Raw genomic sequence first — 42,141 nt, 5'->3', positions numbered from 1 at the left:
GGCCGGAAGGCATTGCGTACCTCGGGGCGATCGAAGGCGATCCGAACCGTGCCCTGCTCGATGTGCCGGTGGTACGTGATGTCGGTGAGGTTCTCGAATCCCGGGACGGGCCGCCACAGCGTCGCATTGAAGGTCACGGGAGTGAACATACTGTTCCGGTTCCCGGCGTGGTGCAGACCCACCGCAGTTCGGCGCCGCGTTCTGCGCGTCACTCCGGAATACAGGCGGCGGAATTCGGCCATCCGACAAGCGCGCTGATTGTTAGCGGGCGGGGTTGCCCGAGGCTCGATCGGACGCTTGCTATTGGTACGGAGAGAACTCCGACCGATCGGTAACCGAAAGTGAAACGCTGCCAATCGATTGCGGAGGGCTTACAGTGCTGTTGCTGCTGAGGCAGTAGCAGCGCATTGGCATCGTGTGTGCGGGGACACCGGTGCGTATAGTTGCGTGCGCTCGTTCATCGAAAAACTATCCGGAGGAACCTGAAAGTGGTTGCAGCACTGTCTGAATCCCTGCTCGATGACGCCAAGCGTCCGGCCTTCATCGCCGACGCGGAGAAGGTTCTGGACGAGGAGGTGTCGGACAAGGGCGGCGCGTCGGGCCTGGTCGTCAAGGGCGGCTACGCCGCGATCAAGAAGGTCAGCCCCTCGATCGTGAGTGACGCGCTGGAGTCCTTCGCGCCCAAGTTCGTCGAGCAGCTGGAGCCGTTCTGGGCGGAGTACAAGAACGGTGGCGCCGGGTCGTTCGCCGATCTGCTGGTCTCCAAGCAGGACGAGGTGGCCGACGCGCTGCTGTCGGTGACCGACGCGCGGGCCGAGGCGTCGTCGCGCCCGGCGCTGACCAAGGTCTACAACTCCATGCGTTCGTCGGCGAAGAAGCATGTCGCCGAGGCCCTTCCGCGCCTGGGTGACCTGGTGCAGAAGCACGCTGGTTAATTAGGCCGACCGGTTCGCGGCCCGGCGAGGGGCCGCGAACAGTCACGGTCCGCGGTGCTGCCGCCCGTGGACAGCGAATGCCCGCCGAGGTGGTTCGGGGGCACTCGCCTTTTTCCGGCTCCGTGCGCCGGTTCAGCCCTGAGACTTGCCCGCTCGCCAGTAGCCGGTGAAAGTGATGTTCGCCTTGGGGATTTCGCGCTCCTGCGCCAGATGCCGCCGCACTCCCGCGGCCAGCTTCTGCTCACCCGCGACGAAGGCGTAGACGCCCGCACCGGGCAGGTTCGCCCCGCGCACGGCCTCCGCCGCCAGTGCGCCGATTTCGCCGTGCGGATCCGTGCGGACCAGCCAGTTCACCTGCACGCCTGCGGGTTCGCCCAGTTCCTGCCGGTCCTCGGCGGACGGAAGCTCGAGATACGCCGCGCCCCTGGCGTCCCGCGGCAGCGACCGCAGCACGCCCGCGATGCCGGGTAGCGCGCTCTCGTCACCCACCAGCAGTGTCCAATCACTGCGGTCGGGAGCCTGATAGGTGATGCCCTCGTCCAGCAGTCCGACCTGGCAGCCGGGTGTGGCGCTGTTCGCCCACGCGGAGGCGGGGCTGTCGTCACCGTGTGAGACGAAATCGATGTCGATCTCGGCCGTGCTGCCGAACTCCCCGAAACCGGCGGCTCGGTAATCCCGCACCGTGTAGTTGCGCGCCAGCGGACGGTGTTCCTTGCCCATCATCAGGTACTGCGCGAACCAGCCGAGGTTGCTCGCGGAGGTGGGCAGGCGCAGGTTGCCGTCGCGTCCCGGCATGAACAGCCGGAACCACTGGTCGTAGCCCATGGCGGTGAATCCCGCCAGGTCCGGGCCGCCGAGGGTGACGCGGACGAAATGGGGGCTGATCCGTTTGCTGGCCAGGACCTCCGCGGTGAGGATCTCGCGGTGCTCGGGCTTGACATGCTTGCTGCGCTTCGCCATTGGATTAGGTTAGCAAACCCTAACTTAATAACACGGGTGTGAGCGGGCCGACGGAGCGGGACGGGCGGCTGTCTGAGAGGCTGGAGGTGTGAATCCTTCGACAGCCCAGGCGCACGTCGTCGTCGACGAGCTCGCGCGCGGCGGAGTGCGGGATGTCGTCCTGTGCCCCGGGTCGCGAAATGCGCCGCTGGCTTTCGCGTTGCAGGCGGCCGACCAGGCCGGGCGGATCCGGCTGCACATGCGCATCGACGAGCGTTCCGCGGGCTTCCTGGCCGTCGGCCTGGCCGCCGCCAGCGGTCGCCCGGTGCCCGTCGTCATGACCTCCGGCACCGCCGTGGCCAATCTGGGCCCGGCCGTCCTCGAAGCGAACTACGCCCGCATCCCGCTGATCGTGCTGAGCGCCAACCGCCCGTACGAGATGCTCGGCACCGGGGCGAACCAGACCGTCGAGCAGTTCGGTCTCTTCGGCAGCCAGGTGCGCGCGGCCATCAGCCTGGGGCTGGCCGAGTCCGAGCCCGGCGACGATCTGTACTCGAAGCAGAACAGCGTGTGGCGCTCCGCGGTCTGCCGCGTGCTGGCCGCCGCCCGCGGCACCCGCTCCGGCAATGCCGGGCCGGTGCACTTCGACATTCCGCTGCGCGAACCGCTGGTACCGGACCTGGCCGCCGGTGACTCGCTGCCTCCGGGCCGGCAACACGAAGAGCCCTGGACCGCAACGCAATACGCGACCCTCGACGTCCCGCTGAACATCGACCTGACCCCGGACACCCTGGTCATCTCCGGTCACGGCGCGGGCCATCGGCCCGAACTCGCGGCCCTGCCCACGGTCGCCGAACCCACCGCTCCCATGCACGGCCCGGCGCTGCATCCGCTGGCGCTGCCGCTGCTGCAGCCCCGGCAGGCGATCATCACCGGCCGGCCCACCCTGCACCGGCAGGTGTCGCGGGTGCTGTCGGACCCGGAGATCACGGTGTACGCGCTGACCACCGGCCCGCGCTGGCCCGATGTGTCCGGCAATGTGGTGGGCACCGGTACCCGCGCGGTCACCCACGGCGCGCCGCGGCCGGAGTGGCTGGAGCTGTGCCGGGATCTGAACGAGAAGGCCGTCACCGTGGTGCGCGCGAAGCTGGCCGGACACCCGAAGCCGACCGGTTTGCATGTCGCCTCCGTGGTGATGGACGCCCTGCACGACGGTGACCAGCTGCTGCTCGGCGCCTCGAACCCGGTGCGTGACGCCGCGCTGGTCTCCGAGCCGCGGCGCGGCGTGCGGGTGCTGTCCAACCGCGGCGTGGCCGGCATCGACGGCACCGTCTCGGCGGCGGTCGGCGCGGCCCTCACCCATCCGGGCCGCACCGTCGCGCTCATGGGCGACCTGACCTTCCTGCACGACGCGTCCGGCCTGCTCATCGGCACGGGCGAGCCGCGACCGCAGGACCTCACCATCGTGGTCGCCAATGACGACGGCGGCGGCATCTTCGAATTGCTCGAGCAGGGCGATCCGCAGTACGCGGGCGTGTTCGAGCGGGTCTTCGGCACCCCCCACGGCATGGATCTGGCCGCGCTGTGCGCCGCCTACCGCGTTCCACACCGCCAGGTCGATCCCGGGCAGCTGGCCATCGAGCTGACCAGCAGCGCACACGGCATTCGGGTACTCGAGGTCGCGACCGAGCGGTCGAGCCTGCGGGAGCTGCACGCCACCATGCGGGCGGGCGTGTCGAATTAGCTTGGGCGCGAACGGCGCCGGTCAGTACTCGGTGCCGGCGTCCGATTCGTAGTCGTCGTCCATGGGAACGGGGATCGCCTGCTCGACCAGATCCCCCTCGGAGGCGGTCCAGCCACTGTCTCCAGCGGGCAGCGATGTGATCTCGGAGTCCGATTCGAGCGTCTCGGGGTTCACCTCGTCCAGCGGATTGGCGGGGGTGCTCTGCTCTACATAGTCGGCCTCGGGCACTGCGTCGATGCGATCGATCATCGCTTGCTCCTCTCTGCCGGGGTGGGCGGGCCGTGCAGTCGGGCACTTCGAGAATGCTCCCGTTTCACCAGCTCGGCAACCCGTCTTCATCCTGCTCGGCAACCGGGCCGGCATCACTCGCCGGGCAGCGCCGCGTCGTCCGCGGGGTACTCGACCAGAGCCAGTACCCGGCCCGCCATGAACCGGGCCGTGCGGACCGGCCCGCCGGTTCGAGTCACTTCGCTGACCTCCACGATTCCCCGCGCAATGCGGGTCTCGACGCGGCGGCCCGCTCTGGTCGCCATGATTTCGTAGTTCCGAGACCCGTCGCCGGTGTCGACGACGATCTCCACGCGATCACCTTTCATCTATCAATTCTCCTCCCTACCAGCGTCTTTCGCCGCTGATACCGCCTAACGAACCGGTTGCGGCGCAGCGCTGCAAGCACATTCCGGGCGCTCGCCGGGCCTCGTGCGCGCGGCGGCGATGAATTCCGCCGGGCCGCGCCGTCTCCATCAATGACCGGGCCGCACCGTTGGTTCGGCATGTCCCCGCGAGGAACCATGACCACACCGGAATTCGACCTCGAAGCCGCCGCCGGCAGCGTGCTCGCGCCCGCCCCGCAGATGGCGATCTTCGCTCTGGACGAGTTGGTGATCCATGGCTGGGACCTGGCCCGGGCGGTCGGACAGCCTTATGCCCCAGCGGAGTCGGATCTGGCGGTGCTGCTCGGCTTCCTCCGTGACACCCCGCGGGCAGGGGTGCCCGGGCTCTTCGGGCCGGTTGTCGATATCCCGGCCGAGGCGCCGCTCGTCGATCGCGTGGTCGGACTGACCGGCCGCGATCCGGCCTGGACGGCGGACTGACCGGGCGGGAAACGGCGACCCGCAGGCACGGCGAGGGGTGGTGCGTGCGGGCGGCCGCGGGGTGGGCCGTGGGATGGCTATCGAGGCAGCCGGTGCGCGTGCTCGGTTGTGCCGGAAGCGAATACGCCCTGCTCCGCGGCCAGTGCGGCGGCCTCGGCGGCGACGTCGACGGCCCTCTCGTCGACCGGATCCCCGCTGACCAGCAGGCGGTAGTAGAGCGGGGCCGAGACGGCGGAAAGCACTGCGCGCGGGTCGGTTCCGGGTGGGACCTCGCCGCGCGCGACGGCCGCCTCGACGCAGGGGGACCATTCGGTCAGCCGGGTGTCGTAGAAGGCGCGCAGGGCCGCGGCGGCGGTGTCGTCGCTGGTGGCGGCGGCGATGACGGCCCGGAAGAGGCGGCCCTGCCGGGCATCGGTGAGCGTCTTCCCGACCAGCTGCGCATTGGCGAGCAGGTCCCCGCGCAGGCTGCCGGTATCGCTGTGGGGGAGTGAGGTTTCGGCCATGTCGGCCAGCAGGTCGGCGACCAGTCCCGCCGGGGTGCGCCAGCGGCGGTAGACGGTGGTCTTGCCGACTTCGGCGAGTGCGGCCACCTCGGCCAGATCGAGGGTGGCGAAGCCGCGTTCGGCGAGCAGATCGCCCGCGGCGCGCAGCACGGACTCGCGGACGCGGGCGGTGCGCCCGCCCGGGCGGACCGAGCCGGGGGTCGGGTCGGCATGGTCCGCTGCGTGCGTCTCGCTGCCCTCTGCGCGTATGTCGCGGCTCATAACGGTTCTCCAGTTCCATTTGCGGCGAGACGAGTGTAGCGTCACGGGAGTTAATGAAACTTTAGTTCCGTTAGGAGTGATGGTCATGGAATATCGTCGGCTCGGCGCCTCGGGTCTGATGGTTCCGGCATTGAGCTTCGGCGCGGGGACCTTCGGCGGTCGCGGCGAACTCTTCTCCGCCTGGGGCGACACCGACGCCCGGCAGGCCCGCCGCCTGGTGGACATCAGCCTGGACGCGGGCGTCACCCTCTTCGACACCGCCGACGTCTACTCCGACGGCGCCTCGGAAGAGGTACTGGGCGAGGCGATCCGGGGCCGCCGCGAGCATCTGCTGCTCTCCACCAAGGCCTCGCTGCCCACCGGTCCCGGCCCGTTCGACGCCGGATCCGGTCGCGCCCGGCTGATCTCGGCGGTCGAGGGCTCACTGCGGCGGCTCGGCACCGACCACCTCGACCTGTTCCAGCTGCACGCCTTCGACGCGGGCACGCCGGTCGAGGAGGTGCTGGCGGCGCTCGACGAGCTGGTGCGCTCCGGCAAGATCCGCTATGTCGGCGCCTCCAATTTCACGGGCTGGCAGCTCATGAAATCCCTTGCCGCCGCGGACCGGTACGGCTTCCCGCGCTATGTCGCGCACCAGGTCTACTACTCCCTGGTCGGCCGCGATTACGAGTGGGAACTGATGCCGCTCGGCCTGGATCAGAGGGTGGGCGCGGTGGTCTGGAGCCCGCTCGGCTGGGGCCGCCTCACCGGCAGAATCCGTCGCGGACAACCGCTTCCGGCCGGCAGCCGCCTGCACACCACAGCCGAGGCGGGCCCGCCGGTGCGCGACGAACTGCTCTACGACGTCGTGGACGTCCTCGACGAGATCGCCGCCGAAACCGGCCGCACGGTCCCGCAGATCGCCCTGAACTGGCTGCTGCGCCGGCCGAGCGTGGCCACGGTCATCGTGGGCGCGCGCAATGAGGAACAGCTACGCCAGAATCTCGGCGCGGTCGGCTGGAGTCTCGAGGCCGACCAGCTCGCCCGACTGGACAAGGCGAGCGCGGTGACCCCGCCCTATCCCTATTACCCGTACTACCGGCTGCCGGACTTCGCCCGGCTCAATCCGCCGGCGGCGTAAGGGTTCACGGGTTCGGGAAGAGTCCCTGCGCGAGTACCGGCCAGGAGGTCTTCAGGTCGTCCTGCCAGTAGCCCCAGATGTGGGTGCCGCTGCTGCGGAATTCGAACGTCGCCGGAATGTTCAGGGATTCCAGGCGTTTCTGCAGAATCGCCGTGGACAGTTCGCAATTCGCCTCGATGAGGGAGCCCAGCGCCACGGTCTTGGGGGTGTCCGCGGGCGCTTCCATCCGGCCGCGCGCGCCGGGCATGTCGAAGGCACCCGGAATGCCGTTGCCGGTGGAGATGAAAAGGTTGGTGCCGCGCAGTTTTTCGGCATTGAGGGTGGGGTCGTTGGCCACCCACAGTGGACCGCCCTCGGGACCCCACATGTTCTCGACCTTGCCGCCGCCGTAGAGCTCGGTGACCATCTTGATGGCCTCCCGGGCCATCGGCGTGATGGTCTGGAAGAAACCGCTGTACACGGCCGCGCTACGGAACAGCCCGGGATTGAAGATGACCGAATTCAGTACGGGCAGACCGGCCATCGAGATACCGGCGATGGCATTGTTGCCACTGCTGGTCAGTGTGGCCGTCATCAACGGCGGCAATTCCTTGCCCAGATATGTGGACCATTTGTTGACCCCCAGCGCGCGGTCGGGCTGGAGCCAGTCGGTGTACCAGCTGAATCTGCCGCCGATGATCTGCACGACATTGATGTTCTTGTCGCTCAGGAAATCCAGTGCGTCGGTGCGCAATTGCCAGGTGGCGGCGTCCTCGCCGCCACCGGCGCCATTGAGCAGGTAGAGGGTGGGGCGCGGCTCGGAGGTGTCCGCCGGGCGCAGCACGTCGACCGGGAAGGTCTGGTTCATGGCGGCGGAGTAGACGGTGAAGGTGACGTGGCGCTCGTCGGTGACGCCCACGCTCTTGATGAAGGAGCCGTCGTCGGTCTTCATGTCCGGGACCGAGACGCCGGGTGCGGTGGGATCGTCCGCGCCGGCGGGCGCGGCGCCCGACAGGCCCAGTGCGGCGACGGTCGCGAGCACCGCCACCGTCAATCGTCCGGTGACTCGACTGATCCGACGGTTCAAGGCACCTGCCCTCAGCGTTCCTGGCAGCCGCCCCGGTGACGGCCCGCCCATCCGCATGAGCCTGGACAGGCGAGTTACAAATACCACAGTTTCACATTTGTGGAGGCCGGAATCGGCGGACCGGTGCCGTGGGCGGGCGACCGGATCAGTACACGTCGCGCACGTAGCGCTTCTCGGCCACCAGCTGCTTCTTGAACGCCAGCGCGCCGTCCTCGCTCAGCTTGCCGTGAATGCGGGCAATCTTCAGCAGGGTGTCGTCCACATCCTTGGCCATGCGCGCGGCGTCACCGCACACATAGAAATGACCGCCCTCGCGCAACCACGCCCACAATTCCGCGCCGTGCTCGATCATCCGGTGCTGCACATAGATCCGCTCGCGCTGATCCCGGGAGAACGCCAGATCCAGCCGGGTCAGGAATCCCGAACGGAACATGTCCTCGAGTTCGGCGCGGTAATAGAAATTGTCCTTGGCGTGCTGATCGCCGAAGAACAGCCAATTGCGGCCCCGGCAGCCGAGGGCACGGCGCTCCTGGAGGAAACCGCGGAACGGCGCGATGCCGGTACCCGGACCGACCATGATCATCGGTGCGTTCGGATCCAGCGGCGGCCGGAAATGCGGCGCCCGCTGTAGAAAGATCGGCACCTCGGCGTGGGCGCGATCGGCCAGGAACGTCGAGCTCACCCCGCCGCGCCGGGCCGCCGAACCGGTCGCCCCCGGATCGCCGTAGCGCACCACGCCGACCGTCAGCTGCACCTCGCGCGGACTCACCAGCGGACTCGACGAGATCGAATACTGGCGCGGCTGCAGCTTTTTCAGCGTGCCCAGCCACTCCACCAGATCGGCCCGTACGGGGAAATCGCGCAGCACGTCCACCGCCTGCCGATCCCACAGATACCCGTCCAGCTCATTGCGATTGTCCCGGCGCAGCAGCTTGGCCAGCCGCGGGCTGGCATTGTGCTCGGCCACGAACGACAGCAGATCGGCGCTCACCCGCGTGATGTCGTAGTGCGTCCGCAGCGCCTCCGCCAGCGCCAGCTCGCCGTCCTCGACGTCGATGAGCCGCCGCCCCTCCAGCCCGGTCACCGCCAGCCATTCCGCCACCAGCGCTTCACAATTCGCGGGCCGCACCCCGAGCGAATCACCGACCTCGTAGGTGGCCTCCGGATCACTGAGATCGAACCCGAACTGCCGCACCTCTTTCCCGGAACCGTCCCGCGAAAGCAGTTCATTGCGGACCAATTTCGCCAGTACTGGCGAATTCCGTGTGAAAGGCGCGGCGGCGGTCGCGCGAATCCGCCGCCCCGGCGCGAGGCCGGTGATAGTGCCGGATCCGGCCCGCGGTGCGGTGGGCCCCGGCGTGATTGCATCGGACCGGTGCGGCCGCGCCGACCCGGCCGCGCCGTGTTGGTCATCACCGCCCATGGGAGTGGAATTCGGGCCGAAGCCCGGGGAACCCCAACCCGGCGGCACATCGCCGAGCCTGGCGGCCGAACCATCCGAACCCTGGGCACCCGCTGCGGGCCCGCCGAACCCAGTAACGCTGCCCGACCGGTCGAGATTGCTGCCGCGGCCCGGTATGGCACCGGCTCCACAGGCGGAACGGTCGTCCGGTCCCGAACCAGCCGACGTGGCGGCGTGGTCCGCGATCTGGGCGAGGCCGTCGGCCACGGCGTCGAACCAGGCCGCGGACAGGTCCTCATGATCGGGTTCGCTGTCGACGCGCGGCAACAGGCGCGTGGCTCCGCGCTTCTCGAACAGTTCGTCCAGCTTGCGGCCGTGGCCACAGAAGTCGTCGTACGAGGAATCGCCCAGCGCGAAGACCGCGTACCGCATACCGGTCAGCCGGATCGCGCTGTCGTTCAGGCGTTCCCAGAAGTCCGCGCCATTGTCGGGCGGGCCGCCGTCGCCGAAGGTGCTGCTGATGACCAGCACATCACCTGTCAGGTCGGACAATTCGGTGGAATCCATGTCCAGCAGGCGCGGCGCGAATCCCGAATCGGTCAGATAGGTCGCCAGGGCGGCGGCCAGTTCCTCCGCCGTCCCGGTCTGCGACGCCCACAGCACGGTCACGGTGCGCGTCGCCGCAGCCGTGGCCGCATCCGCGGTGTCCGGCGCGCTGCTGCGCACGGCACTGTCGAGCGCTGGTGAGTGGTGCTGTGCCCCACGCGAATACATCCCGCCCAGCAGCCCGTCGATCCACACCCGGCTGCGCTCCGAGATCGGCGCGGTCGCGGGCAGCACCGGGACGCCACTGACCGGCAGGCTCTGCAGCGCCGCCAGATACCCACCGAGATAGATGCGTTCGGTCTCGGTCAGCGTCGGTGCGACACCGGTCTCCAACCCGAGCATGAGCGCCAGGGGATGCGGTCCGCTCGCGGCGCCGGGGGCGACAGCAGCCGACCGGTCGGATTCCCCGGAGCCCGCGATGAGCGGCGCGCCGCCGGTGCCATTGGGCGCCGCCGCGGTCAGGACCGCCACCTTCCGCAGCCGGACCGCGCAGGCCTTGAACTCGGGTTGCAGGGAGATCGGGTCGACCGCGTCGTTGGTGACGGCATTGATGGTCAGGTATTCGCCCTGCTCGTCGTTCCAGTGGAACGGGGCGAAGCAGGTGCCGGGGAGGACGCGGTCGCTCACCTGGACGGGCAGCACGGCACGGCCGCGGCGGGAGGTGATTTCGAGCTGGTCGCCCGCGCGCACCTCGAGGCGGGCGGCGTCCTCGGGGTGGATTTCCAGGAAGGGCTTGCCATTGAGCTTGGTCAGTTTCGCCACCTTCCCGGTCTTGGTCATGGTGTGCCACTGGTGTTGCAGGCGGCCGGTATTGAGCACGAAGGGGTGATCCTCGTCCGGCATCTCGTCGGGCAGCAGGTGCGGGCGCGCCCAGAACACGGCCTTGCGGCTGGGCGTGGCGAACGCCAGTCGGGGGGTGTGCCCGTGCTCGTCGGTGTGCAGGGTCTGGCTGACCCCGTCGTTCAGGTAGCGAATCGGGTTGCGGCGCTGGGCCGGATCGGGGCACGGCCACTGCGCGGGCCCGGCTCGCAGCGCGTCGTAGTCGATGCCGCGCAGGTCGTAGCCGGTGGCCGAATTGGCGAAGCGCCGGACCTCGTCGAAGATCTCGGCGCTGGAGGCGTACTCGAACCCGGGGAAGCCGAGCGCCGTCGCGACCTGCGCGATGAGCTGCCAGTCCGGGCGCGCGTCGCCGATCGGTTCCACCGACCGCTGCAGCAGAGTCAGGTTGCGTTCCGAATTCACCTGCACCCCATCGGCCTCGGCCCACAGGGTGGCGGGCAGCAACAGGTCGGCGTAGGCATTGGTGGCGGTGTCGGTGAAGACGTCCTGGGCGATCACCAGCTCGGCGGCCTCCAGCCCGGCGATGACGGTGCGCCGATTCGCCATGGAGGCAACGGGATTGCTGCACATGATCCAGCAGGCTTTGATCTTTCCGTCGGCCAGTCCGCGGAACATCTCGATGGAGCCGGGCCCGGCCTCGGGGCGAATGGTGCCCGGCGCCAGCCCCCATTCGGCCTCCACGAAGGCCCGGTCGGCGTCGGCGAGCACGCTGCGCTGGCCCGGCAATCCCGGTCCCATGTAACCCATTTCGCGCCCGCCCATGGCATTGGGCTGCCCGGTGAGCGAGAACGGCCCGCTGCCGGTGCGGCAGATGGCGCCGGTGGCCAGGTGCAGGTTGATGATGGCGTTACTGGCCCAGGTGCCGTGCGTGGACTGGTTGATGCCCATGGTCCACAGCGACATCCACTCGCCCGCCGCGCCGATCCAGGCGGCGGCGGTGCGGATGTCGGCCTCGGGGATGCCGGTCTCCTCGGACACCATCGACGGGGTGTAGGCGGCCAGGAACTCGGGCATGCCCGCCCAGTTCTCGGTGTGCTCGGCGATGAATTCGGCGTCGATGTCGCCGTTCTCGACCAGCAGGTGCAGCAGCCCGTTCAGCAGCGCCAGATCCGTGCCCGGCTTGATCTGCAGGAACAGGTCGGCGCGCGCCGCGGTGTCGGTGCGCCGCGGATCCACCACGATCAGCTTGGCGCCCGCCTTGAGCCGGTCGGCCATGCGCAGGAACAGGATGGGGTGGCAGTCGGCCATGTTCGCGCCGATGACGAAGAACAGGTCGGCGTGATCGAGGTCGTCGTAGGACCCGGGCGGCCCGTCCGCACCCAGCGACAATTTGTACCCGCTGGCCGCGCTGGCCATGCACAGTCGCGAATTGGCCTCCATGTGCACGGTGCGCAGGTGGCCCTTGGCGAGCTTGGTGGCCAGGTACTGGGCCTCGATCGACAGCTGGCCGGACACGTAGAGGGCGATGGCGTCCGGTCCGTCTGTGTCGAGAATCATGCGAAGCCGCTGTGCGGCTTCGTGAATCGCCTCGTCGACGGGCATGGGCACCGGCGGCTGGCCGCGTTCGGGCCGGCGGTAGGCGGTCTCCATGCGGCCGGGCGCGGCCATCAGTTCGGCGTGCGTATTGCCCTTGGTGCACAGCCGCCCGGCATTGACCGGGTGGTCCTTGTCGCCCTTCACTTTGGCGATCACGGGCAACCCGTGTGCGCCGGGCTTGGTTTCGACGGTGATGCCGCAGCCCACCCCGCAGTACGAGCACGCGGTCCGGGCGCTCGTCGGGGGCGTGGGCTGTTCCGGCATGGTTCCGAGTTAAGCCACCCCGGGTTGCGGTGGATTTACCGAACGTTATCGCCAGATGACAATCCACCTCACGGCCGTTTTTCGCGACTGTGAGGCCCAGGTCGGGGCGCTGCCGTGAGCAACGCCACCGGTCAGCGTTCCGGACTCGGTTTTTCGCTCAGCCCAGCTTGTACGCCCGGTGCAGGGCCACGGCCCCGCCCGAGAGATTGCGCCACTGCACCGAGGACCATCCGGCGTCGGCGATCCGCAGCGCCAGCTGCGGCTGATTCGGCCACTCCCGAATCGACTCGGCCAGATACACATAGGCGTCCGGATTACTGGAGACCGCGCGCGCCAGCGGCGGCAGCGCCCGCATCAGGTACTCCATGTAGATGGTCCGGAAGGGTTCCCAGGTCGGCGTGGAGAACTCGGCCACCACCAGCCGCCCGCCCGGCTTGGTGACGCGCAGCATCTCGCGCAGCGCCAGATCCGGGTCGGCCACATTGCGCAGGCCGTAGGCGATGGTCACCGCGTCGAAGGAGTCGTCGGCGAAGGGCAGCGCCATGGCGTCGGCGGCGACCATGGGCACATTGCGGTGCCGTCCGGCCGACAGCATGCCCTGGGAGAAGTCCGCGGCCAGCACCCACGCGCCCGATTTGGCCAGGTCCACGGTGGAGACACCGGTCCCCGCCGCCAGATCCAGCACCCGCTCGCCGGGCCGCAGGCCCAGTGCCTTGCGCGTCACCCAGCGCCAATACCTGTCCTGGCCAACGGAGATCACCGAATTGGTCAGGTCGTACCGCTTGGCGACACCGTCGAACATGGACGCGACGTCGCGCGGCTGCTTGTCCAGCTGGGCCCGAAACGATTCCCGCTGCCGTAATTTCGCCACCTTCGCACCCTAACCGGCGACGGCGTCCCGCGACGATCGTGCCCGCACGGCACGCAGCCGCGTCCGCGCTCCGCGGAACCACCGGGTCGGGGGTGAGCCGAGGAACCACACCGCGGGGATGGCGACGACCCAGGAGACCACGATGACCGACAGCGCCGGGATGATCGCGACACGTGCATCGCGACCCGCCACGCGTACGAGATCGGGATCACTCCGCCGGTATTCGACATTGATGCGTTCGCCGACGGTCAGTCTGGTGGGGTACAGCACCCCGGTCTTCGGATTGTGCGTCTCGCCGTCGGGCGTCACGAAGATGACCGCGGATCGCAGCGTGCCCGCCGAGAGGACTTCGGCGCTGGTCACGCCCTTGTCGGAGTTGATCAGGTGATCGTCGCGCCAGGCCGCCAGCACCAGCAGCAGGGCCAGGAAGCTGACTGTGGCCGCGGCGATCACGACCCCGATCCGAGCCCGCCGCAACCGAACCGCCCGCCGCTGTTCAGCGCGCTGTGTCTGATCGTCGCTCCGCCGCGCTCCGCTATCAGACTGGCTAGTTTCCGACACTTCAGCAGGCTATTCCATCGCTGGGCTACGGTCTTCGCCATGTCCCGAAAATTCAGCTTCACCGTGCAGTACAGCGTTCCGGTCGAAGAGCTTCACCGGGCACTGACCAATGACGAGATGTGGCAGGCCCGCTTCGCCGGGGCGACCACCGCCACGCTCGAGCTCACCCACCCGAACGGCCCCGGCACCATCCAGATCCACATGACCGAGAAGGCGCCCGAGGATCAGATTCCCGGCATCGTCAAGAAGGTCCTCAAGAGCGAGCTCATGCTCGAGCGCACCGACACCTGGGGAGCGCTCACCGACGGCGTCGCCAAGGGCGGCTTCAGCGGCCGCTCCAGCGGCATCACCACCGAGATGGCGGGCGCGTTCGAATTGCGGCCCACCGCCGAAGGTTCCGAGATCGAGGCCACCGGCACGGTCGACGTGAAGGTCCCGCTGGTCGGCGGGGCCATCGAACCGCTGGTCGAGAACCTGCTCAAGCGCGTCATGAACAGCGAGCGCAAGTCCGTCGAATCCTGGTTCGCTGCGCAGACCGCCTGATCTCGGTAAACCGTGGATGCGGGGGTGGTCCCGCATCCACGGGGCTGGTGCTTACTCCGGGCCGAACTGGGCCGTGGCCGGATCGAATTCGCGGGGTTCGACGAGGACCAGCCAGTTGCCGGAGTTGTCGCGGACGATGGCTTCGACACCGTAGGGGCGCTCCGACGGCGGCTGGACGAACTCCACGTTCTTGGCGGTGAGTTCCTCGAAGGCCTTCTGGCAGTTGTCGGTTCGCAGGCCCAGTGCGCCGTGCGTGCCATTGGCCATGGACCGCCGGATGGCCTCGGCCAGATTGTCGTCCAGCGGGGGACCCGGGATCATCAGCGTGACCTCCAGCTCCGGATGGTTCGGGTGCACCACGGTCACCCAGCGGAAGCCGTTGTCGCCCATGGTCACATCGCTGGCCTCCACGAAACCCAGCTTCTCGATGTACCACTGCTTCGCGGCGGTCTGATCGGTCACGTACACGGTCACGAGCGAGACATTGGTGATGATCGTCATGCCTCGAGCCTATGGACGGCCGGCCCGCGCGGGCTTCTCCGAAATTGCGCGTTTCCGCGCCGGGCGGATTCGCGTCCGGATAGCCGAGTTCACATACTCGGAACCTCGGTGAGTTTGCCGTAACAGCCGCGCAATGGAGCGGAAAGCCGAGATCAACATTCGGTGACCACCCTCGAATCGGAAAAAGCTCGTGACGAGCCCGAACGAGGAGTGCCGGTGGTTCAGGTCGAAACACCCGCGGCCAATGCGGTCGCCGCGTCCAAGGAGACGCTGGAGGATTACACGTTGCGGTTCGCGCCCCGCAGCTACCGCAAATGGAGTCCGGCGGTGGTCGGCGTCTCGGCGCTGGGCGGCATCGCCTACCTGGCCGACTTCTCCATCGGCGCGAACATCGGCATCGCCAATGGCACCGGCAACGCTCTGCTGGGCATCGGCATCTTCGCCATCGTGGTCATGCTCACGGGCTTCCCGCTGGCCTACTACGCGGCGCGCTGCAACATCGACCTGGACCTGATCACCCGCGGCAGCGGCTTCGGGTACTACGGGTCGGTGGTGACGAACATCGTGTTCGCCTCCTTCACCTTCATCTTCTTCGCCCTCGAGGGCTCGATCATGGCGCAGGGCCTGAAACTCGGCCTGCACGTGCCGCTGCCGATCGGCTACCTGGTGTCCACGGTGATGATCTTCCCGCTGGTCATCTACGGCATGAACACCCTGGCCAAGCTGCAGGTGTGGACCACCCCGCTGTGGCTGATCCTGATGGTGCTGCCGTTCGGCTTCCTGCTGGTCCGCCACCCGGACTCGGTCGGCACCTTCCTGTCCTACGGCGGCCAGGACGGCAAGGGCGTGAGCCTGTCCGGCGCGCTGCTGGCCGCCGGCGTCTGCCTCTCGCTCATCGCCCAGATCGCCGAGCAGATCGACTACCTGCGCTTCATGCCGCCCCGGACCCCGGAGAACGCCCGCAAGTGGTGGGGCTGGATGCTGCTGGCCGGGCCGGGCTGGGTGCTCTTCGGCGCCATCAAGCAGGTGGTCGGCCTGTTCCTGGCGGTTTACCTGATCGCGAATCTGCCCGGCGCGCAGAACATCGCCAACCAGCCGGTGCACCAGTTCCTCGAGATCTACCGCGACATGATGCCGTCGTGGCTGGCCATGACCCTGGCCGTGGCGCTGGTCGTCATCAGCCAGATCAAGATCAATGTGACCAATGCGTATTCGGGCTCGCTGGCGTGGACCAACTCCTTCACCCGCGTCACCAAGACCTACCCGGGCCGCATCGTCTTCCTCGGCCTGAACCTGGCCATCGCGCTGATCCTGATGGAAGCCAACATGTTCGACTTCCTCAACAACATCCTCGGCTTCTACGCCAACTGCGGCATCGCCTGGATCGTCACCGTCGCAACGGATATCGCGATCAACAAGTACGTGCTGAAGATCTCGCCCAGGGAGCCGGAGTTCCGGCGCGGCATGCTCTACGACTTCAACCCGGTCGGCCTGGTCGGCTTCGGCCTGTCGGCGGTGCTGTCGATCATGACCTTCTTCGGCATCTTCGGTGAGACCCTGAAGCCGTACTCGCCCATTGTGGCCGTGGTGGTTTCGTTCCTGGCGACCCCGCTGACCGCGATCCTCACCAAGGGCAGGTACTACCGGCGCCGCGACCACGACGGCATCGAGCTGCCCATGTTCGACGAGCACGGCAACCCGTCGGGCGAGACCCTCACCTGCGCCGTCACCGGCATGGAATTCGAGCGCCCGGACATGATCGCCTCGGCGGTCCCGGGACCCGAGGGCGAGATCCAGTACATCAGCTCGCTGGCGCTCTCGACGGACAAGACCGGCATTCACGTCCTGCCGTCCCGATGAGGCTGTGGCCCAAATGAATTCATCTCGCGACCCCGTGGCCCCGCCACGGGGTCGCGTCATGGTGTGCGTTTCCGATCCGAGAGACCGTGCATGAAGACGTAGCAACCCGGGATGTGGGGTGCGCCCTCGGCCGCGAACTTCGCTTGATACTCCGAGGGCGACATCCCCACCAGCTCGGTGAATTTGCTGCTGAACGACCCGAGACTGCTGTAGCCGACGAGCATGCAGGCCTCGGTCACCGTCACATTGGTGGCGCGCAACAGATCCTGCGCCCGCTCGATCCGGCGCTCGGCCAGATACACCGCGGGCGTCTTGCCGTACGTCGCCGCGAAACACCGCAGGAAGTGATACTTCGACACCCCCGCGGCCGCCGCCAGACTGTCCAGATCCAAGGGCTCCGCGTAGTGCCGGTCGGCCAGATCCCGTGCTCGCCGCAGATGCGGCAGCAGCTCCTCGGGAACCGGCCGGGCGTTCACGAGAACGGCTGGATCTTGTCGAAACGCAGGGAGGCCCGGCCCGCGCCCCGCCACAGCCGCGCGGTCAGGTCCACGTCCTCGTCGGTGACCAGATTGCCCATCACCCGGACCGCGGTGCGCTGCAACAGCTTCGACCGCATCATCGGCGGCCCGCCCAGCGGCACCGTGCGCGGGTGGGTGGCCAGCCCCGCCAGCCGCCGCGCCACCGAATAGGTGCGGCCGTAGCGTTCCCGCAGCAGTTCCGGCCAGATATGGGTCAGATCGGGCTGGTCCAGGATCTCGGCGAGCATGTGCCCGCCCTCCAGGCCGTAGTCGATGCCCTCGCCGTTGAGCGGGTTCACGCACCCGGCCGCGTCGCCCACCAGCGCCCAGTTGCGTCCGGCCAGATTCGATACCGCGCCGCCCATGGGCAGCAGCGCCGACGCCACCGCCCGCGCCTCGCCCTCGAATCCCCACTCCGCGCGGCGCTCCGAAACATAGTGCTGCAGTAGCGGTTTCAAAGCGATATGCGACGGACGCTTTTCGGTGGCCAGCGAGCCGACGCCGATATTCACCTCGCCATTGCCGAGCGGGAAAACCCAGCCGTATCCGGGAATCAATTCCCCGTTCGCATCCCGCAATTCGAGATGCGAGGTGATCCACTCGTCGTCACTGCGCTCGGACCTGATGTAGGCCCGCGCCGCGGTCCCGTACGCGTACTGGCGATGCCAGGTGCGGCCCAGCAGCTTTCCGACGGGGGAGCGCACGCCGTCGGCCACGATCAGGATGTCGCACGACACCGCCCGCAGGCCGGCGTCGGTCTTGACGGTCACCCCGGTGACCCGGTCGCCCTCGCGGGCCACCTCCACCACCTTGGCCCCGTCCACCATCCGCACGCCCGACTTGATCGCCGTCTCGCGCAGCTTGTCGTCGAGTTCGGTTCGCGGAACGGCGCTTCCGTAGGCGGGGAACGACCCGTCCGGCCAGGGCAGCAGCGCCTCCCGCCCGAACCCGGCCATCCGCAGACCGCGATTGACCGTGTGCGCCCGTACCCAGTCGCCCAGCCCGAGATGCTCGAGTTCGGCGGTGGCGCGCGGCGTCAGTCCGTCACCGCAGGTCTTGTCGCGCGGGAACACCGCCGAATCGGTCAGCAGCACATCCCGACCCATGCGCGCGGCCCAGGCCGCCGCCGCGGAGCCGGCGGGACCCGCCCCGACTACCAGGACCTCGGCGTGCGCCGGCAGAACATCCGATGATTTCCCCTGCTCGGGCGCGTGTTCCGGTGAACCCATGCGATCAATACTTGCAGCACATCACCGGGCGCGCATATTTGCCCTGCGCTTCATAGCGGGCGTTTCGTTTCGCGTGGCGAGTGTTTCGTGCGTCGCACTACGGTGGTGTCCATAGGGGGTGATCGGTCCACACGCTAGGTTCTTTGGCGTGGGGTCGGACGCGGCACTGGGAGATGAAATGAGCGCATCAGCTGTGAGCGAGGAGAGCACCGTGGTCGCGGGGGTGGATCTGGGCGATCCCGAGCTCGCGGCGACCGTGCGCAAGGGCCTGATCGAGGTCGAGGATCTGCTGATCACCGAGCTGTCCGACGGCGAGGAGTTCCTGCAGGAGGCGGCACTGCACCTGGCCAAGGCCGGCGGCAAGCGGTTCCGTCCCCTGTTCACCATCCTGACCGGTCAGCTGGGCCCCGACCCGACCAGCCCCGACCTGGTCACCGCCGGCACCGTGGTGGAGCTCGTGCACCTGGCCACCCTGTACCACGACGACGTCATGGACGAGGCCTCCATGCGCCGCGGCGCGCCCAGCGTGAACTCGCGCTGGGGCAACAGCGTCGCCATCCTGGCCGGCGACTACCTGTTCGCTCACGCCTCGCGACTGGTCTCCACCCTCGGCCCGGACGCGGTCCGCATCATTGCCGAGACCTTCGCCGAGCTGGTCACCGGCCAGATGCGCGAGACCATCGGCGCCCGGCAGTCCCAGGACCCGGTCGAGCACTACCTGCGCGTGGTGTGGGAGAAGACCGGTTCGCTGATCGCCGCCGCCGGCCGCTTCGGCGGCACCTTCTCCGGCGCGGACCGCGACCATGTGGAGCGGCTGGCCCGCCTCGGCGACGCCGTGGGCACCGCCTTCCAGATCGCCGACGACATCATCGACATCTCCTCGGTGTCCGAGCAGTCCGGCAAGACCCCCGGCACCGACCTGCGCGAGGGCGTCCACACCCTGCCGGTCCTCTACGCCCTGCGGGACGAGGGCGCCGAGGGCGACCGCCTGCGCAAGCTGCTGGCCCGCCCGCTGGAGACCGACACCGAGGTCGACGAGGCCCTGTACCTGCTGTCCCGCTCCCGGGGCCTGGTGCTGGCCAAGGAGAAGCTGCACGGCTACGCCGACATCGCCCACGCCGAACTCTCAGCCCTGCCCGCCGGCCCGGCCAACGAGGCCCTGGAACACCTGGTCCGCTACACCATCGAACGCGTCGGCTGATCCGAAACCGATCAGTCGAACAACTGGGAACTTCAACCCGGCTCGAGTTCGTTGACCTGGTGTAAGGCACCCAACTGCCGGCAAGAGTCGCGGAGAGGCGGGTAAGCATGCATGGGCACGGGTACGCGAACGGGTTGAAGACGTTCGGGCTGCTGGTAGGGATGTCGGCGCTGATCGTGTTCGCGGGAGCGATGTTCCGCAGTCCCACGATCCTGATCCTGTCGATCGTGCTGGCCGTGGGCATGAACGCCTACGCCTACTTCAACAGCGACAAGCTGGCATTGCGGGCCATGCACGCGCAGCCGGTGACGGAGCTGGAAGCGCCGGCCATGTACCGCATCGTGCGCGAGTTGGCCACGGCCGCACGGCAACCCATGCCGCGCCTCTACATCAGCCCCACCAATGCGCCGAATGCCTTTGCCACCGGCCGCAATCCGCGCAATGCCGCGGTCTGCTGCACCACCGGCATCCTGCAGATCCTCGACGAGCGGGAACTGCGCGCGGTGCTGGGCCACGAACTCTCGCACGTCTACAACCGCGACATCCTGATCTCCTCGGTGGCCGGCGCGCTCGCCTCGGTCATCTCCGGCCTGGCGAACCTGGCCTTCTTCGCCGGCGCCTTCGGCGGCAGCCGGGACGGCGAGGGCCCGAATATCATTGGCATCCTGCTGGTTTCGCTGCTGGGCCCGATCGCGGCCTCGCTCATCAAACTGGCCGTCTCCCGCTCCCGGGAGTACCAGGCCGACCAGGACGGCGCCGAACTCACCGGCGACCCCCTGGCCCTCGCATCGGCCCTGCGCAAGCTGGAACGCGGCACCCAGGCCGCCCCGCTGCCCCCCGAGCCGCAGCTGACCGCGCAGTCGCACCTGATGATCGCCAACCCGTTCCGCAACGGCGATCGGATGGCCCGCTGGTTCTCCACCCACCCCCCGATGGCGGACCGTATCGCCCGCCTCGAGGAGATGGCTGGTGGAAACCGCAATTACTAGCGGTAGTTCACGAACTGCAGGGCGATATCGAAGTCGCCGCCCTTCAGTAGCGAGATGACCGCCTGCAGATCGTCGCGGCTCTTGCTGCTGACCCGCAGCTCCTCGCCCTGGATCTGCGCCTTGACACCCTTGGGACCTTCGTCACGGATCTTCTTGGCGATCTTCTTCGCATTCTCCGTGGTGATGCCCTGCACCAGGGTTCCTGTGATCTTGTACACCTTGCCGGAGGCCTGCGGATCACCCGCGTCGAACGCCTTGAGCGAGATGTCGCGGCGAATCAGCTTCTCCTTGAACACATCCAGGGCGGCCTTGACGCGATCCTCCGACTCGGCGCTGAGGATGATCTTCTCCTCGCCCGACCATTCGATGCTCGCCCCGGTGCCCCGGAAGTCGTAGCGCTGGCTCAGCTCCTTGGCGGCCTGGTTCAGGGCGTTGTCCACCTCCTGGCGATCGATCTTGCTGACGACATCGAACGACGAATCCGCCACACTCTTCTCCTGTCCGAGACTCGGATATTCGGGATGTTCCACGCCGACGCTAGCCCCTTCGGCACGGCTGTATCCAGCCGGTTTGCATTCCGGGCGTGTGTTCGTTGTATTCTGCTGGAGCGCTGCAAGGCGTACCCCGGCGGATTGCCCGAGCGGCCAAAGGGAGCTGACTGTAAATCAGCCGCGTAATGCTTCGGAGGTTCAAATCCTTCATCCGCCACCAGAGAGCCCCGTGGACCCAGTGTCCACGGGGCTCTTGGTATTTCGGGCCACGCCGGCCGGTTGTCCCGAGCCCTGCTCCGGCCGACGCGGGCACCGACGTCTCGATTACCCCGGTCGAGTAGCCGCGAAACCCGCGTTGACCAGCCGGTTTGGATAGTCGGCGAGGATGTGTGTAATCTCGTTCAAGTCGTCAGCGCCCCGGCAGAGACCGGAGCAAGACAGACACGCCCCCTTAGCTCAGTCGGCAGAGCGTTTCCATGGTAAGGAAAAGGTCAACGGTTCGATTCCGTTAGGGGGCTCGCCGGATTGCCGGTGGTGACCGACTCGGCTTCTCGTTGCAGGACCCGGGACCTTCCCGCCGTCAGTACCGACAACAGATGGCGGTGTAGCTCAGTCGGTAGAGCAAACGACTCATAATCGTTGTGTCGCCGGTTCAAGTCCGGCCATCGCTACATACTGATATCCCAATCAGGCTGACCGGAAAGAAGGCAATCGTGGCCGCGAAGTCCACTGATATCCGGCCAAAGATCACCTTGGCCTGCGAGCAGTGCAAGCACCGCAACTACATCACCAAGAAGAACCGGCGCAATGACCCGGACCGCCTCGAGCTGAAGAAGTTCTGCCCGAACTGCGGTACCCACCGGGCGCACCGCGAGTCTCGCTAACTTAAACCCGCGCGATCTACCGCGTGGATGACAGTGCCGGATCGGCAGGTCACCTAGTCTCTTAGAAAGAGACGGTGGCGCCGGTCCGGCATTTGGCGTATATAGCGGTGGTTCAGCGCTCTCGCCCGATCCCGTACCGGGATCAGATAGGGACTTTCCTGCCGTGACGATCAACATCGACATTGACACCGAGGCCGACATGGTCGATTCCAGCGAGGTCTTCGACCCCGCCGCACACGCCGCCTCCATGGTCGGCCACCACTACCGCGTCGACGACCACTACGAGGTCGGCCGCGAGAAGGTGCGCGAGTACGCCCGTGCGGTGCAGGACTACCACCCGGTCCACTGGGACGAGGACATCGCCCGGAGTTACGGTCACGACGGGCTGGTCGCCCCCCTCACCTTCATCTCCCTGGTCGGAATCCTGGCCCAGCGCAGGCTCTTCGAGCAGATGATCACCGGCTACGACCTGAGCCAGATCATGCAGACCGACCAGATCCTGGAGTTCCACCGGCCCATCCGGGCCGGCGACCAGCTGTCCTGCATCGTCTACCTGCACTCCTTCCGGCAGGCCTTCGGCGGCGACATCATCGTCACCCGCAACGACGTGGTGGATCAGAACGACGAGCTGGTGCTCACCACCTACACCACCCTCATCGGCCGCAGCGGCGGTGACATCGATCCCAATATCGGTGACGCCGTGCGCAACGTGCTCATGCACGGCGTCGGCCCGGAGGAGCGTCCGGAGCACCACTCGGGCAGCGCCGACGTGCCGCCGCCCCCGGCGCCGGTCAAGATCGCGGCCACCGGGACGATCGTCGCGAGCAAGCACGTCCGCCGCTTCGAGGATGTGATCGTCGGCGCCGAACTGCCCCCGCGCGTGGTTCGTCTCACCCGCGGTGATCTGGTGAACTACGCCGGCGTCTCCGGCGACGCCAACCCGATCCACTGGAGCGACGATGTCGTGAAGCTGGTCGGCCTGGAAAACATTGTGGCGCACGGCATGCTGACCATGGGCCTGGGCGGCGGCTTCGTCACCTCCTGGCTCGGCGACCCGGGTGCGGTCAAGGAGTACAACGTCCGCTTCACCAGCCCCGTCTACGTTCCGGTCGACCGTCCCGCGGAGATCGAGTACACCGGCAAGGTCAAGTCCGTGGACCCGGAGACCCGCACCGCCGTCGTCGCCATCGTGGCGAAGTCCGAGGGGCGCAAGATCTTCGGCCGCGCCACCGCAACGGTGCAGCTCTCCTGACCTTCGACCCGAGGTACGCTGCGACACCCCGATTGGCGATCGCCACGCGGGGTAACGTACACTCGGGAATCTGGGGTTACCAGCCGATGCGCGCTGCTCCGAGGAGCGGCGCGCGTGTTGTGTGAAAACCCGTGTACAACTGAATGGAACAGTGGCTGGACTCGTTACCCCGTCCAGCCGAAGGGGCGTAGCTCAACTGGCAGAGCAGCGGTCTCCAAAACCGCAGGTTGCAGGTTCAAGTCCTGTCGCCCCTGCCCTGGATGCCGACGTAGAGAGGATCGACGTGAGCGACGAGCGGGACACTCGCCACGAAGATGGCGATGACACCGCCGCGGTGGCTCGGCCGAGCGGCAAGCGGTCCGCCCGGCGCACGCGCGCCGCGTCGTCCAGCGCCGTCGCGACGATCGATCGACCGTCGGACTCGGCCAAGGCAACCACCAAGCAGTCCGGCAAGGACAAGAAGGCCGGGCGAGGCGGAACGGGCAATCCGTTCAAGCGCCTGGTGAAGTTCCTCAAGGAAGTCATCGCGGAACTTCGCAAGGTCATCTGGCCCAACCGCAAGCAGATGGTCACCTATACGAGCGTTGTCCTGGTGTTCGTGATTTTCATCGTCGCGTACATCAGCGGGTTGGATCTGGCGTTCATCAAGGGTGTCAGCTGGCTCTTCGGCTAGGCGGCACGATGACCGCGTCTGACCGTCGCGGCCGGTGACCGGCCCCCGGGCAGAGGCGGGGAGCGGGACCATCCGCCGGGCGTTTTGTCCCGGCGCGCAGAGGATTACGTGACGACTAAGGAAGCGAGTGCCCCAGTGAGCACCCCGGAGAACGGCACAACCGAGGAATTCCCGGTGGATGACGCGGTGATCGAAGAGACCACCGCGGACGTCGAAGACGACGCTGAGGGCTTCGCCGACGAGGCCGAGACTTTCGCCGCCGACGCGGAGGCCGGCGAGTTCGCCGCCGATGCCGAGGAGGACGAGCCCGCCCGCCCCGCCGCCGAGCTCTCCGATGAGCCGGCCGACCCGGTCGCCGAGATGACCGCCGCGCTCCGGCGCGCGCCCGGTGACTGGTACGTCGTCCACTCCTACGCCGGCTACGAGAACAAGGTGAAGACCAATCTCGAGACCCGCGTGCAGAACCTCGGTCTCGAGGACTACATCTTCCAGGTCGAGGTGCCGACCGAAGAGGTCACCGAGATCAAGAACGGCCAGAAGAAGAACGTCAACCGCAAGGTGCTGCCGGGCTACATCCTGGTCCGCATGGAGCTGAACGACGAGTCCTGGGGCGCGGTGCGCAACACCCCCGGTGTCACCGGTTTCGTCGGCGCCACCTCGCGGCCCTCGCCGCTCACCATTCCCGAAGTGGTGAAGTTCCTGGTCCCGGCCGCGCAGCAGAAGAAGGCCGCCCCGGCCGCCGCTGCCGCCACCGCGGCCGCCGGCGAGACCCCGATCGTGAAGCCGGTCATCGAGGTCGACTTCGAGGTCGGCGAGTCGGTGACCGTCATGGACGGCCCCTTCGCCACCCTCCCGGCCAGCATCTCCGAGGTCAATGCCGAGCAGCAGAAGCTCAAGGTGCTGGTCTCGATCTTCGGCCGCGAGACTCCGGTCGAGCTGGCCTTCACGCAGGTCGCCAAGATTTAAATGCGTCAGGGCGGTGGCCCGGTCCGCTTCGGGCCGGTGTCACCGCCTTTTTCGCGTTCGCATAGACTTGACGGGTTGTGCCTCGGGCGATGCTGTCCGGGGCATGGTCCGGAGAAGGCTTACGGGAATCCGTAAGGAACCTAACCCAAGGAAGAAAGATGCCCCCGAAGAAGAAGAAGGTCGCTGGGCTCATCAAGCTCCAGATCCAGGCCGGTGCCGCCAACCCGGCTCCGCCGGTCGGTCCGGCGCTGGGTCAGCACGGCGTCAACATCATGGAGTTCTGCAAGGCGTACAACGCGGCGACCGAGTCGCAGCGTGGCAACGTCATCCCGGTCGAGATCACGGTCTACGAAGACCGCTCGTTCGACTTCAAGCTGAAGACGCCGCCCGCCGCGCGTCTGCTGCTGAAGGCCGCCGGGATCCAGAAGGGCTCCGCCGAGCCGCACCGCAACAAGGTCGCGCAGATCACCATGGACCAGGTCCGTGAGATCGCCAAGACCAAGCAGGAAGACCTGAACGCCAACGACATCGACGCCGCGGCGAAGATCATCGCTGGTACCGCCCGCTCGATGGGTATCACCATCGCGGAGTAGGGCTTTCGAGCTCTTGTGGAAGGGACCGCCTGTCCCGCACCACTTCTGACTTAGACAAGGACAGAGAATCATGGCAAAACGAAGCAAGGCTTATCTCGAGGCGGCCGCCAAGGTCGACCGCGCCGCGCTCTACGCTCCGCTGGCCGCCGCGCGCCTGGCGAAGGAGACCGCGACCACCAAGACCGACGCGACCGTCGAGGTCGCCGTCCGTCTGGGCGTCGACCCCCGCAAGGCCGACCAGATGGTCCGTGGCACCGTCAACCTGCCGCACGGCACCGGTAAGACCGCCCGCGTCATCGTGTTCGCGGTCGGCGACAAGGCCGCCGAGGCCGAGGCCGCCGGTGCGGACGCCGTGGGCGCCGAGGACCTGATCGAGCGCATCCAGGGCGGCTGGCTGGACTTCGACGCCGCGATCGCCACCCCGGACCAGATGGCCAAGGTCGGTCGTATCGCTCGCGTGCTGGGCCCGCGTGGCCTGATGCCGAACCCGAAGACCGGCACCGTCACCCCCGATGTGACCAAGGCCGTCAACGACATCAAGGGCGGCAAGATCAACTTCCGCGTCGACAAGCAGGCCAACCTGCACTTCGTGATCGGCAAGGCTTCCTTCGACGAGAAGAAGCTGGCCGAGAACTACGGCGCCGCGCTCGACGAGATCCTGCGTGTCAAGCCCTCCACTGCGAAGGGCCGCTACGTCAAGAAGGTGACGTTCTCGACCAACACCGGACCGGGCATCCCGGTGGATCCGAACCGCACCCGTAACTTCGCCGAGGAAGACTGATTCCTCGACGCGGTAACGCGTAGCAACGCATGAAGCCCGAAGGGCCGGTACGAATCTCGTACCGGCCCTTCGCTTTTGCGAAGAAGAACAACAGCGGGCGGGCGGGGGTGTCACCCCCGTTTTGGCGTATCGATGCTGGTCCGCTATATTGGACGACGGTCACCGGCCCGTTCGGTGATCACCCCAAATCGTTCTACCGAAGACCGTTGGTTGCTGCCGTCAGGCGGCTGAAGGTCCGGCGATATTGCCGGCGGCCCACGCAGGGAGAGCCGAGGTCGGGAAACCCGCGAGAAATCGCGACTGTTTCTTGTACGCCCCGGGACCACCTTGCGTCCGGGGCGTTTGCTTTGTCGCTGGCCCCTGTGGCGGAACTCGGTAGTTCATACGAGATCCGACCATCCAGAGAGGAGGCGAAGTATGGCAAAGGCTGAGAAGGTCACCGCGGTTGCGGAGATCACCGAGCAGTTCAAGTCGTCCACCGCGACTGTCGTCACGGAATACCGTGGCCTGTCCGTCGGCAAGATCACTGAGCTGCGTCGTGCCCTCGGCGCGAACGCTACCTACTCCGTCGCCAAGAACACCCTGGTCAAGCGCGCTGCCGCCGAGGCGGGCGTGGAAGGCCTGGATGACTTGTTCGTCGGTCCGACCGCCATCACCTTCATTACGGGTGAGCCGGTCGACGCCGCGAAGGCGCTGAAGGCGTTCGCCAAGGACAACAAGGCGCTCATCATCAAGGGCGGCTACATGGACGGCGCCGCGCTGTCCGTGTCCGAGGTCGAGCGCATTGCCGACCTGGAGTCGCGCGAGGTGCTGCTGGCCAAGCTGGCCGGCGCGATGAAGGGCAACCTGTCGAAGGCTGCCGGGCTGTTCGCCGCCCCGGCCTCGCAGATCGCCCGCCTGGCCGCGGCCCTGGAGGAGAAGAAGCGCGCCGAGGGTGGCGCCGCCGAAGCTCCGGCCGCAGACGCCGAATAAGTCACTACCCCAAACCTCTTCGTCGCCGTTCGCGCGGTGACGGAACTACCGAAAGGAAATATCAATGGCCAACGTTGATGAGCTGCTCGAGACCTTCGCCGGCATGACCCTGCTGGAGCTGTCCGAGTTCGTGAAGGCGTTCGAGGACAAGTTCGAGGTCACCGCTGCCGCTCCGGTCGCCGTCGCCGTCGCCGGTGGCGCCGCTGCTCCGGCCGAGGCCGCCGAGGAGCAGGACGAGTTCGACGTCATCCTCGAGGGTGCCGGCGACAAGAAGATCCAGGTCATCAAGGTCGTGCGCGAGATCGTCTCCGGCCTGGGCCTGAAGGAAGCCAAGGACCTGGTCGAGGGTGCCCCGAAGCCGATCCTGGAGAAGGTCGCCAAGGATGCCGCCGAGGCCGCCAAGGCGAAGCTGGAAGAGGCCGGCGCCAAGGTTTCCGTCAAGTAAGACGGACCTGTGGCGGGGCACAGCCCCGTGCCGCGTTGATTGTGAAAAGGGTGGTTCCCATTGGGGGACCGCCCTTTTCGCGTATTGTGCCGTCGTGATTGGCGCGTAATCGATAATTCGATACGAATGTTGCTACCGACCAGTCAGGTCCCGGTGTCCGAGACGGTGCATATGCGATACAGTGACCGGACCTACTGTGATGCGCCACACCGCGCGAATTTTGTGGCCCGTAGTCACACGTAGTGCGCTCGTCGGAGAAAGTGGAGGTTGGCGTGGGCGTCGAGGTCAGAACCGAAGGCATCACGAAGTCGTTCGGTTCGCAGCGTATTTGGCAGGACGTCACGCTGACGCTGCCGCCGGGGGAAGTCAGCGCATTGCTCGGCCCGTCCGGTACCGGTAAGTCGGTCTTCCTGAAGTCGTTGATCGGTCTGCTGCGCCCGGAGAAGGGCTCGATCTACATCGACGGCACCGACATCACTACCTGCTCGAACAAGGATCTCTACGAGATCCGCAAGCTGTTCGGTGTCCTGTTCCAGGACGGCGCGCTGTTCGGATCGATGAACCTGTTCGACAACACGGCCTTCCCGTTGCGCGAGCACACCAAGAAGAGCGAATCCGAGATCAAGAAGATCGTCATGGAGAAGCTCGAGCTGACCGGTCTGCTCGGCGCCGAGGGCAAGCTGCCCGGTGAGATCTCCGGTGGTATGCGCAAGCGTGCCGGCCTGGCCCGCGCGCTGGTGCTGGACCCGCAGATCATCCTGGTCGACGAGCCGGACTCCGGTCTGGATCCGGTTCGCACCACCTATCTTTCGCAGCTGTTGATCGATATCAACGCGCAGATCGACGCGACGATCCTGATCGTCACGCACAACATCAACCTGGCCCGTACGGTGCCGGACAACATCGGCATGCTGTTCCGCCGCAACCTGGTCATGTTCGGCCCGCGTGAGGTGCTGCTCACCTCGGAGGAGCCGGTGGTCAAGCAGTTCCTCAACGGCCGCATGCAGGGCCCGATCGGTATGTCCGAGGAGAAGGACGAAGCCCAGATGGCCCGCGAGCAGGCCATGTTCGACTCGGGTCACCACGCCGGTGGCGCGGAGGAGATCGAGGGCATCATCCCGCAGATGCGGGCGCAGCCGGGCATGCCCGTGCGTGGGGCGGTGGGCCGCCGTCGCGAGCGGGTCCGTCAGATCATGCATACGCTGCCGCCGGCCGCCCAGGAAGCCATTCGCGAGTCGATGGCGCAGAACGGCGATGAGGCCGACACGCAGGTGATGCCCGCGTATCAGGGTGGCTACGACGCCACGGTTCGACAGAACCTGACTAACGGGTAACATACGCGGCGTGAATCCCACCCTGACACGACTGCGCACCCCGGTCGAGTCGGGACTTGCCCAGGCCGGCAACATATTCGCACTCTTCCTGGACGTGCTCCGGAAGACGTTCCGCCGGCCCTTCCAGTGGCGGGAGTTCATCGAACAGTCGTGGTTCATCGCGAGTGTCTCGATCCTCCCTGCCGCTCTGGTGGCAATCCCGTTCGGCGCCGTGGTGGCCCTGCAGACCGGCTCGCTCATCAAGCAGCTGGGGGCGGAGAACTTCACCGGCGCGACCAGTGTGTTGGCCACCGTGCAGCAGGCTGCTCCGGTCGTCACCGCGCTGATCATCGCCGGCGCCGCCGGCTCGGCCGTGGCCGCCGATCTCGGCTCGCGCACCATTCGCGAGGAGATCGACGCCATGGAGGTGCTCGGCATCGATCCCATCCAGCGCCTCGTGGTTCCGCGCGTGCTGGGCATGATGCTGGTGGCCTTCCTGCTCAACGGCCTGGTCTCGGTCGTCGGCATCTGCGGCGGCTATTTCTTCAACGTCGGGCTGCAGGGCGGCACCCCGGGCGCGTACCTCGCGTCCTTCTCCGCCCTCGCGCAGATCCCCGACCTGGTCATCGGCGAGATCAAGGCCCTGATCTTCGGCGTGGTGGCGGGCGTGATCGCCGCCTACAAGGGCCTGCATCCGAAGGGGGGACCGAAAGGAGTGGGTGACGCGGTGAACCAATCCGTGGTGATCACGTTCCTCGTTCTGTTCTTCCTGAATCTGATCCTCACCCTGATCTACCTTCAGGTCGTCCCCGCAAAGGGCGCGTGATCCATGGTTGTTTCGCAGCGCACCACCGTCTTCTCCCGGTCGGCGCGCCGGGTCAGACCCGTGCTCATGGCGCCGGTCGACCTGGTCGACAAGGCCGGCGATCAGATGTCGTTCTACTCCCGGGCGATCGGCGCGATCCCGAAGACGATCGTGCATTTCCGCAAGGAGGTCATGCGGCTGCTGGCCGAGGTGACCTTCGGATCAGGCGCCCTCGCGGTCATCGGCGGCACCATCGGCGTCATCGTGTTCATGTCGGCCTCGGTCGGTGTGGTCGTCGGCCTGCAGGGCTTCAAGGCCCTCGACGCCCTGGGCTCCGGTGTCCTCACCGGCTTCCTGACCGGGTACATCAATACCCGCGAGCTCGCGCCACTGGTCGCGGCACTGGCACTGTCGGCGACGGTCGGCTGTGGTTTCACCGCGCAGCTGGGCGCCATGCGGATCTCCGAGGAGATCGACGCGCTCGAGGTGATGGCGGTGCCGTCGGTGCCCTTCCTGGTGACCACGCGCGCCATCGCCGGCTTCCTCGCCGTGATTCCGCTGTACGTGGTCGGCCTGCTGGGCACCTACCTGGCCTCGCGGATGATCAGCATCTACTTCAACGGGCAGTCCAGTGGTTCCTATGACCACTACTTCAGTCTGTTCCTGCCACCGGAGGACGTGCTCTATTCCTTCGTGAAGGTGCTCATCTTCGCGTTCGTGATCATCCTGGTGCACTGCTACTACGGTTACAACGCCAGCGGCGGTCCCGCGGGCGTGGGTGTGGCCGTGGGCCGCGCGGTGCGCGCCGCCATCGTGCTGATCAACGTGCTCGATTTCTTCCTGTCCCTGGCGATCTGGGGCACGACCACGACGGTGCGGGTGGCCGGATGAGCGACCCGCAGCGCGTGCAGTTCTGGCGTTCCACCGAGAAACTGCGCAGCCGTACCCTCGGCGTGCTGTTCTTCGTGCTGGTGGCGCTGTTCCTGTGGACCACCATCGCCATCTACAACAAGCAGTTCGTGGACACCGTCCGGGTCAACCTGATCACCGACACCGTCGGAAACGCGCTGACCCGCAACGCGGATGTGAAGGTCCGCGGTGTCACCGTCGGCGAGCTGCGGTCGAGTTCCTACGACGGCAAGAACGTCACGCTGGATCTGGCCATCGACCCGGGCAAGGCCGACAAGATTCCGTCCAATGTGACCGCCCGCCTGCTGCCCAAGACGCTGTTCGGTGAGCGCTACATCGATCTGGTGTGGCCGGAGAGCCCGCAGGGCCATCTCACCGCGGGCGTGACCCTGCACCAGGACACCAGCGGCAACGCCGTCGAGGTGAGCCAGCTGCTGGACCACATCCTGCCGCTGCTGCAGGCGATTCCGCCGCAGTACCTGTCCTCCACGCTGGGCGCGCTGTCCAATGCGCTGCAGGGACAGGGCGAGGAGCTGGGCAAGACCATCGACCGGCTCGACGACATCGTCACCCAGGTCAACGGTGAAATGCCGACGCTGCAACAGGATCTGAAGAGCCTGGCCGACGTGGCGACCACCTACGCCGATGCCGCGCCCGAGCTGGTGTCCGCGCTGGACAACCTGCGCACCACCAATGCCACCATCGTGCAGAAGCGTTCGCAGGTCGACACCCTGCTGGCGACGCTGACCCCGAGCGCCTCGACCACCGCCGACTTCCTGGTGGCCAACCGCGACAACATCATCGACGTGGCGGCGGACTCGCGGCCCGCGCTGGAGGCGCTGGCCAAGTATTCGCCCAGCTACAGCTGCGCGCTGGCCGGTTTCGCGGAGCTGAAGCCGCGCATCGACCAGATCTTCGGCAAGGGCACCAACCTGCCGGGCTCGCGGGTGACCATCCAGATCGTGAATCCGCGCGGCCGCTATGTGCCCAACCAGGACGAGCCGCGCTGGTTCGACCCGCGTGGGCCGCTGTGCATTCCGATGTACCCGCCGTTCACCGACCCGGGCCAGTACACCGACGGTTCCGCCAATGACGGTTCCTACCAGCCGCCGAGCCGTAATCCGGGTGACCAGAACATCGGCCGCATGCCGGAGCCGCAGTACAAGGTGTACGGCCCGCAGGCGCCGACCACCGCCTACTCGCCGCAGGAGGCCCAGGCCCTTGGTGCGATCTACGGTGCGGCACACGGAGTTTCGCCCGAACAGGTGCCCACCTGGGTGACCAAGATCGCCGCCCCGGCCTTCCGCGGCAGTGAGGTGAGCGTCAAGTGAAGGATCTGTTGCGCGGCCTCGGGCCGACGCTGACCAAACTGATCGCCTTCATTCTCGTCACGGTCTTCTTGACGGGTGTGCTGGCGCTGACCATCGCCAACTACGGTGGCGGCGGTACCAAGTTCAATGCCCGGTTCACCGATGTGACCTCCCTGAACAAGGGCGACGAGGTGCGCGTGGCCGGTGTCCGGGTGGGCAAGGTGACCAATGTGTCCATCGTGGACAAGCGCCTGGCCAATGTGGAATTCGAACTGACCGACCGGGATTGGCTGCCCGCCTCCACCACCGCGACCATCAAGTACCGGAACCTGGTGGGCCAGCGCTACATCGCGCTGGAGCAGGGCACCGGGCAGCAGGGCCGCAAGATGAACAAGGGCTCGACCATCCCGCTGGAGCGCACCAAGCCGGCGGTCAACCTGACCGAGCTGTTCAACGGCTTCCGGCCGCTGTTCCAGACGCTCACCCCCGAGGACGTCAACAAGTTGTCGTCCGAGATCATCCAGGTCTTCCAGGGCGAATCCGGCACCATCGCGGACCTGGTGGCCAACACCGCCTCGCTCACCAACAAGGTGGCCGACAAGGACGCGGTGATCGGTGAGCTGATCAAGAACCTGAATGCCGTGCTGGACAGCATCAATTCGCGCGGCGACCAGCTCGACCAGCTGATCGTCAATACCGAGGCACTGGTCACCGGGCTGAACGCCGATCGCGGCACCATCGGCTCGGCGGTCACCTCGCTCGGCAACCTGGCCTCGGCCACCGCCGACCTGCTGGTCCCGGTGCGGCCGAACCTGCAGGGCGCCATCGCCGGTCTGAACCAGCTCACCGGCACTCTCAACGACCGCAAGGACGAGGTCGACGAGGGCCTGACCAACCTGCCCATCAAGATGGAGAAGCTCGGTCGCGCGGCGTCCTACGGCTCCTGGTTCCAGTTCTATCTGTGCGGCATCGACATCGTCGCCGGACCGGGCACCAAGGACGCGCCGCAGCTGAACTTCCCGCCCGCACTGCAGAACATGCCGACTGTGAACCAGCCGATCTACACGAATCCGGCCCCGCGCTGCCATGGGAAGGGAGGCCGCTGATGGACGACCGCGCTGTATTGGGCAAGCGCAGTCCGGCGTTCATGGGTGGGCTGGGACTGATCCTGGTGCTGCTGGTGACCCTGTCCGCGTTCAACCTCGACAAACTGCCGATCATCGGCGCCGGCATCAAGTACACCGCCGAGTTCTCCGAGGCCGCGGGCCTGAAGAAGGGCAACGAGGTGCGCATCGCCGGCGTCAAGGTCGGCGCGGTATCCGATGTCCGCCTCGACGGCGACAAGGTGCTGGTGGACTTCCGCACCCAGGACGCCTGGGTCGGGGACGAGTCCACCGCCTCGATCCAGATCAAGACCCTGCTCGGGCAGAAGTACCTGGCGCTGGATCCCAAGGGCACCAAGGTCCTGAACCCCTCGGATCGGATCCCGCTCTCGCGCACCGTGTCTCCCTACGACGTGGTGGACGCGTTCAGCGACGCCGCCAAGAACATCGAGCAGACCGACACCGCGCAGCTGGCGAAGAGCTTCACCGTGCTGTCGGACGCCTTCTCGGCCACCCCGCCGGAACTGCGCAGCTCCATCGACGGCGTCGCCCGGCTCTCGGAGACCCTGGCCAAGCGTGACGATCAGCTCAAGAAGCTGTTCGCGGCCACCAAGACCACCACCAAGGTGCTGGCCGACCGCAACCAGGAGTTCGAGCGGCTCATCTCCAACGGCGGCGAGCTGCTGGCCGAGCTGAACGTGCGCCAGCAGGCCATCCATCAGCTGCTCACCGGCGCGAAAACCGTTGCGGCGGAACTGACCGCGCTGGTCAAGGACAACGAGGCCCAGATCGGCCCGGCGCTGACCAACCTCAACAAGACCATCGACCTGCTCAACGACCACCAGGCCGACCTGTCCAAGACCCTCACGCTGGCCGCGCCCTTCTACGGGCTCTACTCCAACGTGCTGGGCAACGGCCGCTGGTTCGACGCGGTCATCACGAACCTGATTCCGCCCGCGCTGCCGGACATCCCGGGTGACCGTCAGCCGATCCGAAAGATGGGAGGTTAACTCGTGGCGAGCAACCCGCTGACCGCCTTGCGTGGCACCAGCACCAAGAGCAAGATCATCGCCGGAGTGACCGTCCTGGCGGTGGTGCTCGCGGGCGTCGCGTGGTGGAGCTTCGACCGGCTCAACACCACCACCATCACCGCGTACTTCGACAAGTCCATCGGCATCTACAAGGGTTCCGACGTGCGCGTCCTGGGCGTGCCGGTGGGCCGGGTGGATTCGGTGGACCCGCAGGGCGACGTGGTCAAGGTCGTCATGAAGGTCGACCGCAGCTACGACATCCCCGCCGACGCCAAGGCCGCCCAGATCACCCCCTCGGTGGTGTCGGACCGGTACATCCAGCTCGCGCCCGCCTACAAGGGCGGACCGAAGATGGCCCGCAACGCCACCATTCCGAAGGATCGCACCGCGACCCCGGTCGAGGTGGACCGGCTCTACAACAGCATCACCGAACTGTCGAAGGCACTCGGCCCGGAGGGCGCCAACAAGCCCGACGGCGCCACCGGTGAAGGCGCGCTGAACCAGCTGGTGCGCACCGGCGCGGCGAACCTCGCCGGCAACGGCGACGCGCTGGGCAACAGCTTCACCCAGCTGTCCAAGGCCGCGCACGCGCTCTCCGATTCGCGCACCGACATTTTCGACACGGTCAAGAACCTGCAGACCTTCGTGCAGACCCTGGCAGACAACGACGCGCAGGTGCGGACCTTCAACACCCAGCTGGCCTCGCTGGCCGGGTTCCTGTCCGACGAGCGCCAGACCCTCGGCCAGGCGCTGAACCTGCTGTCGGTCGCGCTCGGCGATGTGGCCCGGTTCATCGACAACAACCGGGACCTGGTGCAGTCCAACGCCGATGCGCTGACCAAGCTCACCCAGACCCTCGCCGACCAGCGCGACGATCTGGCCAAGGCGCTGCCGCTCATCCCGACCGCGCTGAGCAACCTGATCAACGTGCACAACGGTGAATCCGGCACGCTCGACATGCGGCCCAACTTCACCGACCTGCAGGACCCGTTCGGCGCCATCTGCAAGATGCTGGACCTGGGCAAGCTGCGTCCCGGCGACCCCAAGTTCGATGCCATCTCGCGTCAGCTGCAGCCGATCCTGAACAACTGCAAGGTGATCACCGATCAGCTCACCGCGGGCGTGAAGACACCCTCGCTGGTGTTGCCCTTCGGCATCCTCAGCGGCGAGAACGAGCAGCACAACACGGTCCCTGGCACCGTCCCCGGCACTCCGTCCGACCAGCTGCCGCCGTCGCAGCAGGAAGGTGGGCAGCGATGAGCGCCAACCGGATTCGCGGCGGCCGGGTCCGGCGCACCGCCCTCCTGGCCACCTCGCTGGGCGCGGTGACGCTGATGGCGGCCGGCTGCGGCGCGGACAGCATTCCGCTGCCCGGCGGCCCGAGCATCGGCAAGCACCCGCTGCACCTCGACATCCGCTTCTCCGACGTGCTGGACCTGGTCCCGCAGTCGTCGGTGAAGGTGGACGGTGTCGCGGTGGGCCGGGTCGACAAGATCCGCATCGCCCCCGACAACGCCTGGGAAGCCAGCGTGCAGGTGCTCGTCGACGACAGTGTGAACCTGCCCGCCAATGCCCACGCCGAGGTCAAGCAGACCAACCTGCTGGGTGAGAAGTACATCGAACTGTCCGCTCCCGCAAAGGATGCCGATTCCGCGCGGCTGAAGGACGGCGCCAAGATCCCGGTCGAGAACACCCGCACCGCCACCGAGGTGGAGCAGGTGCTGGGCGCGCTGTCGCTGCTGCTCAATGGCGGCGGCGTGGCGCAGCTGCAGCCGATCGTGGTGGAGCTCAACAAGACTCTGGGCGGCCGCGAGGGCAAGGTCCGGGACCTGCTGAGCCAGGCCAACACCCTGATCAAGGGCCTCGACGACCAGGTCGACAACATCACCCGCGCGCTGGACAGCCTCGACACGCTGACCAGCCGGGTGGGGCAGCAGACCACCCAGATCTCCAAGATCCTCGACGAGCTGCCGGGCGGCATCAAGATCCTCAACGAGCAACGGCCGCAGCTGATTCAGCTGCTGGGCCAGCTGGATCGAGTGGGGCAGGCCGGATTCGACGTGCTGAACAAGTCCAAGGACAACCTGATCACCGACCTGTCCTCGCTGCGGCCCACGCTGCAGGCGCTGGGCTCGTCGGCGGGTGACCTGGTGACCGCGTTCCCGCTCATCCCGACCTACCCGTTCCCGGACGAGGCCATCAAGTCCGCGTTCGGCGGCCAGGTCAACACCTGGCTCTCGGTGGACCTGCAGATCGGCACCCTGCTGTCGAATCTCGGTGTGGGCAAACAGGATCCGCAATACCTGCCGCCCGCGGGCCGCCAGGTCAACGTGGATCCGACCAACCCGTACTACAACGGCAACGGGCCGCGCGGCGGCTGGCCGACCGTCTCGCTGCTGCCGCTGCCGCCCACCGTGGCGCGGCCGATCGGGCAGCCGGGACCGACCGATCCGCTGGGATCGATTCTCGAGCAGCTGGGAGTGGGTGGTCCGCGATGACTCGTCTGGTGCGTAATCAGCTGATCGCCTTCGCGGTCATCGCGGTGCTCGGCGTCGTGTTCGTCGGTGCCAAGTACGTGCGGCTGGACAATATGCTCGGCTTCGGGCTGTACAAGGTGAAGGTGGAGGCCGCCGAAACCGGCAACCTGTCCAAGGGCGCGGAGGTCACCTACCGTGGCGTTCCCGTCGGTCGCGTCGGCGACCTCGACGTTACCCCCGACGGCGTGCTCATCACCCTGGAGATGAATTCCGGCAAGCCCAAGGTCCCCGCCAATGCCAAGGCGGTGGTGGCCGATCGCTCCGCCATCGGTGAGCAGTACGTGGACCTGCAGCCCACCAGCGACGGCGGGCCGTACCTGAAGGACGGCTCGGTCATCGTCGGCGCGCAGCTGCCCGTCCACGTCGAGGAGCTGCTCACCAGCGTGGACCACTTCGCCGGCACCACCGACCTGAAGGCGCTGTCCACCACCATCACCGAGCTGGGCAAGGCGTTCGACGGCAAGGGCGACGACCTCAAGATCCTGATCGACTCGCTCAACAAGTTCAGCGCCACCGCCAGCGGTGACAACCTGCAGCAGACCCTGGCGCTGATCCGCTCGGCTCGCACCGTGCTGGGCACCCAGGCCGAACAGTCCCCGGCGATCCTGCAGTTCAGCGACGGCCTCGACAAGCTCACCGCGCAGCTGAAGTCCAACGACCCGGATATCCGCCGCCTCATCGGCACCGGCACCGACGCGGGCTCCGCGATCCAGCGCCTGCTGCAGGAGAGCGGCCCGGCCCTGACCAAGGACCTCACCAACCTGCGCACCCTGCTGCTGGCCATCTCGCCGAAGTTCTACGCCCTCGGCCCGGTGCTGCAGATGCTGCCGCTGCTGCCGCTGGGTGGCTCGTCCACCGCACCCGGTGACGGCACCACCCACTTCGGCCTGGTGCTGGAGACCAACAACCCGCCCGCCTGCACGGTGGGATACGAAGGCACACAACGGATTCTGGACCAGATGAAGGCCCAGAACCCCAACTTCGACGACACCCGCGACGACTTCCCGCTCAATACCCAGGCCGGGTGTGCGGTGCCGCAGGGCAGCGAGACCGACGTCCGCGGCGCCAGTCGCGCGGAGCTGGCCGACCCCAGCGTCGAGCAGCCCTGGGACGACAAGCCGAAGTACGACCCGGACAAGCTCAACCTGAACCCGGTGGCCACCCAGCTGGCCACGCTCATGGGCGTCACGCCCAAGCACTGACCGAGCTGCCCGGCACGCTCCGGGCAGCGAGATGGCACACAGTCCCAGCCAGGGCGCGAAGAGAGGAAAGTATGGTGGCGGCGTGAGTCAGCACAAGGACAGCGAATCGGGGGCGAACCTCGAGAAGCCGGCAACCCCGCCGGTTCCCGAAACAACCCCGGACGCGTCCTTGGCGGACGTCGCGCCGGAGCCGGCCGCATCCGAGACGGAGTCGGCCGAGTCGACCGCCGTGCCGGAGTCGGCCGAATCCGCCGCCGAGCCGGCCACCGTGCCGGACGAGCCCGCTGAGCCGGCCGCGGTTCCGGACGAGCCCGCTGAGCAGGTCGCCGAGCTGCCGCCGACGCCCGGCACAGCCGGCTCGGACCCGCGGAAGCTCATCACCGTCGGCGCGGCCGCGCTGCTGGTGGTGTCGGTGATCGCCGCCGCCGTGGTCGGATTCATCTGCTTCGGTGACGCCAAGGACAGCTCCCGGGCCGATGCCCGCGACGCTGTCCTGACCGACGCCCGCCAGGCCGCCGTCAACCTCATGTCCATCAACCCGGACGACATCGACGGGTCGCTGGCGAACATCCGGTCATCCATGACCGGCGAGCTGCTCAAGCAGCAGGAGGACGGGCAGGATCAGCTCAAGCAGACCGCCCAGGACTCCAAGACCCGCATCCAGGCCGCCGTCGAGGGCATCACGGTCACCGCGCTCAACAGTGAGCTCGACCACGCCTCCGCCTTCGCGGTCCTGAAGATCACCCGCAGCTGGCCCGGTGGCCAGCCCGCGTCCTTCCGCCAGCTGTGGACCCTCCACCTGGTCAAGGTCGGCAGCACCTGGAAGGCCGAGAAGGCGCAGAACCTCGGCGAGCCGGTGCCCCTGGGCTCGGCCGCGCCGCAGCAGGACGCGCCCCAGCAGCCGACTTCGACCCAGCCCACCCCCAAGCCGGGCAACTAGGAGGGAGTGACCATGGCCAACCGGAAACGACCCGTCAACCGCGTCACCCCGCGCCGCCCGGCCGCCCAGCGCGGCACCGCGTCGCGCACCACCGCCGCCGACGTCCAGGCCGGGAGCACCGAGCGGAAGACCACGAGCGCCTGGTCCACCTCCGAGCGTTCGGATCGGACCGCGTCGCGCACCACCCCGCCGCGCGGTCCGGGTCTGTCCAAAGACAGTGCCCCGCAACAGTATTCCAAGCCGACCGGCCAGGGCGGATTTTGGCGTAACTGGGGTGTCGCCACGGTGTGCGCAGCGCTCTCCGCGCTGCTGCTCGCCTTCGCGATCACCGGTGCCGTGCAGCACTGGGTGAGCAAGCCCGATTCGGACTCGGGCAATCTGGCCTACGTCGACAACAAGGCCACCGACGAGGTGAAGGCCGCGGGCGACCACGCGCTGACCACGCTCTACGGCTACAAGGCCGCCGAGATCGACAAGTGGAAGGCCTCGGTCAACTCGGTGCTCACCGACAAGATGCAGACGGACTTCGCCAAGTACGTCGACACCACGGTCGAGACCATCAAGCAGACCCAGACCGACACCGACGTCAAAACCGATCCGATCGGCGTGACCCTTCTCACCGGCGACCGTGCCGAGCTCCTGGTCAATCTGAACATCTCCGCGGTCAAGGACGGCAAGCCCGAACCCCTCGCCTCGGGTCCGATCGTGCTGCGCATGCAGAAGGTCGGCGGTCACTGGCTGGCCGCCGAGATCACCGACAAGTAATCGCCTCCCCACCGCCGCATGCCGGTGTCTTTCCGGCATCGCACGACGTCGGAAGGTGATCTTGTAGGGGGACAGGCGATCTCGCGATTTGTCAACTCGGGCCGCCACTTGACGAGTTTCGTCCGACCCGTCACGCTATTCACAACAGCGGCGGCTGTCACAGGGGACAGAACGCCGGCGAGGGCCTTGCGAACGCAGCCAGCGGACTTGCGGCCCGGCCGGAAAACCGTGTGGAGACCGTCACTCGGCTGTGGTGATATCGGCGTTCTGATCGCCGGGATATCGACACGGACACACCGGGGCGAAGTTGCCGCCCACGGATCGCCACGGGTGGTACTTTGACACCCCCGTAGGTTTGGGTGTAGTTTTGGACGTTGCGCTGGCTGCCTCCTGTCCATACCTCGATCGCATCACGAAAGTTCCACCCTTCCGGTGTTACTTCCGCTGTTTGCTGTTCGGGTTTCGTTCGGGTCGTAACCAGCGGAATTCGTAGCAGACAAGCGACGGTCGCGGACCACCACGCGACGCGCGTGAGGTGCTGGAAGGACGCATCTTGGCAGTCTCCACCCAGACCAAGGCCGGTATCCCCGGAGCCCCGAAGCGGGTGTCTTTCGCGAAGATTCGTGAGCCCCTGGAGGTTCCCGGACTTCTCGATCTACAAACCGAATCGTTCGCCTGGCTGGTCGGTTCAGCAGACTGGCGTGAGCGTGCCACCGCGCGCGGCGACGTCACAAATCCCGTCGGGGGCCTCGAGGAGGTGCTCGAGGAGCTGTCTCCGATCGAGGACTTCTCCGGCTCCATGTCGCTGTCCTTCTCCGACCCGCGCTTCGAAGAGGTCAAGGCCTCCATCGAGGAGTGCAAGGACAAGGACATGACCTACGCGGCGCCGCTGTTCGTGACCGCGGAGTTCATCAACAACAACACCGGTGAGATCAAGTCTCAGACGGTCTTCATGGGTGACTTCCCGATGATGACCGACAAGGGCACGTTCATCATCAACGGCACCGAGCGCGTCGTCGTGTCGCAGCTGGTCCGTTCCCCGGGTGTGTACTTCGACGAGTCGATCGACAAGTCCACCGAGAAGACGCTGCACTCCGTGCGTGTCATCCCGTCGCGCGGCGCGTGGCTGGAGTTCGACGTGGACAAGCGCGACACCGTCGGCGTCCGCATCGACCGCAAGCGTCGTCAGCCGGTCACCGTGCTGCTCAAGGCGCTGGGTATGACGACCGAGGAGATCACCGAGCGCTTCGGCTTCTCCGAGATCATGATGTCCACCCTCGAGAAGGACTCCACCCCGGGTCAGGACGAGGCGCTGCTCGACATCTACCGCAAGCTGCGTCCGGGCGAGCCGCCGACCAAGGAGTCCGCGCAGACCCTGCTGGAGAACCTGTTCTTCAAGGAGAAGCGGTACGACCTGGCTCGCGTCGGTCGCTACAAGATCAACAAGAAGCTCGGCCTGAACCTGGACAAGCCGGTCACCGGTTCGACGCTGACCAAGGAAGACATCGTCGCGACGATCGAGTACCTGGTCCGCCTGCACCAGGGCGATCGCCTGATGACCGCCCCCGGCGGCTCCGAGGTCCCGGTCGACGTCGACGACATCGACCACTTCGGCAACCGTCGTCTGCGGACGGTTGGCGAGCTGATCCAGAACCAGATCCGCGTCGGTCTGTCCCGCATGGAGCGCGTCGTGCGTGAGCGCATGACCACCCAGGACGTCGAGGCGATCACCCCGCAGACCCTGATCAACATCCGCCCGGTCGTGGCGGCGATCAAGGAATTCTTCGGCACCTCGCAGCTGTCGCAGTTCATGGACCAGAACAACCCGCTGTCGGGTCTGACCCACAAGCGTCGTCTGTCGGCGCTGGGCCCGGGTGGTCTGTCCCGTGAGCGCGCCGGCCTGGAGGTCCGTGACGTCCACCCGTCGCACTACGGCCGCATGTGCCCGATCGAGACCCCGGAAGGCCCGAACATCGGCCTGATCGGCTCGCTGTCGGTGTACGCGCGGGTCAACCCGTTCGGTTTCATCGAGACCCCGTACCGCAAGGTCGTGAACGGCCGCGTCACCGATGAGGTCAAGTACCTGACCGCCGACGAGGAGGACCGCCACGTTCGTGCGCAGGCCAACTCTCCGGTCGACGCCGACGGCAACTTCCTCGAGGACAAGGTGCTCGCGCGCCGCGGCAACGAGGAGATGGAGTTCGTCGCGCCGACCGAGGTGACCTTCATGGACGTCTCGCCGCGCCAGATGGTGTCGGTCGCGACCGCCATGATCCCGTTCCTCGAGCACGACGACGCCAACCGTGCCCTCATGGGCGCGAACATGCAGCGTCAGGCCGTGCCGCTGATCCGTTCCGAGTCGCCGCTGGTCGGCACCGGCATGGAGCTGCGCGCCGCCGTCGACGCCGGCGACGTGGTCGTGAACCAGAAGGCCGGTGTGGTGGAGGAGGTTTCGGCCGACTTCATCACCGTGATGCACGACGACGGCACCCGCCGCAGCTACCGGCTGCGTAAGTTCGAGCGTTCGAACCAGGGCACCTGCGCCAACCAGCGTCCGATCGTGGACGAGGGTATGCGGGTGGAGGC

Annotated in this window: 40 protein-coding genes, 4 tRNA genes and 1 pseudogene; 32 read left to right on the top strand and 13 right to left on the bottom strand. The window is 67.1% G+C overall.

Going from position 1 to position 42,141, the window contains the following annotated elements; genetic code table 11:
- Positions 1-137, bottom strand: a pseudogene (locus ACFXHE_RS41625) (1,4-dihydroxy-2-naphthoyl-CoA synthase); the annotation flags it as partial.
- Between the two features lie 351 nt (positions 138-488).
- Here ACFXHE_RS41625 and ACFXHE_RS41620 point away from each other — a divergent pair.
- Positions 489-935 (top strand): DUF6918 family protein, encoded by a 447-nt coding sequence (locus ACFXHE_RS41620; RefSeq protein ID WP_379390844.1) that lies wholly within the window; start codon positions 489-491, stop codon positions 933-935.
- 132 nt (positions 936-1,067) lie between these two features.
- Here ACFXHE_RS41620 and ACFXHE_RS41615 read toward each other — a convergent pair whose 3' ends face one another.
- Positions 1,068-1,895: a siderophore-interacting protein gene (locus tag ACFXHE_RS41615; protein ID WP_379390842.1), complete on the bottom strand. Its 828-nt coding sequence runs from the start codon at positions 1,893-1,895 to the stop codon at positions 1,068-1,070.
- 88 nt (positions 1,896-1,983) lie between these two features.
- Here ACFXHE_RS41615 and menD point away from each other — a divergent pair, with 88 nt between their 5' ends.
- Complete coding sequence (gene menD / locus ACFXHE_RS41610; protein ID WP_379390840.1) at positions 1,984-3,618, top strand: 2-succinyl-5-enolpyruvyl-6-hydroxy-3-cyclohexene-1-carboxylic-acid synthase; 1,635 nt, start codon at positions 1,984-1,986, stop codon at positions 3,616-3,618.
- 21 nt (positions 3,619-3,639) lie between these two features.
- Here the strand turns inward: menD and ACFXHE_RS41605 are convergent, their stop codons facing one another.
- Both ACFXHE_RS41605 and ACFXHE_RS41600 read right to left on the bottom strand, forming a co-directional pair.
- Positions 3,640-3,867 carry a hypothetical protein gene (locus ACFXHE_RS41605; RefSeq protein ID WP_379390838.1) on the bottom strand — a complete coding sequence of 76 codons (228 nt, stop codon included), beginning with the start codon at positions 3,865-3,867 and terminating at the stop codon, positions 3,640-3,642.
- A 113-nt stretch (positions 3,868-3,980) separates the two neighbouring features.
- Entirely contained in the window at positions 3,981-4,214 is a 234-nt protein-coding gene (locus ACFXHE_RS41600; RefSeq protein WP_379390836.1) for a hypothetical protein, read from the bottom strand.
- Between the two features lie 195 nt (positions 4,215-4,409).
- Here ACFXHE_RS41600 and ACFXHE_RS41595 point away from each other — a divergent pair, with 195 nt between their 5' ends.
- Positions 4,410-4,712: a hypothetical protein gene (locus ACFXHE_RS41595; RefSeq protein WP_379390834.1), complete on the top strand. Its 303-nt coding sequence runs from the start codon at positions 4,410-4,412 to the stop codon at positions 4,710-4,712.
- A 77-nt stretch (positions 4,713-4,789) separates the two neighbouring features.
- Here the strand turns inward: ACFXHE_RS41595 and ACFXHE_RS41590 are convergent, their stop codons facing one another.
- Entirely contained in the window at positions 4,790-5,476 is a 687-nt protein-coding gene (locus ACFXHE_RS41590; RefSeq protein WP_379390832.1) for a TetR/AcrR family transcriptional regulator, read from the bottom strand.
- Between the two features lie 85 nt (positions 5,477-5,561).
- Here ACFXHE_RS41590 and ACFXHE_RS41585 point away from each other — a divergent pair, with 85 nt between their 5' ends.
- Positions 5,562-6,596, top strand: coding sequence for an aldo/keto reductase (locus ACFXHE_RS41585; RefSeq protein WP_379390830.1), 1,035 nt, complete (start codon positions 5,562-5,564; stop codon positions 6,594-6,596).
- A 4-nt stretch (positions 6,597-6,600) separates the two neighbouring features.
- On the opposite strand, the gene ACFXHE_RS41580 is transcribed toward ACFXHE_RS41585, so the two are convergent.
- The 4 genes from ACFXHE_RS41580 to ACFXHE_RS41565 form a co-directional block, all read right to left on the bottom strand.
- Positions 6,601-7,623: an alpha/beta hydrolase gene (locus ACFXHE_RS41580; RefSeq protein ID WP_379390829.1), complete on the bottom strand. Its 1,023-nt coding sequence runs from the start codon at positions 7,621-7,623 to the stop codon at positions 6,601-6,603.
- A 184-nt stretch (positions 7,624-7,807) separates the two neighbouring features.
- Positions 7,808-12,310 (bottom strand): molybdopterin-dependent oxidoreductase, encoded by a 4,503-nt coding sequence (locus ACFXHE_RS41575; protein ID WP_379390827.1) that lies wholly within the window; start codon positions 12,308-12,310, stop codon positions 7,808-7,810.
- Positions 12,311-12,467: 157 nt separating this feature from the next.
- Complete coding sequence (locus ACFXHE_RS41570) at positions 12,468-13,181, bottom strand: demethylmenaquinone methyltransferase (protein ID WP_379390825.1); 714 nt, start codon at positions 13,179-13,181, stop codon at positions 12,468-12,470.
- A 9-nt stretch (positions 13,182-13,190) separates the two neighbouring features.
- Positions 13,191-13,658, bottom strand: coding sequence for a DUF3592 domain-containing protein (locus tag ACFXHE_RS41565; RefSeq protein WP_379390823.1), 468 nt, complete (start codon positions 13,656-13,658; stop codon positions 13,191-13,193).
- A 123-nt stretch (positions 13,659-13,781) separates the two neighbouring features.
- On the opposite strand from ACFXHE_RS41565, the gene ACFXHE_RS41560 reads away from it, so the two are divergent.
- Positions 13,782-14,285, top strand: coding sequence for a DUF2505 domain-containing protein (locus ACFXHE_RS41560; RefSeq protein ID WP_379390821.1), 504 nt, complete (start codon positions 13,782-13,784; stop codon positions 14,283-14,285).
- A gap of 51 nt (positions 14,286-14,336) precedes the next feature.
- Here ACFXHE_RS41560 and ACFXHE_RS41555 read toward each other — a convergent pair whose 3' ends face one another.
- Positions 14,337-14,780 carry a VOC family protein gene (locus tag ACFXHE_RS41555; protein WP_379390852.1) on the bottom strand — a complete coding sequence of 148 codons (444 nt, stop codon included), beginning with the start codon at positions 14,778-14,780 and terminating at the stop codon, positions 14,337-14,339.
- A gap of 216 nt (positions 14,781-14,996) precedes the next feature.
- Here ACFXHE_RS41555 and ACFXHE_RS41550 point away from each other — a divergent pair, with 216 nt between their 5' ends.
- On the top strand, positions 14,997-16,646 hold the full coding sequence (locus ACFXHE_RS41550) for a purine-cytosine permease family protein (RefSeq protein ID WP_379390850.1): 1,650 nt from the start codon (positions 14,997-14,999) through the stop codon (positions 16,644-16,646).
- 56 nt (positions 16,647-16,702) lie between these two features.
- Here ACFXHE_RS41550 and ACFXHE_RS41545 read toward each other — a convergent pair whose 3' ends face one another.
- Complete coding sequence (locus ACFXHE_RS41545) at positions 16,703-17,122, bottom strand: helix-turn-helix transcriptional regulator (RefSeq protein ID WP_379390819.1); 420 nt, start codon at positions 17,120-17,122, stop codon at positions 16,703-16,705.
- Positions 17,119-18,393, bottom strand: coding sequence for a geranylgeranyl reductase family protein (locus ACFXHE_RS41540; RefSeq protein WP_379390817.1), 1,275 nt, complete (start codon positions 18,391-18,393; stop codon positions 17,119-17,121). Before ACFXHE_RS41540 ends, ACFXHE_RS41545 begins: the two co-directional genes overlap by 4 nt.
- A 178-nt stretch (positions 18,394-18,571) precedes the next feature.
- Here ACFXHE_RS41540 and ACFXHE_RS41535 point away from each other — a divergent pair, with 178 nt between their 5' ends.
- Together ACFXHE_RS41535 and htpX are read left to right on the top strand one after the other, a co-directional pair.
- Positions 18,572-19,594, top strand: coding sequence for a polyprenyl synthetase family protein (locus tag ACFXHE_RS41535; protein ID WP_354850777.1), 1,023 nt, complete (start codon positions 18,572-18,574; stop codon positions 19,592-19,594).
- Positions 19,595-19,701: 107 nt separating this feature from the next.
- Entirely contained in the window at positions 19,702-20,583 is an 882-nt protein-coding gene (htpX, locus tag ACFXHE_RS41530; RefSeq protein ID WP_364625579.1) for a zinc metalloprotease HtpX, read from the top strand.
- Here the strand turns inward: htpX and ACFXHE_RS41525 are convergent.
- Positions 20,580-21,071, bottom strand: coding sequence for a YajQ family cyclic di-GMP-binding protein (locus tag ACFXHE_RS41525; RefSeq protein WP_354850771.1), 492 nt, complete (start codon positions 21,069-21,071; stop codon positions 20,580-20,582). The two genes, htpX and ACFXHE_RS41525, sit on opposite strands and share 4 nt — an antisense overlap.
- 138 nt (positions 21,072-21,209) lie before the next feature.
- Here ACFXHE_RS41525 and ACFXHE_RS41520 point away from each other — a divergent pair.
- The 24 genes from ACFXHE_RS41520 to ACFXHE_RS41405 all read left to right on the top strand — a co-directional run.
- Positions 21,210-21,294 (top strand) — tRNA-Tyr (locus ACFXHE_RS41520).
- 225 nt (positions 21,295-21,519) lie between these two features.
- Positions 21,520-21,592: transfer RNA gene (locus ACFXHE_RS41515), tRNA-Thr, on the top strand.
- A gap of 80 nt (positions 21,593-21,672) precedes the next feature.
- A tRNA-Met gene (locus ACFXHE_RS41510) sits at positions 21,673-21,745 on the top strand.
- 42 nt (positions 21,746-21,787) lie between these two features.
- A complete protein-coding gene (gene rpmG / locus ACFXHE_RS41505) occupies positions 21,788-21,958 on the top strand; it encodes a 50S ribosomal protein L33 (protein WP_029925945.1) in 171 nt (56 codons plus the stop codon).
- A gap of 199 nt (positions 21,959-22,157) precedes the next feature.
- Positions 22,158-23,210, top strand: coding sequence for a fused (3R)-hydroxyacyl-ACP dehydratase subunits HadA/HadB (locus ACFXHE_RS41500; RefSeq protein ID WP_379390848.1), 1,053 nt, complete (start codon positions 22,158-22,160; stop codon positions 23,208-23,210).
- A gap of 181 nt (positions 23,211-23,391) precedes the next feature.
- Positions 23,392-23,464 (top strand) — tRNA-Trp (locus tag ACFXHE_RS41495).
- Between the two features lie 29 nt (positions 23,465-23,493).
- Complete coding sequence (gene secE, locus ACFXHE_RS41490) at positions 23,494-23,883, top strand: preprotein translocase subunit SecE (RefSeq protein WP_379390814.1); 390 nt, start codon at positions 23,494-23,496, stop codon at positions 23,881-23,883.
- Between the two features lie 135 nt (positions 23,884-24,018).
- Positions 24,019-24,849, top strand: coding sequence for a transcription termination/antitermination protein NusG (gene nusG / locus ACFXHE_RS41485; protein ID WP_379390812.1), 831 nt, complete (start codon positions 24,019-24,021; stop codon positions 24,847-24,849).
- A gap of 158 nt (positions 24,850-25,007) precedes the next feature.
- Entirely contained in the window at positions 25,008-25,442 is a 435-nt protein-coding gene (rplK, locus tag ACFXHE_RS41480; protein ID WP_354850762.1) for a 50S ribosomal protein L11, read from the top strand.
- Between the two features lie 70 nt (positions 25,443-25,512).
- Positions 25,513-26,223, top strand: a complete 711-nt coding sequence (gene rplA, locus ACFXHE_RS41475; RefSeq protein WP_040862030.1) for a 50S ribosomal protein L1 — start codon at positions 25,513-25,515, stop codon at positions 26,221-26,223.
- Between the two features lie 417 nt (positions 26,224-26,640).
- The gene (gene rplJ, locus ACFXHE_RS41470) at positions 26,641-27,195 is read left to right on the top strand and encodes a 50S ribosomal protein L10 (protein ID WP_354850760.1); all 555 of its coding nucleotides are present in this window, start codon (positions 26,641-26,643) and stop codon (positions 27,193-27,195) included.
- 64 nt (positions 27,196-27,259) lie between these two features.
- Positions 27,260-27,640 (top strand): 50S ribosomal protein L7/L12, encoded by a 381-nt coding sequence (gene rplL / locus ACFXHE_RS41465; RefSeq protein WP_040862028.1) that lies wholly within the window; start codon positions 27,260-27,262, stop codon positions 27,638-27,640.
- Positions 27,641-27,912: 272 nt separating this feature from the next.
- Positions 27,913-28,974, top strand: a complete 1,062-nt coding sequence (locus tag ACFXHE_RS41460) for an ABC transporter ATP-binding protein (protein WP_379390808.1) — start codon at positions 27,913-27,915, stop codon at positions 28,972-28,974.
- A 10-nt stretch (positions 28,975-28,984) separates the two neighbouring features.
- Entirely contained in the window at positions 28,985-29,779 is a 795-nt protein-coding gene (locus tag ACFXHE_RS41455) for an ABC transporter permease (protein ID WP_328290729.1), read from the top strand.
- Between the two features lie 66 nt (positions 29,780-29,845).
- Positions 29,846-30,649, top strand: a complete 804-nt coding sequence (locus ACFXHE_RS41450; protein WP_379390846.1) for an MlaE family ABC transporter permease — start codon at positions 29,846-29,848, stop codon at positions 30,647-30,649.
- On the top strand, positions 30,646-31,998 hold the full coding sequence (locus tag ACFXHE_RS41445; RefSeq protein WP_379390805.1) for an MCE family protein: 1,353 nt from the start codon (positions 30,646-30,648) through the stop codon (positions 31,996-31,998). Before ACFXHE_RS41450 ends, ACFXHE_RS41445 begins: the two co-directional genes overlap by 4 nt.
- An 8-nt stretch (positions 31,999-32,006) precedes the next feature.
- The gene (locus ACFXHE_RS41440; RefSeq protein WP_354850823.1) at positions 32,007-33,083 is read left to right on the top strand and encodes an MlaD family protein; all 1,077 of its coding nucleotides are present in this window, start codon (positions 32,007-32,009) and stop codon (positions 33,081-33,083) included.
- Positions 33,083-34,090 carry an MCE family protein gene (locus ACFXHE_RS41435; RefSeq protein WP_379390803.1) on the top strand — a complete coding sequence of 336 codons (1,008 nt, stop codon included), beginning with the start codon at positions 33,083-33,085 and terminating at the stop codon, positions 34,088-34,090. The genes ACFXHE_RS41440 and ACFXHE_RS41435 overlap by 1 nt, the downstream gene beginning before the upstream one ends.
- A 3-nt stretch (positions 34,091-34,093) precedes the next feature.
- Positions 34,094-35,371 (top strand): MCE family protein, encoded by a 1,278-nt coding sequence (locus ACFXHE_RS41430; RefSeq protein ID WP_379390801.1) that lies wholly within the window; start codon positions 34,094-34,096, stop codon positions 35,369-35,371.
- On the top strand, positions 35,368-36,609 hold the full coding sequence (locus tag ACFXHE_RS41425) for an MCE family protein (RefSeq protein WP_379390799.1): 1,242 nt from the start codon (positions 35,368-35,370) through the stop codon (positions 36,607-36,609). Before ACFXHE_RS41430 ends, ACFXHE_RS41425 begins: the two co-directional genes overlap by 4 nt.
- Positions 36,606-37,850 carry an MCE family protein gene (locus ACFXHE_RS41420; protein ID WP_379390797.1) on the top strand — a complete coding sequence of 415 codons (1,245 nt, stop codon included), beginning with the start codon at positions 36,606-36,608 and terminating at the stop codon, positions 37,848-37,850. The genes ACFXHE_RS41425 and ACFXHE_RS41420 overlap by 4 nt, the downstream gene beginning before the upstream one ends.
- An 82-nt stretch (positions 37,851-37,932) precedes the next feature.
- Positions 37,933-38,790, top strand: a complete 858-nt coding sequence (locus ACFXHE_RS41415) for a hypothetical protein (RefSeq protein WP_379390795.1) — start codon at positions 37,933-37,935, stop codon at positions 38,788-38,790.
- A 12-nt stretch (positions 38,791-38,802) separates the two neighbouring features.
- Complete coding sequence (locus ACFXHE_RS41410; RefSeq protein ID WP_379390793.1) at positions 38,803-39,555, top strand: hypothetical protein; 753 nt, start codon at positions 38,803-38,805, stop codon at positions 39,553-39,555.
- A 535-nt stretch (positions 39,556-40,090) separates the two neighbouring features.
- The coding region (locus tag ACFXHE_RS41405; RefSeq protein WP_379390791.1) for a DNA-directed RNA polymerase subunit beta at positions 40,091-42,141 on the top strand (2,051 nt) is incomplete at its 3' end.

It is taken from the genome of Nocardia sp. NPDC059229 (genome assembly GCF_042754165.1).
Classification (GTDB): Bacteria; Actinomycetota; Actinomycetes; order Mycobacteriales; family Mycobacteriaceae; genus Nocardia.
This window is presented reverse-complemented; position numbering and strand designations above follow the sequence as displayed.

Bases quoted from the DNA above. Each gene is read 5' to 3' on its own strand.
- ACFXHE_RS41615 (WP_379390842.1), bottom strand. From the start codon at position 1,895: ATGGCGAAGCGCAGCAAGCATGTCAAGCCCGAGCACCGCGAGATCCTC.
- ACFXHE_RS41605 (WP_379390838.1), bottom strand. From the start codon at position 3,867: ATGATCGATCGCATCGACGCAGTGCCCGAGGCCGACTATGTAGAGCAG.
- ACFXHE_RS41600 (WP_379390836.1), bottom strand. From the start codon at position 4,214: ATGAAAGGTGATCGCGTGGAGATCGTCGTCGACACCGGCGACGGGTCT.
- ACFXHE_RS41595 (WP_379390834.1), top strand. From the start codon at position 4,410: ATGACCACACCGGAATTCGACCTCGAAGCCGCCGCCGGCAGCGTGCTC.
- ACFXHE_RS41590 (WP_379390832.1), bottom strand. From the start codon at position 5,476: ATGAGCCGCGACATACGCGCAGAGGGCAGCGAGACGCACGCAGCGGAC.
- ACFXHE_RS41585 (WP_379390830.1), top strand. From the start codon at position 5,562: ATGGAATATCGTCGGCTCGGCGCCTCGGGTCTGATGGTTCCGGCATTG.
- ACFXHE_RS41575 (WP_379390827.1), bottom strand. From the start codon at position 12,310: ATGCCGGAACAGCCCACGCCCCCGACGAGCGCCCGGACCGCGTGCTCG.
- ACFXHE_RS41560 (WP_379390821.1), top strand. From the start codon at position 13,782: ATGTCCCGAAAATTCAGCTTCACCGTGCAGTACAGCGTTCCGGTCGAA.
- ACFXHE_RS41540 (WP_379390817.1), bottom strand. From the start codon at position 18,393: ATGGGTTCACCGGAACACGCGCCCGAGCAGGGGAAATCATCGGATGTT.
- ACFXHE_RS41535 (WP_354850777.1), top strand. From the start codon at position 18,572: ATGAGCGCATCAGCTGTGAGCGAGGAGAGCACCGTGGTCGCGGGGGTG.
- htpX (WP_364625579.1), top strand. From the start codon at position 19,702: ATGCATGGGCACGGGTACGCGAACGGGTTGAAGACGTTCGGGCTGCTG.
- ACFXHE_RS41500 (WP_379390848.1), top strand. From the start codon at position 22,158: ATGGTCGATTCCAGCGAGGTCTTCGACCCCGCCGCACACGCCGCCTCC.
- rplK (WP_354850762.1), top strand. From the start codon at position 25,008: ATGCCCCCGAAGAAGAAGAAGGTCGCTGGGCTCATCAAGCTCCAGATC.
- rplA (WP_040862030.1), top strand. From the start codon at position 25,513: ATGGCAAAACGAAGCAAGGCTTATCTCGAGGCGGCCGCCAAGGTCGAC.
- rplJ (WP_354850760.1), top strand. From the start codon at position 26,641: ATGGCAAAGGCTGAGAAGGTCACCGCGGTTGCGGAGATCACCGAGCAG.
- rplL (WP_040862028.1), top strand. From the start codon at position 27,260: ATGGCCAACGTTGATGAGCTGCTCGAGACCTTCGCCGGCATGACCCTG.
- ACFXHE_RS41450 (WP_379390846.1), top strand. From the start codon at position 29,846: ATGGCGCCGGTCGACCTGGTCGACAAGGCCGGCGATCAGATGTCGTTC.
- ACFXHE_RS41445 (WP_379390805.1), top strand. From the start codon at position 30,646: ATGAGCGACCCGCAGCGCGTGCAGTTCTGGCGTTCCACCGAGAAACTG.
- ACFXHE_RS41435 (WP_379390803.1), top strand. From the start codon at position 33,083: ATGGACGACCGCGCTGTATTGGGCAAGCGCAGTCCGGCGTTCATGGGT.
- ACFXHE_RS41425 (WP_379390799.1), top strand. From the start codon at position 35,368: ATGAGCGCCAACCGGATTCGCGGCGGCCGGGTCCGGCGCACCGCCCTC.
- ACFXHE_RS41420 (WP_379390797.1), top strand. From the start codon at position 36,606: ATGACTCGTCTGGTGCGTAATCAGCTGATCGCCTTCGCGGTCATCGCG.
- ACFXHE_RS41410 (WP_379390793.1), top strand. From the start codon at position 38,803: ATGGCCAACCGGAAACGACCCGTCAACCGCGTCACCCCGCGCCGCCCG.